A 45809-nucleotide genomic window follows, 5' to 3' on the forward strand; every position below is an offset into this window, starting at 1 on the left:
CCTCGGCGCCGGCCTCGGCACCCGCCGCGGCCGAGCCGAAGTCGCCCCCGGTGGCCTTCACCGCCGATGAGTTGTTGCCCGACAAGGTGCCCTACGCCAGCCCCGCGGTGCGCCTGTTCGCGCGCGAACTGGGAGTCGACCTGTCGAAGGTGACCGGCAGCGAGCGCGGCGGCCGGATCAGCCGCGAGGACGTGCAGAAGTTCGTCAAGGGCGTGATGTCCGGCACGACGCCCGCCGCGCGCACCGGCGGTGGCGGCGGGCTCGACCTGCTGCCCTGGCCCAAGGTGGATTTCGCCAAGTTCGGCGAGACCGAGACCCAGCCGCTGTCCCGGATCAAGAGGCTGTCCGGTGCCAACCTCGCCCGCAACTGGGCGATGATCCCGCACGTCACCCAGCACGAAGACGCCGACATCACCGACCTGGAAGCGTTGCGGGTCACCCTCAACAAGGAGAACGAGAAGGCCAGGAACGGCATCAAGCTGACGATGCTCGCCTTCTTGATGAAGGCCTCGGTCGCCGCCCTGCAGAAGTTCCCCGAGTTCAACGCCTCGCTCGACGCGACCGGCGAGAACCTGGTGCTGAAGAAGTACTACCACGTCGGCTTTGCCGCCGACACGCCCAACGGCCTGGTGGTCCCGGTCATCCGCGACTGCGACAAGAAGGGCGTCAACCAGATCGCGCGCGAGATGGGCGAGCTGGCCGGCAAGGCGCGCGACGGCAAGCTGGGCCCGTCCGACATGAGCGGCGGCTGCTTCTCGATCAGCTCGCTGGGCGGCATCGGCGGCACCGCGTTCACGCCGATCGTCAACGCGCCGGAGGTGGCGATCCTCGGCGTGTCGCGCTCGGCGATGAAGCCGGTCTGGGACGGCAAGGCCTTCCAGCCGCGCCTGGTCCTGCCGATGTCGCTCAGCTACGACCACCGCGTCATCGATGGCGCCTCCGCGGCCCGCTTCGCCGCCTATCTCTCGACGCTGCTGGGCGACATGCGCCGGGGGCTGCTGTGATGCGCCGCCGGCTGGTCGACCTCGCACTCGTCGCCGGCCTGGTCTTTGCGCCGGCGGCCGTGGCGGCCGATGCCTGCGGCGCGAGCTTTGGCCATGGCTGGCCGCCGGCGACCGAGAACTACGGCTCGGCGGTCGAGGGCCTCCTGGCGGGCGGGGAAACCCCTCAGCTCATGATCACCCGCCTGCCGTCGCGTGGCACCGAGAGCGCGCTGATGCTCGTCCAGGACGCGGGCGGCTGGCGCCTGCGCTTCGCCGAGGCCGACGAACGCGTCATGGCCTGGAGCGGCACCGGCGGTGGCGTCAAGCGCGAGTTGCGCGTCGACCAGGTGCCCGATGTCGAGGAAGTGCCCATCCCGGCGGCGGTGGCCGAGCGGATCGTCGCCAGCTGGCATCGGCTGATGACGTCCCTGCCCGAGGATCGCAACGCGCCCTTTACCGACCAGGAGCAGTGGCTGGTCGTGCTCGACGGCGTGCGCGTCGGCGGCGAGGTGCCCGACTGCGACGCCGGCGAGCTGCTGGCCGAGCAGGTGGAACTGCTGGTCGAGGCGGTGGACGAAAGCGAGTCCAAGCGTGAGCGCCGCTGGGCCCAATTGCAGGAGCTGCTGGCCGAGATGGACGTACAGTCGCTGGCCGGCCTGGGCACCGACTGAGTCGATGGCCGCGGAAGCCGCCAGCGACAGCCTCCAGCGGGCGGGCGACAGCGTCATCGACGCGGCCGACGAAGCCGCGCGCAAGGGCGTGGACGGCCTGCAGCCCTTCCTCGACCACACGCTGCTGCAGTTCTCCGGCGTCAGCATCACGGTGGGCGGCATCCTCGCCGCGCTCGTCGCGGTCCTGGTGGCGGTCCTCGTGTCGGCGCTGCTGCGGCGCGCGCTGAACCGCTACGGCGAACGCCAGCCCAACGCCAGCCGCGCGTCGATCTACACGCTGTCGCGGGTCGTCCACTACGCCTTCATCGCCGTCGGCCTGCTGCTGGCGCTGGAGTTCATCGGCATCCCGGTGGCCAAGTTCACCGTCTTCGCCGGCGCGATCGGCGTGGGCCTGGGCTTCGGCCTGCAGGCGATCTTCAACAACTTCATCTCCGGCCTGATCCTGCTGTTCGACCGCTCGCTCAAGGTCGGCGACTTCGTCGAGCTGGAGTCCGGCGTGCACGGCGAGGTGCAGGCCATCCAGATCCGCGCCACCCGCATCGTCACCAACGACAACATCGACATCCTCGTGCCGAATTCCGAGTTCGTCAGCGGACGGGTCGTGAACTGGACCTATCGCGACGTCTCCCGGCGCATCCGCGTGCCCTTCGGGGTGGCGTACGGCACCGACAAGGAGCTGGTCAAGAAGGCCGCCCTGGAGGCCGCCGCCGAGGTGCCCTTCACCCTGGCCCTCGACGGCCCCCGCAAGCCGCAGGTGTGGCTGGTGGAGTTCGGCGACAGCAGCCTCAATTTCGAGCTGGTGACCTGGCTGACCGCGGAGGCGACCAAGCGCCCGGCGACGGTCAAGGCCGCCTACCTGTGGGCGCTGGAGACCGCGCTCGCGCAGCATGGCATCGAGATCCCCTTCCCGCAGCGCGACCTCCACCTGCGCAGCATCTTCGGGCAGCAGGGCGACGCGGCGCTGGCCGCGTTCCGGCGCAACGCGCAGGCGGTCGACGAAGACGCCGAGGCGCCCCGCGCGCCGGCGCTCGCCCAGGACGAGCGCGAAGCGCTGTCGTCCAACGATGCCACCCTCGACGTGCAGCAGGGCGGCGCGGAACTGGCCGAAGCCGCCGAACGCGAAGACAACACGGACAACGACGCGCGCGAGCCTTGAGCGCGCGCCTGACTGGAGAGCTCCACAATGGCAACACAAATCGAAGTGAAGGTCCCCGACATCGGCGACTACGACGGCGTGCCGGTGATCGAACTGCTGGTCGCGGTCGGTGACAGCGTCAGCGCCGACCAGGGCCTGGTCACGCTGGAGTCCGACAAGGCGACGATGGAAGTGCCCTCGCCGGCGGCCGGCGTGGTCAAGGAACTTAAGGTCAAGCTCGGCGACACGGTGTCGGAAGGCGCGGTCATCGCGATCCTCGAAGCCGAGGAGGGCGCGACCGGCGCAGCCGAAGCAGCCCCGCCGAAGTCCGGCGCAGCGGATACCGGTGCATCGGCGGCCAGCAAGAAGCCCGAGGCAACTGCCGAAGAGCCGGTCGACGCGCCGAAGGCGGCATCCGCGAGCGGCCGCCAGGCCGACATCGAGTGCCGCATGGTCGTCATCGGCTCCGGCCCCGGCGGCTACACGGCCGCGTTCCGCGCGGCGGACCTCGGACTGGATACGGTGCTGGTCGAGCGCTATCCGTCGCTGGGCGGGGTATGCCTCAACGTCGGCTGCATCCCGTCCAAGGCTTTGCTGCATGCCGCCGCCCTGATCGAGGAGACCGCGCATTCGGCGGAGATCGGCATCAGCTTCGGCAAGCCGAAGATCGACATCGACACCCTGCGCACCTTCAAGCAGGAAAAGGTCGTCGATCGCCTGACGGGCGGCCTGGCCGGCATGGCCAAGCAGCGCAAGGTACGGGTGGTGCAGGGCGTGGCCCGGTTCCTGTCGCCGAACGAGCTGGAGATCGCGGGAGAGGATGGCAAGACGCAGGTCCTGCGCTTCGAGCACTGCATCATCGCCGCGGGTTCGCAGGCGGTGAAGCTGCCCAACTTCCCATGGGACGACCCGCGCGTGATGGATTCCACCGACGCGCTGGAGCTGGCCGAGGTGCCGAAGTCGCTGCTGGTCGTGGGCGGCGGCATCATCGGCCTGGAGATGGCGACGGTCTACCGCGCGCTGGGCGCCGAGGTGACCGTGGTCGAGTTCATGGACCAGTTGATGCCGGGCGCCGACAAGGACCTGGTCAAGCCGCTCGCGGACCGCCTGAAGAAGCAGGGCGTCACCGTCCACCTGAAGACGAAGGCGGCGAAGGTCGAGGCCGGCAAGAAGGGCATCACCGTGCACTTCGAGAGCGCCGACGAGGGGCAGCAGCCGGCGCTCGCATCCGGGACGTGGGATCGGGTGCTCGTGGCGGTGGGCCGTGCGCCGAACGGCGGCAAGCTCGACGCCGGCAACGCCGGCGTGCAGGTCACCGAGCGCGGCTTCATCCCGGTCGACCGGCAGATGCGCACCAACGTGCCGCACATCTTTGCCATCGGCGACCTGGTGGGCCAGCCCATGCTCGCGCACAAGGCCACGCACGAAGGCAAGCTCGCGGCCGAAGTCGCCGCCGGCGAGAAGAAGGAGTGGGTGGCGCGGGTGATCCCCTCGGTGGCCTACACCGATCCGGAGATCGCCTGGGTGGGCGTCACCGAGACCGAAGCCAGGGCGAAGGGGCTCAAGGTGGGCGTGGGCAAGTTCCCATGGGCGGCGAGCGGCCGCGCGATCGGCATCGGCCGCACCGAGGGCTCCACCAAGCTGATCTTCGACGAAGCCAGCCACCGCATCATCGGTGCCGGCATCGTCGGCGTGCATGCCGGCGACCTGATCGCCGAGCTGGCGCTGGCGATCGAGATGGGCTGCGAGGCCGCCGACATCGGCCACACCATCCATCCGCACCCGACCCTGAGCGAGAGCGTCGCGATGGCGGCCGAAGTGTACGAAGGCACCATCACCGACCTCTACCTGCCCAAGCGCGGCAAATAGGCCGGCCTGGCGGGTCCGCGGACAAAACGAAGCCCCGGCATGCCGGGGCTTCGTTGTTTGAGCCAGCCGCGCCAGTGGGCCCTTGACGAGGAAATGGAAGGCGGGGTGCTCGTGGCGTTCGACACGCCACGCGAATGAAAGTTCACCGCGAGCGCTCAGCCGGCCAGCAGGGGCGCTCCGGCCAAGGCGCGACGCGCTTCGATGCGCCGCCAGACTTTCTCGTGCAGGTGGTAGGCGACGCTGTTGATGGCCGGTTCGACAAGCGCCAGCGACCCGCCCACCAGCAGGCTGCCGGTCATCAGGTAGCCGACCGCGAAGGCCACTGCGAAGTGCACCGCGGCGAAGCTGAATGTCTTGGACATTTTGCCCACTTGTTAATGAGAATGATTCTTGATTGTGGCACTCGAGGCGGCTAAAATCCAATCAAATCAATGAATCCCCGGGATAGGGCGGGTTGATCGGCGGCACTCCGCCGAAGCGGGGCGGGCGACTTCCGGCGGTTGCCGTAAAAGCCGTCGCGCTCTATACTTTTGCGGCTCACCCGGGCGGTTTTGTCCAACGTGATCGAGTCCCGCGTGTACGATCCCCTGAAAGCAGGCCAACGCCTGGCGCGCAAAACGCTTGCCTGGCAAGCCGCAGCGACAGTGCTGCTGGCACTGGCCTTCCTTGTGCAGGGGGTTTCGCACGCGCTGTCGGCGCTGGTCGGCGGCCTCGCGATCGGGTTGGGGGGGCTCGTCGCGGCGCGGCTGATGGTCGGCGGCGGCATCCAGCCTGCGGGCGCGGTGCTGCTGCGATGGTTCATCGGCGCGACGGTCAAGTGGGTGGTGGTGTGTGCGGTGCTGTTGTTGGGTCTGGTGGTCTGGCGCTTGCCGCCGCTTCCACTGCTGCTGGGGATGGTCACGGGCCTCGCCACGCAGATGTACGCCATGACCCGGCGTTGATCAATCACTTCTAGATATCAGGATCCAGGACACATGGCGGGCGAGGCGGAACTGACTCCCACCGGGTACATCCAACACCATCTCCAGAACCTGACGGCGTCGGTGGGAGAGGGCAGCTTCTGGACCCTCAACGTGGATACCCTGGTGTCGGCGGTGCTGATGGGCCTGCTGATCGTGGTGGCCTTCTGGACCGCGACGCGCAAGGCGACCCCGGGCGTGCCGGGCAAGTGGCAGGCCTTCGTCGAGATCTGCCTGGAGTTCGTCGACAAGCAGGCGCGCGACACCTACCACGGTCCGAGCAAGCTGGTCACGCCGATCGCGATCACCCTGTTCTTCTGGATCCTCATGATGAACCTGCTGAAGATGATCCCGGCAGACTTCATCGCCAAGCCCCTCGAACTGATGGGCGTGCACTACTGGAAGCCGGTGCCCACCGCGGACGTCAACGCGACCCTGGGCATGTCCATCAGCGTGTTCTTCCTGATGCTGTTCTTCGCGATCCGCGCCAAGGGCTTCGGCGGCTTCACCAAGGAATTCCTGACGGCGCCGTTCGGCAAGTGGATGATGCCGTTCAACCTGATCCTGAACATCGTCGAGTGGCTGAGCAAGCCGATCTCGCTGGCGATGCGACTGTTCGGCAACATGTTCGGCGGCGAGATCGTGTTCCTGCTGATCTGGGTGCTCGGCGGCGCCGGCATCCTCGGCGCGCTCGCGGGCGGCGCGTTCGGCTTCGGCTGGATGCTGTTCCACCTGCTGGTGATCCCGCTGCAGGCCTTCATCTTCATGATGCTGTCCATCGTGTACCTGAGCCTGTCGGAAGACGCTCACTGATCGCAGTACCCCATTCGAAAAACCGCTTTTCCCTTCCACCCTTTGCAATACCCAACCTAGTTCGGAGATAACCATGGAAATTCTTGCCCACCTCGCCCAGGTCCAGTCGTCCACCGCGCTGGCCGTCGGCATCATGATCGGCTTGGCCGCCCTGGGTGCGGGTCTTGGCCTGGCGATCATGGCCGGCAAGTTCCTCGAGTCGGCCGCGCGCCAGCCGGAGCTGATCCCGGTCCTGCAGGTCCGCATGTTCATCACCGCCGGCCTGATCGACGCCGCGTTCATCATCAGCGTCGCCGTCGGCCTGCTGCTGGCCTTCGCCAACCCGATGGCTTCCGCGCTGCTGGCCGAAGCCGCAAAGGTCGCCGGCTAATCACCGGTTGCGCGTCGCGGCGGGTGGCCCAGGCCACCTGCCGTGGGGATGAAGGGTCGGCACCCCGCGTGTCGATGGCCCGTCACCATCTGGCAGAGCCTTACGTATGAGCATCAACCTGACCCTATTTGCCCAGGCCCTGGCGTTCGCCGCCTTGATCTGGATCATCGCGACCAAGATCTGGCCGCCGCTGCTCAGTGCCATCGAGGAGCGCCAGAAGAAGATCGCCGAGGGCCTCGCTGCCGCGGACCTGAGCCAGCAGCACCTGGCCCAGGCCCAGGAAAAGGTCGACGCAGAGCTGCGTACGGCCCGGACCAAGGCCAACGAGATCATCGAGCAGGCGCACCAGCGCGCCAACCAGATCATCGACCAGGCCAAGAACGACGCCATCGCCGAGGCCGCGCGCCAGAAGGCGCTGGCCGAGGACGAGATCGCCGCTGCCACCAACCGTGCCCGCGAGGACCTGCGCAGGCAGGTGTCGGTGCTGGCCGTCAGCGGTGCCGAGAAACTGATCCGCCGCGAGATCGACGCCAGTGCCCACAAGGCGCTGCTCGACGAACTCGCCGCAGAAATCTGATCGGGAAGGCTGAGCGATGACCCAGGCCCTGACCCTCGCCCGACCCTACGCCCGCGCGGCTTTCGCGCTGGCGCGGGATGCCGGGCGTACCGCCGACTGGTCGCAGGCGCTGGCATTCGCCGCGCAGGTGGCCGCCAACCCGCAGGCACACGCCCTGCTGGGCCACCCGCAGCTCGGTGAAGCCGAAGCGGTCGGCCTGCTCGCGCCCGCGCAGGCGGACGAAGCGTTCACCCGCTTCCTGGGCCTGCTGGTCGAGAACCGCCGCGTCGTGCTGCTGCCGGAGATCGCCGGCCTGTACGAGGACCTGCGTGCCGAGGCTGACCGCGTGGTCAAGGCCAAGGTGACTGCCGCCAGCGAACTGCCGGCGGCGGAGCTGGAGGCGATCAAGGCGGCGCTGAAGAAGCGCTTCGGCCGCGAGGTCGAGGTCAGCACGGCGGTCGACGCCTCGCTGCTCGGCGGCGCGGTGATCGATGCCGGCGACGTGGTGATCGACGGCTCGCTCAAAGGCAAGCTCGCGCGCCTGCAGACTTCGCTCGCGCAGTAAACGAATTCAAATGCATACCCGGCTGCGGCCGGATCAAGGGAACCACCCATGGCAACCACCCAGCTCAACCCGTCCGAAATCAGCGAACTGATCAAGACCCGCATCGACCAGGTCAAGCTGACCGCCGAGGCGCGCAACGAAGGCACCGTCACCTCGGTGTCCGACGGCATCGTGCGCATCTACGGTCTGGCCGACGTCATGCAGGGCGAAATGATCGAACTGCCGCAGAACACGTTCGCCCTGGCGCTGAACCTCGAGCGCGACTCGGTCGGCGCCGTGGTGCTGGGTGACTACGAGCACCTGCGCGAAGGCGATGTCGCCAAGACCACCGGCCGCATCCTCGAAGTGCCGGTCGGCCGCGAGTTGCTCGGCCGCGTGGTCAACGCGCTCGGCGAGCCGATCGACGGCAAGGGCCCGATCGCCGCCGCGCAGACCGCGCCGGTGGAGCGCGTCGCCCCGGGCGTGATCTGGCGCAAGTCGGTCGACCAGCCGGTGCAGACCGGCTACAAGTCGGTCGACTCGATGATCCCGATCGGCCGTGGCCAGCGCGAGCTGGTGATCGGCGACCGCCAGACCGGCAAGACCGCCCTGGCGATCGACGCGATCATCAACCAGAAGGGTACCGGCATCAAGTGCATCTACGTCGCGATCGGCCAGAAGGCCAGCTCGGTCGCCAACGTCGTGCGCAAGCTGGAAGAGAACGGCGCGCTGGCGCACACCATCGTGGTCGCCGCGACCGCCTCCGAGTCGGCTGCCATGCAGTACATCTCGGCCTACGCCGGCTGCACGATGGGTGAGTTCTTCATGGATCGCGGCGAAGACGCCCTGATCGTGTACGACGACCTGTCCAAGCAGGCCGTTGCCTACCGCCAGATCTCGCTGCTGCTCAAGCGCCCGCCGGGCCGCGAAGCCTACCCGGGCGACGTGTTCTACCTGCACAGCCGTCTGCTGGAGCGCGCCGCGCGCGTGTCCGAGGACTACGTCGAGCAGTTCACCCAGGGCGAGGTCAAGGGCCAGACCGGTTCGCTGACCGCGCTGCCGATCATCGAGACCCAGGCCGGCGACGTCTCGGCGTTCGTGCCGACCAACGTGATCTCGATCACCGACGGCCAGATCTTCCTCGAGACCGACCTGTTCAACGCCGGCATCCGCCCGGCCGTGAACGCCGGCATCTCGGTCTCGCGCGTCGGTGGCGCGGCCCAGACCAAGATCATCAAGAAGCTCTCGGGCGGCATCCGCATCTCGCTCGCCCAGTACCGTGAGCTGGCTGCGTTCGCGCAGTTCGCCTCGGACCTGGACGAAGCCACCCGCAAGCAGCTCGAGCGCGGCCAGCGCGTCACCGAGCTGATGAAGCAGAAGCAGTACGCGCCGATGTCGATCGCCATGCAGGCGCTGTCGATCTACGCCGTCAACGAGGGTTACCTCGACGACGTCCCGGTCAACCGCATCGGTGCCTTCGAAGACGGCCTGCACGCCCATTTCACCAACACCCAGGGCGAGCTGGTCGACAAGGTCAACACCAGCGGCGCCTGGAACGACGACATCGAAGCGGCCTTCAAGAAGGGCATCGAAGAGTTCAAGACCACCGGCTCTTACTGAGCCGGCGTAACTGCGGGTTCGTGATGCGTGATTCGCAACGGCAACCGCCAGGCGAATCACGACGCGAATCACGAATGACCCACCACGAATCACGGCGAGCGTAGCGAGCGAATACATGGCAGGCGGACGCGAAATCAAATCCAAGATCAAGAGCGTGCAGAACACCCGCAAGGTGACGCGCGCGCTCGAAATGGTCTCGGCCTCCAAGATCCGCAAGGCGCAGGACCGGATGCGGGCCTCGCGTCCGTATGCCCGTGTCATGAAGCAGGTGATCGGCCATCTCGCGCAGGCGAACACCGACTACCAGCATCCGTTCCTCGAGGAGCGCGCCGAGGTCAAGCGGGTCGGTTACCTGGTCGTGTCCTCGGACCGCGGCCTGGCCGGCGGCCTGAACAACAACATGTTCCGCAAGCTGCTGGCCGAGTTCCGCGGCTGGCAGGACAAGGGCGTCGAGGTCGACGTGGTGACCATTGGCCAGAAGGCCTCGGTCTATTTCCGCCGCCTGAAGGTGAACATGATCGGCTCGGTCACCCACCTGGGCGACCAGCCGAAGCTCGAGCAGCTCGTCGGCGTGGTCAAGGTGATGCTCGACGGCTACAGCGAAGGCAAGCTCGACCGCGTCTTCGTCTGCTACAACGACTTCATCAACACCATGACCCAGCGCGCCACCTTCGACCAGCTGCTGCCGCTGCCGAAGCCGGAGGCGCAGGTCGCCCGCCACGACTGGGACTACATCTACGAGCCGGACGCGGCCGACGTGCTCGATCGCGTGCTGACCCGCTACGTGGAGTCGCTGGTCTACCAGGCGGTGCTGGAGAACGTCGCGTCCGAGCATGCCGCGCGCATGGTCGCGATGAAGGCGGCCTCCGACAACGCCAGCAAGATGATCGACACCCTGCAGCTGGTCTACAACAAGGCGCGCCAGGCGGCGATCACCCAGGAAATCTCGGAAATCGTCAGCGGCGCCGCCGCGGTCTGACCCACAACCCATTCCCGCGGGCGCAGGTCGCGACCGCACGCAAGCTTAAAGTTACGAGGAAACAACCATGAGCCAGGGCAAGATCGTTCAGATCATCGGTGCCGTCGTCGACGTCGAGTTCCCGCGCGCCGAAGTGCCGAAGGTGTACGACGCACTGAAGGTCGACAACACCGAAATCACGCTGGAAGTCCAGCAGCAGCTGGGCGACGGCGTCGTGCGCACGATCGCCCTCGGTTCGACCGACGGCCTGAAGCGCAACCTGGTCGCCACCAACACCGGCAAGGCCATCTCGGTCCCGGTGGGCGCCGGTACCCTGGGTCGCATCATGGACGTGCTCGGCCGCCCGATCGACGAGGCCGGCCCGGTCGAGGCCAGCGCCGAATGGGAAATCCACCGCTCGGCCCCGACCTACGAGGAGCAGTCCTCGGCCAATGACCTGCTCGAGACCGGCATCAAGGTCATCGACCTGATGTGCCCCTTCGCGAAGGGCGGCAAGGTCGGCCTGTTCGGCGGCGCCGGCGTCGGCAAGACCGTCAACATGATGGAACTGATCAACAACATCGCCAAGGCGCACTCCGGCCTGTCGGTGTTCGCCGGCGTGGGCGAGCGCACCCGCGAGGGCAACGACTTCTACCACGAGATGAAGGACTCCAACGTCCTCGACAAGGTGGCGATGGTCTACGGCCAGATGAACGAGCCGCCGGGCAACCGCCTGCGCGTCGCCCTGACCGGCCTGACCATGGCCGAGTACTTCCGCGACGAGAAGGACGCTTCGGGCAAGGGCAAGGACGTGCTGCTGTTCGTGGACAACATCTACCGCTACACCCTGGCCGGCACCGAGGTCTCGGCGCTGCTGGGCCGCATGCCGTCGGCGGTGGGCTACCAGCCGACCCTCGCCGAGGAAATGGGCGTGCTGCAGGAGCGCATCACCTCGACCAAGACCGGTTCGATCACCTCGATCCAGGCCGTGTACGTGCCTGCGGACGACCTGACCGACCCCTCGCCGGCGACCACCTTCGCCCACCTCGACGCCACCGTCGTGCTGTCGCGCAACATCGCCTCGCTGGGCATCTACCCCGCGGTCGATCCGCTGGATTCGACCAGCCGCCAGCTGGACCCGAACGTCATCGGCAACGAGCACTACGATGTTGCCCGCAAGGTCCAGGCGACGCTGCAGAAGTACAAGGAGCTCAAGGACATCATCGCGATCCTGGGCATGGACGAGCTGTCGGAAGAAGACAAGCAGGCCGTGTCGCGCGCGCGCAAGATCGAGCGCTTCTTCTCCCAGCCCTTCCACGTGGCCGAGGTCTTCACCGGTTCGCCGGGCAAGTACGTGTCGCTGAAGGACACCATCCGCGGCTTCAAGGGCATCGTCGAGGGCGAGTACGACCACCTGCCCGAGCAGGCGTTCTACATGGTCGGCACGATCGACGAGGCCGTCGAGAAGGGCCAGAAGATCACCGGCTGAGCGGTCGGGAATCGGGACTAATCACCAGGTAATCGCAAGGGCGGGCACTTCGGTATCGGGACATTGCGGGATGAAGTCGGCGGCCTCCGGTTGCTTGCCCATTCCCCACTCCCCGCTCACGAATCCCGCCTCGCGACAAGCGAGGCAATATGAGCACCATCCGCTGCGACATCGTCAGTGCCGAGAACGAGATCTTCCACGGCGAGGCCGAACTGGTCGTCGCCACCGGCGAGATGGGCGAACTCGGCATCGCGCCGAAGCACGCCCCGCTGATCACCCGGCTCAAGCCAGGCAAGGTCGTGGTGACCCTGCCCGGCGGGGAGCAGCTTGATTTCGCGATCTCCGGCGGCATCCTCGAGGTGCAGCCGCAGGTGGTCACGGTGCTGGCCGATACCGCGGTGCGTGCCGAGGACATCGACGAGGCCGCCGTGCGTGCCGCCAAGGACGAGGCCGAGCGCATGCTGGCCAATCGCGGCGAGCAGATGGACATTGCCGAGGCGCAGGCCAAGCTGGCCGAGGCCATGGCCCAGCTGCAGGCCCTGGAGCGGCTGCGCCGCAACATGAAGCACTGATCACCGGGCAGCCGGCAAGACCAGATGAAAAACGCCGGCTTTCGCCGGCGTTTTTCGTTTCCCGAGCGCATGCATGCGAGTCCCCGGGGGCGGGGGCCGCCCCGCTACGCGCTTCAGCCGTGCCGGGGTCCTGGCAGCATCGGGTGGATCGGCTGGCGCGGTTCGGCCGCGACGTCGAAGTTCAGCCAGGACAGCAGCAACTGCGCCCCGAGGATGAGCGGGAGTGCGGCCAGCATGACCGTGCCGGCACTGGCCAGCTCCCCGTCGTGGATGGATGCCAGCCACTGCCAGGCCCCGAAAGCCAGTCCGAAGCCGAGCAGCGGCACGGCGAGCAGCAGTTCGACCGACGCGATCGAGAAGCCGCGAAGGAAATAGCTGTGTCCGATCCGGCGCAGGAAGTTTCGCAGGTTGCCGCCGAGGAACGGCCACACCATGCGCATGGGACGCAGGCTCGATACCTCCTCGCCGTAGCGCGCGGGCATCGGCATTTCGACCACGACCGCGCGCAACGCGTTGAGATGGTGCAGCAGGTCGGATTCGAAGAAGTAGCGGCGGGCCAGCCGGTCGGTATCGAGCTGCGCGAGTACCAAGGCATGGATCGCGGTGAAGCCATTGGTGGGATCGAACAGTTGCCAGTAGCCGCTGGACGCCTTGGTCATGAAGGACAGGCAGGCGTTGCCCAGCAGGCGCACCGGCGGCATGCCGCGCAGGTCGCCGAGCCGGTGGAAGCGATTGCCCTTGCAGTAGTCCGCGCGCCCGTCGCGGATCGGTCGGGTCAGCGCCGGCACGAGCGCGGGGTCCATCTGCCCATCGCCGTCGAGCTTGACGACGATGTCGGCCCCCGCATCGAGTGCGGCACGGTAGCCGGTCAGCACCGCTGCGCCGACCCCCAGGTTGCGGTCGTGCGCGTATACCCGCACGCGGGGATCGCGCGTAGCGGCGCGCACCTTTGCGCCGCTTCCGTGGGGACACGCGTCGTCGACGACATGGATGCTGCCGACCTCGGGCCCGATCCTCTCCAGCAGCGGAAGAAGGGCATCGCCGACGCGATAGCACGGGACGACCACGGCGATGTGTGGAGCGTTCATGGCCACGGCCTCAACGGTAGATCCAATGGCGGGCGAACAGGAAGCTGGTGAGCGCCAGCGCGGCCTCGACAAGCGGCTTGGCCAGCCAGGCCCAGCCCAGCCCCTGGCCGTCCGCGATCCAGGCCATGGCGGCCGTGCTCAATGCCGTCAGCACCAACCAGACCATGAGGAAACGGACGAGGCGAGCCCCCCCGAGCCGCGCCTTGCCTGCAGCGGCGAACGTGATCCTGCCGTTGAGCCAGAAGCCCAGGCAGGCCCCGCAGACGCGACCACCCAGGTTGGCCGGCACGGCCGGCACGCCGAGGCTCGTGAGGCCGACGAACACCGCCCAGTCGACGAGGACCTGCAACAGGCCCACGAGGATGAAGTACATCCCTTGCCGGGCGAGGCTCATCGCGAGGCGTCCTTCGCGTCGTCGGGCAGGCGCCAGAGCTCCGCGTCGCCGATGGCGCCGACGCGCCTTGCGCTGACGTCCGCGAGTGCCCGTTGCAGTGCCGGGCTCGCCTGCGCCGGCACGACCAGCACCCAGCGCGCCCCGCTGAGATCGAACAGGGTGCGCCAGCCGGCGCCTGATGCATCGGCCTCGGCCGCGGCGCGGGCGGCGTGCAGCGTCGGGTCGTGCTCGAGCACGCCGCGCCCGCGACCGCCGAGCTCGGCGGTGTAGTTGCGGTCGGGCACGGTGGTCAACACGATGCCGTCGTCGTCGGCGGGGATCGCCCGCAGGAGCATCCGTTCCGGGACGTAATGGGGAAACACCTGCGATTCGTCGCCCAGGGCGCGGATCGTGCGCTTCAGCGCGGCGGAGTGATGCAGCCAGCCTGAGTTGGCCTGGAAGGCGAGGTTCAGCATGCACAGGCCGGCGAACACCCACGTCGCCCCGCGACGGCCCAGCGCGAGGCGCCCGCACGGCACCAGGACCACGGCGAGCAGGAGCATGCCGGGGTAGGTGTAGCGGACGTACTGCAAGGGGACCATCGGGAGCACCACCACCGCGGTGGTCGCGATCGCGACGCCGCGATGGGCCGGGCGCAGCAGCGCCAGCAGCCAGACCCCCGACAGGGCCAGCGTCGAGAAGCCGATGCCACCACGGAAGGCCTCCACGTAGCGCGGCGTGTCGAAGGTCATCGCCCAGGGCAGGTGGGCGCCGAACCCGCTGAACCAGCGCACGTCGCTATAGGCCCTGGGCGGATAGTAGGGCGACTGGAAGACGTCGTTGAACAGCGGCAGGACCGGGTTCCCGGTGTGCCACCAGGCAAGCACGAAGCTGGAACCGCCCAGCAACAGGCACGCCCCCAGGGCCACGGGGAGCTGTCGCCAGGCCAGGCCGTCGCGGTGACGCCACGCGCCATAGGCCAGCAGCGGGAGGGCCGACAGCGCGTGCATGGTCTTGAGCCCGAGGAGTCCCGCGAACAGCACGGCCGCGGGCAGCACCCAGTGCCGCGATCCCGACAGTACGGTCGCCAACAGGGCGAACAGCAACGCGGTCGCCGCCAGCTCGGTCTGCATGCCGGCCGCCATCCACACCAGCGGCGGGAAGCTGGCGACCAGCGCCACCGCGATCCAGCGCCCGGTATCACCGCCACCGAGGCGGCGTGCGAGGGCGCCGGCGAGGGCGAACGAGAGCAGCAGCCACAGCGCGTTCATCGCACCGCGTGCGTCCTGTCGCGCCAGCACCGCCGCAATGCCCTGCAGGTTGTCGCCCAGCCAGGGCGCGAACGCCCAGATCTGGTGGGACGGGTCGGGCACGTAGCGCCCGTGCAGCAGCAGCTGGCTGGGCAGGCCCATGTGGTAAGCGAGGTCGTCCACCTGCATGGTCGGCAACCAGCAGGCGGTGGACGCCAGGCCGGCCAGGGTGACCGCGAATGCGGCCCAGCGCGGCGCGCCCGCGATCGCAGCGCCGATGTTGCCCCGGAGCCCGGCCAGCGAAGCGAGCAGTGACTTCCGCCGCAGCGCGACCACGCCCAGCAACACCACGTACCAGAGCGGCGCGACATGGATCGGCCAGGACAGCAGCCAACCGTTCAGGCCGCCGATCACGACCAGTCCGATGGCGGTCGCCACGGCCGTGCGCGCGGGCACGTCGTCGGGCAGCCGCCAGCTACCGATGGCAAGCGACGCGATGCCCAGGAGCGCCGCTGCGAGCAACGGCACGACACCCACGAACACCACCAGCGCCACCGACCAGGCCACGGCGAGCGCCGTGGCCCAGGACCATCGCAGCAGGCGCCGGACCGGCCAGGCAAGGATGGCTGCCATGGCGGCCAGGCAGAGCGACAGCGCCAGCCGTTCCCAGGGCAGTTCGTTCCACATGCGATTGAGCGCGAAGCCCACTGCGCACAGCAGCACGCCTGCCGTCGCGACCGCGAAATCCATCCGTGTGCTGGGCGTCCGTTCGACAGTCATGGGCGTCGGGTATCGGGGGTGCGCCATCTTATCAGTGGTCCCCGGCTTGCCTGCCGACTTCCGGGGCGGGGCGACCCGCTCAGGCGCGGCGGGCTAGAATCCGGCCACACGCATTCGACGAAGTCCGCCATGTCCACACCCCTGCACGTCGTCATCCTCGCCGCCGGCGAGGGCAAGCGCATGAAGTCCGCGGTACCGAAGGTGCTGCAGAAGATCGCCGGCAAACCCATGCTGGGCCATGTCATCGACACCGCGCGCGCGCTGTCGCCCGCCGGCATCCATGTCGTCCACGGTCATGGCGGCGAACAGGTCCGCGATGCCTTCGCCGGCCAGTTGGACCTGCATTGGGCGGAGCAGGCCGAGCGCCTGGGTACCGGTCATGCCGTGCAACAGGCCATGCCGGGCGTGCCGACCGACGCGCGCGTACTGGTGCTCTATGGCGACGTGCCGCTGATCGAGGCCGCGACCCTGCAGCGCCTGCTCGAGGCGCCGGGGCGGATCGCGGTCCTGGTGGCCGACCTGGACGACCCCACCGGCTACGGGCGCATCGTTCGTGATGCCGAGGGCAACGTCGGCCGCATCGTCGAGCACAAGGACGCGAACGAAGAGGAACGCGAGATCCGCACGGTCAACACCGGCATCCTCGTGGCCGATGGCGAGCCGCTGCGACGCTGGCTCGAGCACCTGGGCAACGACAATGCCCAGGGCGAGTACTACCTGACCGACGTCTTCACCGCTGCGGCCAGCGAGTTCAACGCCGCGGAGATGGTGCACGTGGAGGCGCCGGTGGAGGTCGAGGGCGCGAACGATCCCTGGCAGCTGTCGCAGCTCGAACGCGCGTTCCAGCTGCGCGCCGCGCGGGCGCTGTGCGTGCAGGGCGCCCGCCTGGCCGATCCTTCGCGTTGCGACATCCGCGGCAGCGTCGAGGTCGGCCGCGACGTGGAGATCGACGTCGACGTGGTCTTCGAGGGCCGCGTCGAACTGGGCGATGGCGTGGTGGTCGGCCCGTTCTGCCGGCTCAAGGACGTGCGCCTGGGCGCGGGCACCGTGGTCCACGCGCATTGCGACCTCGACGGCGCCGTCGTCGAGGGCGCCGCGGCGATCGGTCCGTACGCGCGCCTGCGGCCGGGTACCGTTCTCGCCGACGGCGCGCGCGTGGGCAACTTCGTCGAGACCAAGAACACCACCCTGGGGGTAGGCAGCAAGGCCAACCACCTCACCTACCTGGGCGACGCGACGGTGGGTGCCGGGGTCAACATCGGCGCCGGCACCATCACGTGCAACTACGATGGCGTGAACAAGTCGAAGACGCGCATCGGCGACGGCGCCTTCATCGGCTCCAACAGTTCGCTGGTGGCGCCGGTCGAGATCGGCGAACAGGCCACCGTCGCCGCGGGTTCGGTGGTGACGCGCACCGCCCCGCCCGGCCAGCTCACCGTGGCGCGTTCGCGCCAGACCACGATCGAAGGCTGGCGCCGCCCGGAGAAGAAACCCAGGGACTGACCCGGTGCGCCGCGCGCTTCAGCCCGGCAGCACCATGCTCACGCACAGGCCGCCGGCCTCGCGGTTGAGCAGGGCGATCCGGCCGCCGTGGGCCTCGGCGATCTCGCGCGCGAGCGCCAGCCCCAGGCCGGTGCCGTTGCGCTTGGTCGAATAGAAGGGCAGCAATGCGTTCGCCAGCACCGCCTCGTTCATTCCGGTGCCGCGATCGAGGATGTCGATGCGCCAGTCGTTGGGCAGGCGGCGAAGCGAGAGCTTGACCTCTTCCGGCGGCGATCCGGATTCGTGCGCGTTCTTGAGCAGGTTGATCAGGCATTGCTCGACCTGGGCGGCATCGAACCGGACGATCGATCCTTCCGGCACGCCTTCGGCGACGAATTCGACCTGGTCGCGGAGCTGGGCGACGAAACGCGACCATTCGACCGCCTGCATGCGTGGCGCCGGCAGCTTGGCGAAGCGCGCGTAGTCGCGGATGAAGCCTTCCAGGTGGCGGGCCCGGTCCTCGATGGTCGCCAGCGCGTTGGGAAGGCGCTCGTGCTGGCCGCGCCGCAGCAGTTCGGCACTGGAATGGGCGAGCGACGCGATCGGCGCCAGCGAATTGTTCAACTCGTGGCTGATGACCCGGATCACCTTCTTCCAGGTCTGCACTTCCTGTCGGCGCAGTTCCGCCGTCAGCAGGCGCAGCATCACCAGCTCGTGGCGGCGTCCGTTGAGGCGGAACTGCCGGCGCGAGAGGTGGTAGATGTCCTCGTTGTCCTCGTCGCCGACGGTGAACATGCCATCGGCGCCGCGGTCGAAGGCCTCGCGCATGGCCTCGGGTGCCGCGGCCACGACCTCGTCGAAGCCCATGCCCTCCAGGCGCCGGCCCTCGCCGAGCATCTTGCGCGCGGCCAGGTTGCCGTGGACGATGCGCCGCGCCGGGTCCACCAGCACCATCGCGACCGGGGTGTTCTGCACCATGGTGTCGAGCAGCAGTTCGCGCTGGATGAGGGCGTTTCGCTGCTCGCGCAGGGTGTCGCCCAGGCGGTTGTGGCTCTCCACCAGGCGCGCGAGCTCGCCCTTTCCCTGCCAGTTGAGGCTGAAGCTGTAGTCGCCGTCGCGATAACTGGCGACCGTGCCGCTGAGCGCGCGGAACAGCGAGTGCATGGGTGCGAACGCCCGGCGCACGTGGTAGGCGAGCAGGGGTGCGAGCAGCGCGCAGGCGAGCAGCACCGCCATCCAGCGATGCGGCAGGAACGTGGACAGCCACGCGGCCAGCGCGGCCGCGAGCAGCATGTACGCCAGCGCGATCACGCTGTAGGTGAGGCTCAGCGGCAGTCGGCGCCAGTCGAGCATGCTCAGTCCCGCTTGATCCCCAGGCGATCCAGCCTGCGGTACAGGGCCTGCCGGGACAGCCCCAGCTCGTTGGCGGCCTGGGCCATCACGCCGCCATGGCGTTCGAGCACGGCCTCGATCGTCGCGCGGTCGGGTTCGTCGCCGCTTGCGGCAGTGGCGGCCGCCGGGCGCTCCTGCGCAGGCAGGCCAAGGTCGTCCACGCCGATGGTGTCGCTTCGCGCGAGCAGCGCGCCGCGCTGGAGGGTGTTGCGCAGTTCGCGCACGTTGCCCGGCCAGGCGTGCGCGAGCAGGGCGCGTTCGGCGTCGGCCGTGAGCGCCTTGCCAGCGGGCAGGAAGTGCCGCGCCAGGGGCAGGATGTCGTCGCCGCGCTCGGCCAGCGGCGGCACCTTCACCTCGATCGCATTGAGGCGATAGTAGAGGTCTTCGCGGAACCGGCCTTCGCGGATCATCCCCGGCAGGTCGGCATTGGTCGCGCTGACCACGCGCACCTTCACGCTGCGCTCGCGGTTGCTGCCCAGTCGCTCGAAGCGGCCGGTCTCCAGCACCCGCAACAGCTTCACCTGGCCGGCGGGTGGCAGCGTGCCGATCTCGTCGAGGAACAGGGTGCCGCGGTCGGCGGCCTCGAACTTGCCCTCGCGCGCCCGGCTGGCGCCGGTGTAGGCGCCGGCGTCGGCCCCGAACAGTTCGGCTTCGATCAGTTCGCCCGGGATCGCGCCGCAGTTGAGCGCGACGAATGGGCCGTCGGCGACCGTCGAGTTGGCATGCACGATCTCGGCGTACTTTTCCTTGCCGGCGCCATTGGGCCCGGTGATCAGGACCGGCAGCTCCGACGGCGCCACCTGGCAGGCCAGGGCGACGGCGCGTTCGCTGGCGGCGTCGGCGTAGACCAGGCCGCGCAGGTCATAACCCGCCAGTGCGTCGCGCCGGCGGCGTTCGCTGCGCTGGTGGCGTGCGAGCTCGCGCCGGGTCTCCGACAGTTCCAGCAGGTTGTTCACCGCCGCGAGAAGCTTGTGGTCGTCCCAGGGCTTGCCCAGGTAGTCGGCGGCGCCGGCGCGCACGAGCTCGACCGCGGATTCCAGGTGCGTCCAGGCCGTCAGCAGGATCACCGGCAGGTCGGGGTGGCGGGCGCGGATGTCGTGGAACAGGGCGACGCCTTCGTCGCCCGACGTGGTGTCGGCGTGGAAGTTCATGTCCTGCACGACCAGGTCGACCTCGTGTTCCGCCAGCATCGCCAGGCCGGCCTCCGGAGATTCGGCGACCAGCGTGTCGATGTCGTGCAGCGAGAACAACGTGTCCAGCGCGGTGGCCACGGCGGGGTTGTCGTCGATGACGAGGATGGTGGGCATGGACAACCAGTGGGCGATGGGGAGGGGACCGCGGGTCCCGGCGGACAGCTTAGCGTGCCCGCGGGACCGGACGGGATGGGGCGGCACGAAAGGGGGGAGCCCCCCTTCCGCGCCGAGGGCCGGCTATACGCTGCGGGTGGCGACCGCCGGAGGCACCGCCGCCGCGCGCCGGGCCGGGCCGAACACCGCCACCTGGCCCAGCAGCCACAGGGCGACCGCGCCGACCGGGAGGTACAGCGCCGGCAGGCGCGCCATCTCGTAATGGCTCATCAGCCACTGGTTGATCCCGTAGGCGCCGATCATCCCGATCACGATGCCGAGCGTGGCCAGCAGCAGGTTCTCGGTCTGGAAGTAGCGCAGCACCTGGCCACGCGTCGCGCCCAGCGCGCGGCGCACGCCGATCTGCTTGGTGCGTTGCTGTACCCAGAAACTGGCCAGGCCGACGATGCCCAGTGCCGTCACCACCAGCAGCGCGATGCAGACCGACACCAGCAGCCAGACCATCGAGCGATCGGCCTGGTAGTGGTCGGCGACCATTTCCTCGAACGTCTTGTTGAAGGTCAGCACCCGGCGCGGATTGACGCGCTCCATCTCCGCGATCGCCGCTTTCATGACCTCGTCGCGTTGCCCGGGCGAGGTGCGGATCACCGTCTGCGCGAAGGGAAAGCGCACCGGGAAGATCATCGACCGGTAGGCCGCCGCGGCGCCGCCCTCGTCGTTGGGCCGGATCAGCGTGTCCACCACGCCGACCACCCGCATCGGCGAGTCGCCCCAGGAATAGAAGGACTTGCCGACCGCGTCCTGGCCCGGGAACAGCTTGCCGGCCAGGTCCTTGCTGATCACCACGGCGGGGATCTCGACCTCCGAACCGGGCTCCTGAAGCTCGAGGAAGTCGACGTACTCGTCGGCGTTGAAGTATCGACCTTCCACCAGCTTGACGCCCATGGTGTCGAGGAAGCCCTCTTCGGCCAGGTAGACCGTGGCTTCCGCGGTCGGGTCGCGCTGGTCCTGGGTCAGGTTGATGCTGCTGTTCCACGAGCCGTTGCCGAAGGGCACCTGGTTGACGCGCGTGGCGGCCTTGACGCCGGGCAACTGCCGCAGCGCGGCCAGGTCCTCGCGGGCCTGGGCCTGGGCGTTGTCGTCCTTGCCAATGCCGGCGTAACGCAGGACCACCAGCTCGTCCTCGGCCAGGCCGCTTGGCCGGTCCATGCGCTCGACGCGCTGGGTGATCAGGAACACCGCGTTGCAGATGATCGCGCACGACAGGGCGATCTCGAGCACGATCAGCGCGGCCGCCGTCTTGTGGCGTCGCAGGGTGGATAGGATCGGCATGATGTCCATGGCAGGCCTCACTGGCTCTTGAGCTGGATGGCGGGTGCGACCTGGCAGGCGCGCCAGGCGGGAAGCAGGCCGGCGACCACGCTGGACGCGACGGCAAGCACGAAGGTGACCAGCAGCATCGACAGGTCGAGCTGGGCCAGCGGCGCATAGTCGACCGGCTGTTGGCGGACGGCCCACAGGCCCAGCAGCGCCAGGCCCAGACCGAGCACGCCGCCGGCCAGGCCAACCATGCCCGCCTCGACCAGACACTGGGCGAAGATCGCCCCGCGCGAGGCCCCCAGCGCACGGCGCACACCGATCTCACTGGAGCGGCGCAGGAACTTGGCCAGCAGCAGGCCGACCGTGTTGAGCAGGCAGACCATCAGGAAGCCAAAGGCCAGCCACACCTGCAGCCGCACGTCGCCAGGCACCACCTGGTTGTACTCCAGCCACTCCATCACGTTGCGCAGGCGTACGTTGGTCGGGCGCTCGAAGCGTCCCGCCTCGCGCTGCTGGTCCGAGTAGTTCGACAGGTACTGGAGGTAGTCGTCGGCCTTGGAGGGGTCCATCTCCACCCAGTACTGCAGCCATGCGCAGGACGCGTTGACGCCACGATTGCCTTCCGGATCGGGCTCGCCGTCCTCGAGGGCGGCCGGCGGCGCCCAGCAGTTCATGTTGCCGCTCGACTCAAGCTTCAGGTCCATCGCCGTCCAGAACGGAACGTAGAGCTCCTCCTGGTCGGCGAAACGCCCCTGGGTGATGTCGTAGAACATCGGCTGTACCGACCACGGCTCGAGCACGCCGGTGACGGTGAACTCATGCTGGTCGAGCCGCACGGTGCGCCCCACGCTGTCGGCGCCACCGAAGAGCTTCTCGTTGAGCTCGTCGGTGAGCACGATGACCCGCGCGCGGCCCTCGTCCTCGGTGCGCGTCCAACCGTTGCCGTACTTGAACGGCGCATCGAACATGGCGAAGAAATCGGCGGTGGTCATGCGCCCGCTCTGCTGCATGGGCCCGAGGTTGGGATCGGCGGGCTCGACCACCGCGTTCATGCCACTCATCATCGCCTGGCGTTCGCCACGCGCGTCTCGCAGCAGGTGCTCGGCGTCGAAGCGCGTCATCTGGTCCTGTGGCTCCTCGCCGGGCTGGTAGCCTGAGATCGACTCGGAGGCCATCTGCACGTAGAACAGGTGGTCGCTCTTCTGCGGGATGGGGTCGCCCGACAGCACGTGGAACACCGTCAGCGTGGTCATGCTCGCGCCGATGCCCAGCGCGATGGCGACCACCATCAGGGCGGTCAGCACGGAATTGCGCCGGAAGCTGCGCAATGCGAGGTCGAGGTAGTAGGCGAACATGGTCGTCCCCTCAGGCGTTGGGCGAGGTGGCTTCGTCGCGGCTGCTGCGGGCGACCCGGGCCAGGCTGGGTTCGACCGAGACGTCGGTCGCCATGCCGTCTACGATGTGCACGTTGCGCTGCGCGCGCGCGGCCAGCTCAGGGTCGTGGGTCACCATCACGATGGTGGTGCCGGCGGCGTTGATCTCCTCCAGCAGTTCCATAACGCCGCGTGCCATCTGCGAGTCCAGGTTGCCGGTCGGCTCGTCGGCGAGCAGCAGGCGCGGGGAGCCGGCCAGGGCGCGCGCGATCGCGGCGCGCTGCTGCTGGCCGCCCGACAGCTCGGCCGGGTAGTGCTTCATGCGCGAGCCCAGGCCCACCTGGCCCAGGGCCTTCTCGATGCGCTCCCGGCGCTCGGAGGCGGGCATGCCGCGATAGCGCAGCGGCACGTCGGCGTTGTCGAACAGGTTCAGGTCGGGGATCAGGTTGAAGCTCTGGAAGATGAAGCCGATCTTGCGGTTGCGCAGGCGGCTGCGGGCATCGTCGGACATCCCGCTGACGTCCTCGCCGTCGAGCCGGTAGACGCCGTCGGTATACGTTTCCAGCAGGCCGGCGATGTTGAGGAAGGTCGTCTTGCCCGAGCCTGAGGGGCCGGTCACCGCGACGAACTCGCCTTCCCGCACATGCAGGTCGAGCGAACGCAGGGCGTGGGTTTCGACGAGCTCGGTGCGATAGACCTTGGTGACGGCTTGCATGTGCAACATGGCGGGCTCCAGTGCGTTGGGCGTGGCGGGACGGGAATGGCTCGGGGAAGGGATGTCCGCGGCGACGGAAACGTCGCCGCCGGACGGGCGGCTCAGCGGACCCGGAACAACGGTGCTGCCGGCTCCGGTGGCAGGTAGCTCGTCGCATGCCTGCGGCGACGGGGTGCCGCGCTGTTGGCGGGGGCGCGCATCAGCTCGTGCAGGTGCTCGATGCCGGCGAAAGCCTGCAGGCGGGCCGGCACCGCGGCCGCCAGCTGGTCGGCGTCCCAGTGCAGGTGGAAGGGGAAGGCCGGGTTCGCGTCGAACGGCCCATCGCGGCGGGGGTCGGGTCGGGTGTTCATGGCGTTACTCTCCTGAGATGCGGATGCGTTCGGCATCGCCGAACTGGTCGGCGCCGGAGACCACGACGCGGTCGCCGGGTTGAAGGCCCTCGAGGATCTCGACGGCGTTGAGGCTGCTCACGCCCGTGCGGACCGGGCGGCGGACGGCGGTGCTGCCCTCCATGACATAGGCGGTATGGCCACCGCCCTGGTCGACGAAGGGGCCGCGCGCGACCTGCAGCACGTCCTGGCGCGTGTCCAGGGTGATGCGGGCGGTCAGGCGCTGGTTCTGGCGCAGGCCGGGCGGCTGCTTGTCGCTGAAGCGCAGGCGGGCGGTGACCTCGCCGTTGACGACTTCCGGCGACACCGCCGACACCTCGCCGGGGAAGGGCTGGCCGCTGCCGCTGGCCAGTTGCGCGGGCATGCCGATGGCGAGGTCGCGGGCGAAGCTCTCCGGCACGCGGATCTCGACCTCGAAGCGGGTCAGGTCGACCACGGTCAGGATCGGCGCGTCATCGGCGACGTTCGAGCGCTGGGCAACCTGGACCTGGCCGACCTGGCCATCGAAGGGCGCGCGCAGGGTGAGTGCGTCCACCTGGCGCTGCACTTCGGTGACCACCGCGCGCTGGCGGTCGGCCAGCAGGCGCTTGTTGCGCGTGTCCAGGCCGGCGCCCTGGCCCTGCAGGGCGTACTCGCGCCGGGCCTGGGCCAGCCCCAGTTCGGCCTTCTTCAGCTGGTCCTGGGCGCGGGCCACGTCGACCTGCGCCACCGCCCCACCGGCGAAGGCGCGCTCGTTGCGTTCCAGGTCGCGCCGGGCGGCCGTCTGGTCGATCTCGGCCTGCTCGAGCGCCTTGCGCGCCTGCGACCGCGAGATCTGCGCATCCAGGCCCGCGCGACTCGCCTCGGCTTCGAAGCTGGCCAGCGAGGCCTGCTCCTGCGCCAGCAGGCTGCGCAGCTCCGGGCTGTCGATCTCGGCCAGCGGCTGTCCCTGCTTGACCACGTCGCCGGCAACCACCTTGAGGGACACCGTGCCCGCGGCGACGGCGTACAGGGTCGGGCTGTTGGCGGCGATCACGCGACCATCGGCACGGATGTCGCGGACCAGGTCGCCACGGGTGACCTCGGCGATCCGCAACCGCGAAGCATCCACCGAGCGGCCGCCGCCGACCCAGCCCGCCACCAGCCACCCGGCCAGCAGCACCAGCGCCGCGCCGACGCCGATGGCGATCAGCCGGGGGCGGCGTTGCCGGGCCGGGGAGGAAGAGACCTGGCGGTCCTGGCCGGAGGTGTCGCGGATGCTCATGCGGTTGCGGTCCATTGGGGCGCCTGTTGCGCGTTACCCCTTGCCACGCATGAACCGTGCCAACAATAAGTGGCTGATTTTCCCGCCTTTTCGCGTACAGGAAATGTGTCCGGTCACTGTCCCGGGTGTCCGCCGGACGGTACATGCCCGTGTCCGGCGCGCTAGACTTGCCCCTCGCCGATGGAGTGAATCTGAATGTGTGGAATCGTTGGTGCGATCGCCGATCGCGATGTCGTCCCCGTCCTTGTCGAAGGACTCAAGCGCCTTGAATACCGCGGTTACGACTCGGCGGGTATCGCGGTCTTCGATGGCAAGGACGTCCGCCGCGTCCGCAGGACCGGGCGCGTCTCCGAGATGGAGGCCGCCGCCGCGAGCGAGGGCCTGAGCGCGGGCCTGGGCATCGGCCATACCCGCTGGGCGACGCATGGCGGCGTGACCGAGGCCAACGCGCACCCGCATGTCAGCTTCAACGAGCTGGCGGTGGTCCACAACGGCATCATCGAGAACCACGATGCGCAGCGCGAGCGCCTGGTGGCGGCGGGCTACACCTTCGAGTCGCAGACCGACACGGAGGTCATCGCCCACCTCGTCCACTTCCACCAGAAGAAGGGCGCGAGCCTCCTGCAGGCCGTGCAGCGGGCGGCCAGCGAACTCGAGGGCGCCTACGCCATCGCCGTGGTCAGCAAGCACGAACCCGAGCGCCTGATCGCCGCGCGCATGGGATGCCCGCTGCTGGTCGGGCTCGGCCAGGGCGAGAACTTCGTCGCCAGCGACGTTTCGGCGATCATCCAGGCGACGCGCGAGGTGATCTTCCTGGAGGAAGGCGACACCGCCGAGGTCACCCGTGAAGCCGTGCGCGTGTTCGACGGCGAAGGCCACGAGGTGCAGCGCGAGGTCCATGTCTCGGACGTGTCGCTGGCCTCGCTGGAGCTGGGTCCCTACCGCCATTTCATGCAGAAGGAGATCCACGAGCAGCCGCGCGCGATCGCCGACACCATCGAAGCGGTGATCGACGAGGGCGGCTTCACCCCGGCGCTGTTCGGACCGGACGCGCAGGACGTGCTGGCCGATGTCGAAGGCGTGCAGATCCTGGCTTGCGGGACCAGCTACTACGCGGGCCTGACCGCGCGTTACTGGATCGAGGCGATCGCCGGCCTGCCGTGCTCGGTGGAGATCGCCAGCGAGTACCGGTACCGCGCTGCGGTGGCGAACCCGAAGCACCTCGTCGTGACCATCTCGCAGTCGGGCGAAACCCTCGACACGATGGAGGCGCTCAAGTACGCGAAGTCACTGGGCCACGACAAGACGCTCTCGATCTGCAACGTGCCCGAAAGCGCGATCCCGCGCGCAAGCCGGCTGGTCTATTACACACGTGCCGGCGCCGAGATCGGCGTGGCCTCGACGAAGGCCTTCACCACCCAGCTGGTGGCCTTGTTCACCCTGACCGCGACCCTCGCCAGGCTGCGCGGACGCCTGTCCGCCGAGGCCGAGGGCGACTACCTCGATGCCCTGCGCCAGTTGCCGGGCAGCGTCCAGCACGCACTCAACCTGGAGCCGCAGATCGTGGGCTGGTCGGAACGCTTCGCGCCCAAGCAGCATGCGCTCTTCCTCGGCCGGGGCGTGCATTACCCGATCGCGATGGAGGGGGCGCTCAAGCTCAAGGAGATCTCCTACATCCATGCCGAGGCGTACCCGGCCGGCGAACTCAAGCACGGCCCGCTGGCCCTGGTCGACGCCGAGATGCCGGTGGTCGTCATCGCGCCGAAGGACAGCCTGCTGGAGAAGGTGAAATCCAATATCCAGGAGGTGCGCGCGCGTGGCGGCGAAATGTTCGTCTTCGCCGACCTCGACAGCCAGTTCGGCGAATCCGAGCAGGTGCATGTCATACGCACCCCGCGGCACGTCGGCGTGCTGTCGCCCATCGTCCACGCGATCCCGGTGCAGTTGCTGGCCTACCATGCGGCGCTCGCGCGCGGCACCGACGTCGACAAGCCGCGTAACCTCGCCAAGTCGGTGACGGTGGAATAGTCGGCCGCACGCGAGCGCTATCGATGCACCGCCCAGGAAGCCCGGCCCCGCGCCGGGCTTTCGCTTTCCTGGCCGATGCCCCTGACAGGTCTGTCGCGCAGCCGGGAGAGGTGTCGTAAGGCTGTCTTGATTCCTGCACGAACCCTTAACAATCGGAGCGCTACGGTTCCTGAGAGGGCGGCAGCTGCGCCTTCTCTTTTCCTGCAATCTGACACCGGCCTGTCACAGGGGGGCGAGTCGTACTCGATGGCTGGGTTGTCTTCAGGCATACCGTTACCGACCGATGTATTTGGAGTGGAGTGGACCATGGCCAAGACGAAAGACACCAAGGGCAAGACCGAGAAGGGCAGCAAGAGCGGCAAGAAGAAGCCGAACGTACTCGTCATGTGGGGCGACGACATCGGCCAGGCGAACCTGAGTTGTTACACGAAGGGCCTGATGGGCTACAGGACGCCCAACATCGATCGCGTGGCGAAGGAAGGGATGATCTTCACGGACGCCTATGCCGAGCAGAGCTGCACGGCAGGGCGCGCGTCCTTCATCACCGGGCAGTGCGGCTTGCGCACCGGACTGACCAAGGTGGGCCTGCCGGGCGCCGATCTCGGTCTGAAGGCCGAGGACATCACCATTGCCGAGGCACTCAAGCCCCTGGGTTATCGCACCGGCCAGTTCGGCAAGAACCACCTCGGCGACCGCGACGAACACCTGCCGACCATGCATGGGTTCGACGAGTTCTTCGGCAACCTCTACCACCTCAACGCGGAGGAAGAGCCGGAGGAAGAGGACTATCCGAACGCCAAGGACTTCCCCGACTTCAAGAAGAAGTATGGGCCCCGTGGCGTACTGCACTGCTGGGCGGACGGCAAGGGCGGACAGAAGATCGAGAATACCGGCCCGTTGACCAAGGAGCGGATGCAGTCCTGCGACGAAGAGTTCCTCGCGGCCGCCAAGAAATTCATCAAGGCCGCGCACGACGCCGGCGAGCCGTTCTTCGTGTGGTTCAACACCACGCACATGCACGCCTGGACCCACGTGCACCCCGACTGGAAAGGCAAGTCCGGCCGCTGGCAGTCCGAATACCACGACACGATGATGTACCACGACTGGTGCATCGGGCAGCTGCTCGACTACCTTGACGAGCTGGGCATCACCGACGACACCTTCGTCCAGTACAGCACCGACAACGGCCCGCACATGAACACCTGGCCGGACGCCGGCATGACGCCCTTCCGCTCCGAGAAGAACACCAGCTGGGAAGGCGCGTATCGCGTGCCCTGCATGGTGCGCTACCCGGGGGTGATCGAGGCGGGGTCGGAGTCCAATGGCATCATCAGCCACCAGGACTGGTTCCCCACCATCCTCGCCCTGGCTGGCGAGCCTGACATCAAGTCCAAGTTGAAGAAGGGCCTCAAGATCGGCAAGAAGACGTTCAAGGTGCACCTGGACGGCCACAACCTGTTGCCCTATCTGTCCGGTGAAGTGGACGAGAGCCCGCGCAAGGCGTTCCTCTATTTCACCGACGACGGCGACGTCGCCGCGCTGCGCTACGACAACTGGAAGATGCTGTTCATGGAGCAGCGCCAGGAAACCACGCTGAAGATCTGGCAGGAACCGTTCGTGGTCCTGCGCACGCCCTACATCTTCAACCTGCGGATGGATCCCTACGAGCGCGGCCAGCAGACATCCAACACTTATTACGACTGGATGTTCCGGCGCATCTTCCTGCTCGTGCCGGCCCAGGCTGCGGTCGCGGAGTTCCTCGAGACTTTCAAGGAGTTCCCGCCGCGGCAGAAGGCGGCCAGCTTCAGCCTTGACCAGGTCATGGCGAAGATGGAGGAAGCCTCGAGCGGAGGTTGACCCCCTCTGTTCGCGAACGATTTCCAGCATCGCGGTGCGACCGCGATGCTGGAGTTTCCCGATGATATGCCAACGAGAGGGGATGCCTTGAACGCCGACCTCGATACCCCGGAAGTTGAGGACCGCAGCACGCAACTGTCGGAGAAGCGCACGACGCTATCGCTCGAGCGCAGCTTCCTGTCGTTCGAACGCACGCTGATGTCGTGGCTGCGGACATCCTTGTCCCTGATCAGTTTCGGCTTCACCCTCGCCAAGTTCTTCCAGTACCTGGCCGAGCATAGGGGCGAGCCGGTCACGGGGGCATTCCACCAGACCTGGGCCTCCGACACGGTGGGGCTGGTCATGATCACCATCGGCACGGTCGCGCTGACCATGGCGGTTTTCCAGCACTGGCGCCGGGTGAATGTGCTTCGCGAAATGGGCCTGGTCGCGCAGTGGAACCTGGCGTTCTGGGTGTGCGGCATGGTCGCTATCCTGGGCGTGTTCGCGTTCGTCAGCTTGATATTGAGCTAGCCGGCGCGCGCCTGCCTTCGCAGGGTGCAACAAGCAAAGCGCATCGCACCGAAAGACGCCGGGAGCGAAGCGGGCGCTCGCCATGACTGCGATCCAACACGACTTTCCTGCAATGGGTTCTGCTTCGCGCAACCGATTCTACGGTGCTGCGCCACCACCCTTCGTCATCCCAGCGCGCTGCGCTGGGCCGGGGGAGAACTGCCGAGCCTTGCCAAAGGCTGGACCCCAGCGTTCGCTGGGATGACGGCTCATGGGGGCTGCCCGCCGGGGGGCTGCGGTGTCTCCGTGGCAACTGTGTTCGTCAGATGGCGATTGTGGTGTCTTTGAAGGCATCGCGCAGGCGGGCATTGAGGATGGCCAGCAGTTCTTACATGACGGCCACGATAGCGGCTTTGGCCGGCTTTCCGCGGGCCCGCAGACCCTGCCAGGCCTCGTACGGTGGGTAGAGCCGAAGGCGAAACCCACCGTCGCGAAGCTGCACGCACGCCGCGCGATGGGTCTTCCTTCGCGCTACCCATCCTACGAGATGCATGGCGACTCTCGCGGGCGTCCGTGTCGCACGAGCGAGGTGAGCACGTCCCGGGGGCGTGCCTTCCCACCATTCACCCCTCACGAATCCCCTATCACGAATCACGAATCACGCCCGCCACGACAGCGAAGGCGTCCACGCGCTTCAGTCCTCGTAGGGTGGGTAGAGCCGAAGGCGAAACCCACCGTCGCGAAGCGGCACGAACGCCGCGCGATGGGTTTTGCTTCGCGCTACCCATCCTACGAGATGCATGGCGACTCTCGCGGGCGTCCGTGTCGCGCGAGCGAAATGAGCACGTCCCGGGGGCGTGCCCTCCCACCATTCACCTCTCACGAATCCCCTGTCACGAATCACGAATCACGAATCACGCCCGACACGACCGCGAAGAGGTCACCGGCTCTTCAGTCCGCGACGCAGCGGAACCCCAGGTGACAAGTCGAGGTGTCGACCGGCTGGGCCATGCGCGCGGCCGGCCGGTAGCGGCGGCAGTAGTTCGGCGCGCACAGGTGCGAGCCGCCCTTCATGACCCGGCGCGGGATCCTGATCGCGGGGTTGCGCGGGTCGGCGCTGGCCTCGGCGGTGCCGCCACGCGGGTTGCTCAGGGTGCAGCACGCGTGCTGAGGGATCGCGCCATGCTCCTGGTACCAGTCGCTGGTCCATTCCCAGACGTTGCCGGCCATGTCGAACAGGCCGTGGCCGTTGGCCGGGTAGGAGCCCACCGGCGCGGTCCACAGGTGGCCGTCTTCCTCCAGGTTCTGCCACGGGAACTCGCCCTGCCAGGTGTTGGCCATGTGCTTTCCGTCGGGCACCAGGTCGCCGTCCCAGCAGTACTCCGCGCCGTCGCGGCCGCCGCGTGCGGCGAACTCCCACTCCGCCTCGGTCGGCAGTCGCTTGCCGCGCCACGTGGCGTAGGCCAGGGCGTCCTCGTAGGCGACGTGCACCACCGGATGGTCGCCCATGCCCTCGATCGAGCTGTCGGGTCCGCGCGGATGGCGCCAGTCCGCGCCGGCGATGTAGTGCCACCAGTTGAAATGGTTGCGCAGGTCGACCGGGCCGGTCGTGGGCACGAACACCACCGATGCGGGCGCGAGCATCGCCGGGTCGGCGCCCGGGTAGTCGGCGGGGTCGGCCGGCTTCTCGGCCTGGGTCACGTGGCCGGTGGCCTCGACGAACCGGGCGAATTCGTCGTTGGTCACGCAATGGCGGTCGATCCAGAAGCCGTCGACGGCGACCTTGTGGGCCGGTGCCTCTTCGGGATAGTGATGGTCCGAGCCCATCAGGAAGCTGCCCCCCTCGATCCGGGCCATGCCTTCGCGGAGATCGTCGCCAGCGTTCGAATCCAGTCCCATTCGCAATGCGTCCCTGTGGTGTCCCCTACACGGTAAAGCGTGACGGCGTGGGCCGCCACCAGTTCAATTCGACACGGCCGGGCCTCAGGTCGCGGCGAGGATCTTCCACAGTGCCCCGACGATGACCTGCGCCGCCAACGCGACCTGCAGGATCCCCAGCACCGCGCTGAGTATCTTCAGCGGTATCATGCCGATCCACTTCATGATGAAGCGCATCGTCAACAGCGCGAGCAGGTTGAGCACCATCACGAGCACGGTGAGGCCGAGGATGCGCAGCGAGCGGTCCGCTCCGTGGCTCAGCGCCATGAGGGTGATGACGGCGGCAATGCCGTAGGGCGTGATCGTCACCGGGAACACCAGGTGCATCGTCGCCGCTCCCGGCGGCGCATCCGCGGCCGGTGGCGGGGGCGCGGCGGTGCCGTACTGTGCGAGCACCATGCGGATCGCGACCATGAAGAAAACGATGCCCGCCACCAGTTGCATGACGGGCGCGGTGATCTGCCACTTCTGCAACAGCGCGCTGCCGACCACGCCGGCGAGCAGGATGGTCAGCGTGCTCAGCGCGAATACCTTCAGCGCCAGCGTCCTGACTTGCGGCCCTGGCAGTTCGCGGGTGGCAAGGAAATAGTCGCCCATCGCCTTGATCGGCCCGAGCATGATGAACAACACCAGGAAGATATTGTCGTAGCCGAGCTCATACCCCCCTGCGGCTGACGGCGCCGTCGGCAGTGCCGGCACGACCGCGGCGATGGAGGACACGGCGTCGAGGAAAAGCATAGGGCTCATCCGCGCGTCCTCATGTCAGGTCACGTTCGGGCATCTCGGCTTCGCTGCTCATCTTCTCGGCCGCGTCCAGGTCGCGCTCGAGGAAGAAGTTCAGGAAGGTGCGGATGACGGCGATGGCCGCCAGCTGCCCGATGTCGTTCCAGTCCGGCGAGATCGCGGTACGCACGATGTCGGCGGCGAGCATGAATTCCAGTCCGAGCAGCAGCCAGCGGGCGAGGCTCAGCCAGGCCGCGCGCCGCGCGCCGTGGCTGCCGCGCCGCACCCGGAGCGCGGGGCCCATGCGGATCAGCGCGTCGATGGCGCCGATCAGGATGGTAAGGACCGACAGGGCTTCGAGCCCCAGTGCGATGTACTCGCTGACTTCGAGGAACAGCTCTTCCACGGCGGCCTCGGCGAATGTTGCGCGCCCATGCGCGCGGAGCATTCAGTCTGCGGACGGCTATGCAAAGCGCGCGTGAAGGCCGCTACCGGCGGTCAGTGCGCCGGCGCGTAACGCAGCGTCAGGTACCACTCGCGGCCCGGCGTGTTGTAGAACGCGACCGTCTCGTAGTCGCGGTCGAACACGTTGGCCACGCGGGCCTGAAGGCTCCAATCGCGCGCCAGCGCGTACTCACCGCGCAGGTCGAAGGTGGCATACCCACCCAGGCGGGTGAGATTGGCGGCATCGTCGTGGCGTGCGCCCTCGGCCACGCCCGTGAGGCCCAGGCGGAACGCACCGAAGGCACGGTCGAGGTCGATGCGCGCGCTGCGCGCGGCACGGCGCGGCAGTGCGTTGCCGGCGTTGGCGCCGGTCTCGTTGCGGGTGTCGGCGAAGCTCGCGCTCGCATCCACGGTCCAGCCCCAGGCGCGGGTATCGATACCCAGTTCCAGTCCCTGCAGCCGCGCGCGTTCGATGTTGTTGGGCAGGAACAGGCCGGCGTCGTAGGCGATCAGGTCGTCGACGCGGGTGCGGTACGCATCGACGCGGGCGTTGAAGCCGTCGCCACGATAGGCGACGCCCAGCTCCCAGCTGCGCGAGGATTCCGGGTCCAGCCCCGGATTGCCGAAGAACGGGTAGTAGAGCTCGTTGAAGGTGGGGGCCTTGAACGCGCTGCCGTAGCCAGCCGTCAGCCGCCAGGCGTCGCCCACGTCGATGCCCCAGGCGATGCCGCCGGTGGTGTGGCCGCCGAACTGCTCGTTGTCGTCGTGACGCAGGCTGGCCTCGAGGGATTGAGCGCCGAGCTGGCCCTGGTACTGCACGAACGCGGCGCGGTTGTCGCGCTCCCGGCGCTCGTAGAACGTGTCGCTGTCGACGCGGTCGCGCAGCCAGTCCAGGCCGGCGGTGAGCCGGTGGCCGCGGGCCAACTGGACATCGCCCTGCAGCGTGGCGCTGTCACGGTCGGTGTCGAAATAGCCCGCGTCGACGCCGTCGATGAAGTTGTCGGAGGCGTCGGTGTTACGGCCGGCCACCAGCGTGAACGAAGCGGTGTCGCTGGCGCGCCAGCGCAACTGGGCGCCCAGCACCTGCTGGACCACCTTGGACAGGTTCTGGAAGCTGCCGTCGTAGGCATTGCGGCCTTCCGCGCGCAGGGCCTGGGCATTGAACGAGAACGCGTCGCCGCCGTCGACGCCGCCGCGCAGCGACGCCGAACGGTTGCGGTAGCCGTCGGTGTCGGGCTCGTCGGTGAAGCAGCCTGCGCCGAAGTCGAAGGGGATCGAGGGATCGGGTCCGCGTCCGCGGCAGGCATCGATGCCGCGGGTCGTCGTGTAGGCGGTATCCACGCCGAACCACGCGCCGCCGCGACGCCCGCCGACGCCGGCGGTGCCTTCGGCGAAGTCATGGCTGCCAAGGGTGGCGCTGGCGCGCGCGGCCACGCCCGCCGTTTCGCGGCGGGTGAAGACCTGGATGACGCCGCCGATCGTGTCGGCGCCGTACAGGCTCGAGCGGGGGCCGCGGACGATCTCCACCCGGTCGATCATCGCCAGGGGGAGGTCCTGGAACGAGACCAGTCCCGAGGTCGGGGAGCCGATGCGGATGCCGTCCACGAGGACCAGCACGTGGTCCGACTCGCTGCCGCGCAGGAACAGCGTCGTCAGCTTGCCCGTGCCGCCCTGCGTGGCCAGGGAGATGCCGGCGCGGCCACGCAGCAGGTCGGGCAGGTCGCGCGCCTGGCTGCGCTCGATCGCCGCGCGATCGATCACCTCCACCGGCACCAGTGCTTCGTCGACACTGATCGCGACGCGATTGCTGGTGACCGTCAGCGTGTCCAGTTCGGTGGCGTCCTGGGCGGCGGCCGGCAACGCGATGGCGGCCGCGACGGCGGCGCCCACGGCGAGGCACACGGGGCGCGGGAAGAGTGGGCGCTGGTACATCGGGTCTTTCTCCATCGTGGCGACCTGCAAGGGACGCCTGTCTGATCGGGGTCGGTGGGCTGTGTTGGAGGCTGCGCACGGCCAACCGCGGCGCGCGCGTCCGGACGGCCGTCCGGGGCGGGCGATCGCGCGGGGAATCGGGCGGGGTGAAGCTCCGTCCGGAGACGCAGGGCGGGCCTGCGCTCGAAGCGGGCGCAGTGTACGCCAGGCCGCGCGGACGCGGGCGGGCGTGGAGGCAGGGGGCAGCGCGCCGGCGGCCGGCGCCTTAATCTTCCGGGCGGTCGCCAGCGTCCGGGGGCAGTGCGACGGTATCGGCGGTCAGCACCGTCGTGCGTACCGGCGCGGCCGTGGGCTTGTAGCGCGGGGGCGGGAGCTGCTCGATCGCGGCTTCCGCCTCGGCGACGAGCTGCTGGCGCCGCGCATCGGGCACGTCCTGCCAGTGGCAGTCGCACAACGCGCCCTCGATGGCATAGAGCAGGTTCATCGTCGGCTTGAAGCCCGCGCGCTTGATGCGCATGTAGGCCTCCACCGGCCCCGCCGCCTGCAGGTCCTCCAGGCTGTGGAGGCCGACCTGCTTGAGCCAGGCCGCGCTCTTGGGACCGATGTTGCGCAGTTTCGGCAGAGTCATCCCAGCGACTCCTGGAAGATCCGGGCCAGATCCTCGAGCCCGGCCTGGTCCTCGGCATCGAAGCGGCCGACGCTGGGGCTGTCCAGGTCGAGCACGCCGACCAGCCGCCCCTGCGCATCCTCCAGCGGCACCACCAGCTCGGCGCGGGAGGCCGCGTCGCAGGCGATGTGGCCGGGGAAGGCATCGACGTCGATGACGCGCTGGGTCAGCCGCGTCGCCGCGGCAGCGCCGCACACGCCCTTGCCCAGCGGGATGCGCACGCAGGCGGGAAGCCCCTGGAAGGGACCGACCACCAGTTCGATGCCGTCGTAGAAGTAGAAGCCCACCCAGTTGAGGTCGGGCAGCGAGTGGTAGATGAGCGCCGACAGGTTGGCGGCATTGGCGACGCGGTCGCGCTCGCCATGCAGCAGGCCGCGCGCCTGCTCGGCCAACTGGGCGTATTGATCCGGCTTGTTGCCGGTAAGGGGGGTTGCGGCGAACATGTCCCGAGTCTACCAGCGTCCACGTCCCCTGCAGGCCCCATGCACCCTTCCGGCATCTTCGTCACCGGCACCGACACCGGTATCGGCAAGTCCCTCGTCAGCGCCAGCCTGCTGCACGCCCTGCGCGCCCGGGGTTTCTCGGCAGTGGGCATGAAGCCGGTGGCCAGCGGCTGCGACGCCACGCCCGAGGGCCTGCGAAACGAAGACGCGCTGCTGCTGCAGGCCGCCAGCGCACCGGTGCCGGCATACGACGAAGTCAATCCCTACGCGCTGGCCGAGCCGCTGGCACCCGAGCTCGCCGCGCGCGACGCGGGCATCGACATCCGCCTGGACGTGCTGGTCGAGGGCTACCGGCGCCTGGCCGCCATGGCCGACCGGGTCGTGGTCGAGGGCGTGGGGGGCTGGGCCGCGCCCGTGTCGGCGCGCCTGGACCAGGCCGATCTCGCGCGGGCGATGGACCTGCCGGTGCTGATGGTCGTCGGCCTGCGCCTGGGCTGCATCAACCACGCCCGTCTCACTGCCGCAGCCATCGCCGCCGCGGGCCTGGAGCTGGTCGGCTGGGTCGCCAACGAGATCGATCCGGCGATGCTTCGGATCGAGGACAACGTCGCGATGCTGCGCGAGCGGCTGCCGGTGCCCTGCTGGGGGCGCCTGCCCTTCGCCGCCGATCCATCGCCGGCGCGGCTGGCGTCGTGCCTTCGCCCGGGCGGCAACTGACGGGCCGTTGCTCCAGCGCGTGAACGGCGGGTTCACGGCGCTTCCGCATCGCACTCTTTAGAGTGCGCGCCACGTGCTTTGCGTAATCGGGCCGACCATGACCAATGGACGATGGGCGCGTGGTGTCCAATGTTATACTCGTCAGTACAGAATTGGCGCCGGCGTCGAGCGGCCCTCCCCCGATTCGTCGTACCCACGTCCAACCGCACATCCCCGTTCGCCGCGAACGGAACTGGAGCCCCTGCATGGTCAAGAATTCCCGCGCCGTGGCGCTTGCCGCCGCCCTTGCCCTGGTGTTGTCCGCCTGTGGCGGTGGAGAGGAGCAGGCCCAGGGGCAGATGCCGCCTCCGGAAGTCGGGGTGGTGACGGTCCAGCCGGGTAACGTGCCGCTGGAAAAGGACCTGGTCGGCCGGCTGGCGCCCTACCGCAGTGCCGATGTGCGCGCCCGCGTGCCGGGCGTACTGCAACGCCGGGTCTACGAGGAAGGCAGCGACGTGAAGGCCGGGCAGGTGCTGTTCCGCATCGATCCCGACCAGTTGCAGGCTTCGCTGGGCCAGGCGCAGGCCAGCCTGGCCGCGGCCAAGGCCGAATACGCCAACGCCAAGGCCAACGCCGACCGCGCGCGGCGCCTGGCGCCGGAGCGCTTCGTCTCCCAGTCCGACCTCGACAACGCCCTGGCCGCCGAACGCAGTGCCGGCGCCGCGGTGCAGCAGGCCGAGGCCGCGCTCGACAACGCACGCATCAGCCTGGGCTACGCGACGGTGACCTCGCCGATCGACGGCCGGGCGAACCAGCAGCAGGTCACCGAAGGCGCGCTGGTGGGGCAGGGCTCGCCGACGCTGTTGACCACGGTCGACCAGATCGACCCGCTGTACGTGAATTTCTCCATGAGCGTGTCCGACCTGGACCAGGCGCGGCGCGCACTGGGCGGTCGCGAGACCGGCGATGCCGATGTCCAGGTGATGCTGCCCGACGGCAGCCAGTACGAGCACCCGGGCAAGCTGGACTTCTCGGGCAACGTGGTCGATCCGGCCACCGGCGCGGTGGCCCTGCGGGCGATCGTGCCCAATCCCGAACGTCGCCTGCTGCCGGGCACCTACGTCACCCTCAAGGCGGTCCTGGGCCAGCAGGCCGGCGCCTTCCTGGTGCCGCAGGCCGCACTCCAGCGCGACGACCGCGGCCCCTTCCTGATGGTGATCGGCGCCGACGGCAACGTGGTGCGCAAGGACGTCGTCGCCAACCGCACCCAGGGTTCGGACTGGGTGATCGGTTCGGGCCTGGAGGCCGGCGACCAGGTGGTGGTCTCGGGCCTGCAGCGCGTACAGCCGGGCCAGCCGGCCAAGGGCACGCCCTGGCAGCCCGAGGGCAGCGCCCCCGAAGGCCAGGCACCGGCGGCGGGCGAGGGCGAGTCCCCGGCCGAGGCGCCCGCGGCACCGGCGGATGACGCCGACGCCGCCGACCCGGCCGAGCAGGGCTGAGCGACGCCATGTCAAGATTCTTCATCAACCATCCCATCTTCGCGTGGGTCGTCGCGATCCTGATTTCGCTCGCTGGCGTCCTGGCGATCCTCAACCTCGGCGTGGAGTCCTATCCCGACATCGCGCCCCCGCAGGTCACCGTGTCGGCAAGCTATCCGGGCGCGAGCGCGGAAACGGCCGAGGGCGCGGTCACCCAGATCATCGAGCAGCAGCTCACCGGCATCGACAACCTGGACTACTTCAGTTCCTCGTCCAGCGCGTCCGGCGGCAGTTCGATCACCGTGACCTTCAAGCCCGGCACCGACCCGGACATCGCCCAGGTGCAGGTGCAGAACAAGGTGTCGCTGGCCACGCCACGCCTGCCTTCCGAAGTGGTCCAGCAGGGCGTGGTGGTGGCCAAGGCTAACGCCGGCTTCCTGATGGTCGTGGCGGTGCGCTCGGACAACCCGAACTTCGATCGCAACGCACTCAACGACCTGATCGGCTCCCGCGTGATCGACCAGATCTCGCGCGTGCCGGGTGTGGGTTCGACCCAGCAGTTCGGCAGCGAATACGCGATGAACATCTGGCTCGACGCCGACAAGCTGCGCGGCTACGGCATGTCCGCCAGCCAGGCGCTGGCGGCGGTGCGCGGCCAGAACGTGCAGTTCGCGGCCGGCTCGATCGGCGCCGCGCCGGCGCCGGAGGGCCAGGGCTTCACGGCCACGGTGTCGGCCGAGGGCCGCTTCAGCTCGCCCGAGGAGTTCGGCAACATCATCCTGCGCGCCAACGAGGACGGCACCGTCGTGCGCCTGTCCGACGTCGCCCGCGTCCAGCTCGGCACCCAGGCCTGGGGCTTCGACACGCAGTGGAACGGCACCCCGACGGGTGCCTTCGCCGTGCAGCTGTCGCCGGGTGCCAACGCGCTGGGTGTCGCCGAGGCGGTCAAGGCACGCATGGACGAGCTGGAGGCGACCTTCCCGCCGGGCGTGACCTGGTTCTCGCCGTACGACAGCTCGACCTTCGTGCAGGTCTCGATCGAGGAAGTCGTGCACACCCTGGTCGAGGCGATCATCCTCGTGTTCCTGGTGATGCTGATCTTCCTGCAGAACTTCCGCGCGACCCTGATCCCGACCCTGGTCATCCCGATCGCGCTGCTGGGCACCTTCCTGGGCATGTACGTGATCGGCTTCACGATCAACCAGCTGAGCCTGTTCGGCATGGTGCTGGCGATCGGCATCGTGGTCGACGACGCCATCGTGGTGATCGAGAACGTCGAACGCATCATGAGCGAGGAGGGCCTGTCGCCGAAGGACGCGACGGTCAAGGCGATGGGCCAGATCAGCGGCGCGGTGGTGGCGATCACCGTCGTGCTCGCGGCGGTGTTCATTCCCTCGGCCTTCCAGGGCGGCTCGGCGGGTGAGATCTACAAGCAGTTCGCGCTCACGATCGCCATGGCGATGGGTTTCTCCGCGTTCCTCGCGCTGGGCTTCACGCCCGCATTGTGCGCGACCATGATCAAGCCCACCGACCACCACAACAAGAACGTGGTGTTCCGCGTGTTCGAGCGCGGCTACGAGAAGGTCAGCGGCACCTACGTCGGCCATATCACCGGCGCCATCAAGCATGCGCCGCGATGGATGATGCTGTTCGTGCTGCTGGTCGCGCTGTGCGGCTTCCTGTTCACCCGCCTGCCGGGCAGCTTCCTGCCCGAAGAGGACCAGGGCTATGCGATCGCACTGGTCCAGCTGCCGTCCGGCGCCACGGTGGACCGTACCCGCAAGGTGTTCACCCAGGTCCGCGAGACGCTGGAGAAGCAGGACGGCTTCGAGGGCATGATGCAGGTCGCCGGCTTCAGCTTCATCGGCCAGGGCGAGAACGTGGGCCTGGCCTTCATCCGGCTCAAGCCCTGGGACGAGCGCGACGTCACCGCGATGGAGTTCATCCAGAACGCCAACCAGGCGCTCTACGGCATCCGCGACGCGCAGATCTTCGTCATCAACATGCCGACGGTCAGCGGCCTGGGCGCCTTCGGTGGCTTCGACATGTACCTGCAGGACCGCGGCGGCAAGGGGCGGGCGGAGCTGACCCAGGCGCGCAACATGCTGTTGGGCAAGGCTGCGCAGGACCCCGCACTCACCGCGGTGCGTCCCAATACCCTGGAGGAGGCGCCGCAGCTCAAGCTCGACGTCGATCGCGTACAGGCGCAGGCCATGGGCCTGTCGGTGAACGACATCTACACCGCCATCCAGCTGATGCTGGCGCCGGTGTACGTGAACGACTTCGTCGACCAGGGTCGCGTCAAGCGGGTGACGATGCAGGCCGATGCCCCGTTCCGCACGGGCCCCGAATCGCTGTCGCGCTTCTACACGCCGAGCCCGCGTTTCGATGCCACCATGGGCAGCGACGCGACCACCGGCGCGATGGTGCCGCTGTCGAACGTCGTCAAGGCGAGCTGGCAGATGGCCTCGCCTTCGCTCAACCGCTACAACGGTTACGCGGCGGTCGAGATCGTCGGTTCGCAGGCGCCGGGCTACAGCTCGGGCGAAGCGATGGACGCCATGGAGGGCATCGTCGAGAACGAACTGCCCGAAGGCTTCGGCTACGACTGGACCGGCCAGTCCTACCAGGAAATCATCTCCGGCAACCAGGGACCGCTGCTGATGGCGCTGTCCATCCTGGTGGTGTTCCTGTGCCTGGCGGCGCTTTACGAGAGCTGGTCGGTGCCGGTCGCGGTGCTGCTGGTGGTCCCGCTGGGCGTGCTGGGCGCGGTGATCTTCACGATGCTGCGCGGCCTGCCGAACGACATCTACTTCAAGATCGGCCTGATCACGGTGATCGGCCTGGCGGCCAAGAACGCGATCCTGATCGTGGAGTTCGCGATCGAACAGCGCCAGGCCGGCATGACCCTGCGGCAGGCGACGATCGAGGCCTGCAAGCTGCGCTTCCGGCCGATCCTGATGACCTCGTTCGCGTTCATCCTCGGCGTGGTGCCGCTGGCGATCTCCTCCGGCGCGGGCGCCAATGCCCGCCACGCCATCGGCACCGGCGTGATCGGCGGCATGATCTTCGCGACCTTCCTGGGCGTGCTGTTCATCCCGATCTTCTACGTCGTGGTCCGTCGCCTGCTCGGCGACAAGATGGACGAGAAGCCGGTCCTTGAGGCCAGGGGCGACGCCTGACGACTGCCGTCACTGGCGATGCCGCAAAAGCCCGCCGCAAGGCGGGCTTTTTGCGTGCGCTCGATTCCCGCTGTTGACCGGCGCGCGACTCTCCGTGGCCCGGCCCATGATCCCGCCACGAATCACCCATCCCCAATCACGGCGAGAGCCAAGGGCTGGATTCCAGCGTTCGCTGGGATGACGGCCTGGGGGGGCGCCGGTGGGTCGAGCCGAAGGCGATACCCACCGGCGCCGCTGCCGGCCACGACGCACGATGGGTTCTGCTTCGCGCAACCCATCCTGCGAAGGCGCGGGCTGCATGCCGGCGTTCGCCGGGGTTCGGGCGCGGAGTGAAGTGAGCGACGTCCAGGGTCCCGATACCCCGTCACGAATCACCCATCACCCATCACCAATCCCACCAGACATAAAAAAGCCCGACCGCATGGAGCGGTCGGGCGACATCGGCGGGGACCAGTGGGAGGGTAAATGGCCCCGACGGTACTGCTACTTGCCTGGTGCGAGGGCCTTACTTGGCAGCCTTGGCGGCGGCCTTGGTGGCCTTCTCGACGTTGGCCTGGGCGCTCTTGGCGGCCGACTCGAACTGGCCCTTGGCCAGCTCCGCGATCGCCTCGTTGGTCTTCAGCGTGCGGCCAAAGGCCTCCTGGCCGGTGGTGACGGCGCGCTCGACGTTCTCGCGGGCGATCTGCACGCCCTTGGGCCACAGGGCCTTGGCGGCGTCGAAATCGCGGGCCTCGGCGGCTTCGCCGAAGAAAGCGAAGGTGGCGTTGGCGCGGTCTTCCACGGCGGCCATCTGCAGGCCGAACAGGGCCTCGGTGTTCTCCAGCATCAGGCGGCTGGCCTGGGATGCGGTGTCCGCGAACTGGCGCGTCGCGGCAGCGAATTGCTCGTTGAATTGCGTGTACATGACGATTCTCCTGCACGATTCGCCGGCGGAATGCCGGTTTGTGCGATGCAGCATAACGCGTCCAATGTTGCAATGCAACATCGATTCCTTGACCGTTCGGTGACGTTCAGCAAAGGCCGGCGGGCCTGCCTGTTCAGCCCCGGTAGCGGCAACCCGAGGTGCAGGTCTCGTGGACCACGACTTCGCTGAGCAGCGGCAGGGCCGGCTTCAGGCGCTCCCAGATCCATACCGCCAGGCGCTCGCTGGTCGGGTTCTCCAAGCCTTCGATGTCGTTGAGATAGTGGTGGTCGAGCTGCTCGTACAGCGGCTTGAAGGCCTGCTTGAGGTCGGCGAAGTCCATGACCCAGCCGGCATGGGGATCGATGTCGCCCGAGACGTGCAGCTCGATCCGGAACGAGTGGCCGTGCAGGCGGGCGCACTTGTGGCCCTCGGGCACGTGGGGCAGCCGGTGCGCGGCCTCGAGGGTGAATGCCTTGAAGATGTCCATGCCGGCATTGTCCCACGCCACGCGGGCGGATGCGGGCGCCGGGGCGTCCAGGGGGCCGCCCCGTACGGCGGACGCGGCCGCGGCTAGACCGTGCCGGCGGGCACGCGGACCTGGCCGTCCATCAGCACGCGCGCGCTGCGGCTCATGATCGCCCGGGTCACGGTCCAGCGGCCGTCGCGTTCGACGGCTTCCGCGCCGACGCGGAGCGTGCCCGAGGGATGCCCGAACACGACCGCGTTGCGCGCGCCGCCGCCGGCGGCGCGGTTGACCACGGTCCCGGGCACCGACGCCGCGGTGGCGATCGCCACGCTCGCGGTGCCCATCATCGCGTGGTGCAGCTTGCCCATCGACAGGGCGCGCACCAGCAGGTCGACGTCGCCGGTGCCGATGGTCTTCCCGCTCGAGGTGACGTGCTCGCGCGGCGGGGCGACGAAGGCGACCTTGGGCGTGTGCTGGCGGGTGGCGGCCTGGGCGATGTCGTCGATCAGGCCCATCCGCACCGCGCCATGCGCGCGGATCGCCTCGAAGCGGGCGAGCGCGGCCTTGTCCTCGTTGATCGCGTCCTGCAGCTCGGTGCCCGAATAGCCCAGGGCCGCGGCGTCGATGAAGATCGTCGGGATACCGGCATTGATCATCGTCGCCTCGAAACGACCCACGCCGGGGACCTCCAGCGTGTCGACGACCGCCCCCGTCGGGAACATGCCGCGCGCGGCGCCGTCGCCGGCGTCGTCGTCGGAGGGGTCGAGGAACTCCAGCTGGATCTCGGCGGCCGGGAAGGCCACGCCGTCGAGCTCGAAGTCGCCGGTTTCCTGCACTTCGCCATTCGCCATCGGTACGTGGGCGACGATGGTCTTGCCGATGTTCGCCTGCCAGATCCGCACCGTGCACGTGCCGTCGGCGGGGACGCGGCTCGCGTCCACCAGGCCCTGGGCGATCGCGAACGGCCCCACCGCCGAGGACAGGTTGCCGCAGTTGCCGCTCCAGTCGACGAAGGCGCTGTCGATGGCCACCTGGCCGTAGAGGTAGTCGACGTCGTGGCCCGGCACGGACGACCTGGAGATGATCACGCACTTGCTCGTGCTTGAGGTGGCCCCGCCCATGCCGTCGGTGTGCTTGCCGTAGGGGTCGGGCGAGCCGATGACGCGCATCAGCAGCGCATCGCGCGCCGCGCCCGGGCCGCGGGCCGCGGCGGGCAGGTCGTCGAGCTTGAAGAACACGCCCTTGGACGTGCCGCCCCGCATGTAGGTGGCGGGGATGCGGAGCTGGGGAAGGTGCGGCATGCGGGTCTCGTCTGTGGGGGCGTCGCCACGGCCGGGCGGCGACGCGAGGGTAGGGTCAGGCGTCGTCGGGGATCTCGGGTTCGACCAGGCGCGCCAGTTGTTCGAGCGATTCCTGCCAGCCCAGGTAACAGAACTCGGTCGGGATCGCGGCGGGAATACCGGCCTGGGTGATGTCCAGCTCGGTGCCGCAGGCCACGGCCTTGAGCGCGACGGTCACCTGCATCTCACCGGGCAGGCCCGGGTCGTCGAAACGGTCGGTGTGGCGGATGCGCTCGCCGGGCACCAGCTCGGTATAGACCACCGTGAACGAATGGCTCGAGCCGGTGCCGAAGTTGGTGAACGACATGCGGTAGCCACCGCCGACGCTCGGGTCGATCTCGTGGATCTTGCCGGTGAAGCCGAACGGTGGCAGCCAGCGTTCCAGGGCGCTGGCGTCGAGGAAGGCCCGGTAGACGCGTTCGGCCGGGGCGCGCAGGACGCGGTGCAGGCGCACGGTGCCGGGCTGGGGCGTGTCGGACATGGTCGTCTCCTTCCGTTTCGTTGGGGTTCCAATCTCCGACGAACGGGTCAGGCCGCTTTCGACGCGTCCAGGAAATCCTGCGCGAATCGTTGCAGGACGCCGCCGGCCTCGTAGATCGACACTTCCTCGGCGGTGTCCAGGCGGCAGGTCACCGGGACCTCGACGGTCTCGCCGTCGCGGCGGCGGATGACCAGGGTCAGGGTCGCGCGCGGGGTGCGCTCGCCGACCACGTCGTAGGTCTCGCTGCCGTCGATGCCCAGCGTCTCGCGGGTGGTGCCGGGCTGGAATTCCAGCGGCAACACGCCCATGCCGATGAGGTTGGTGCGGTGGATGCGCTCGAAGCCTTCCGCCGCGATCGCCTCCACCCCGGCCAGGCGCACGCCCTTGGCGGCCCAGTCGCGCGAGGAGCCCTGTCCGTAGTCGGCGCCGGCGATGATGATCAGGGGCTGCCGCCGCGCCATGTAGGTCTCGATCGCCTCCCACATGCGGGTCACCTCGCCCTCGGGCTCGATGCGCGCCAACGAGCCTTGGCGCACGTTGCCGTCGGCATCTCGGACCATCTCGTTGAGCAGCTTCGGGTTGGCGAAGGTTGCGCGTTGCGCGGTGAGGTGGTCGCCGCGGTGGGTCGCGTAGGAATTGAAGTCCTCCTCCGGCAGGCCCATCTTCGCCAGGTATTCGCCGGCCGCGCTGCTGGCGAGGATGGCGTTGGATGGCGACAGGTGGTCGGTGGTGATGTTGTCGCCCAGCACCGCCAGCGGCCGCATCCCGCGCAGCGAGCGCTCGCCGGCGAGCGCGCCCTCCCAGTACGGCGGACGGCGGATGTAGGTGCTCTTCTCGCGCCAGTCGTAGAGCGGGCTGATGTCGCCGATGCGCTGCAGCCGGGCCGCGAACATCGGGTCGTAGACCTGGCGGAAGTGCTCGGGGCGGACGCTGTCGCGGACGATGGCGTCGATCTCCTCGTCGCTCGGCCAGAGGTCCTTGAGCGTGACCGGCGTGCCGTCGGCGTCGTGGCCGAGGACGTCCTTCTCGATGTCGAAGCGCACCGTGCCGGCGATCGCGTAGGCCACCACCAGCGGCGGCGAGGCGAGGAAGGCCTGCTTGGCGTAGGGGTGGATGCGGCCGTCGAAGTTGCGGTTGCCCGACAGCACCGCGGTGGCGTAGAGGTCGCGCTCGATCACCTCCTGCTGGATCGCCGGGTCGAGCGCACCGCTCATGCCGTTGCAGGTGGTGCAGGCGAAGCCGACGATGCCGAAGCCCAGCGCCTCCAGCTCCGGCAGCAGGCCGGCTTCCTCCAGGTACAGCTGCACGGCCTTGGAGCCCGGCGCGAGCGAGGTCTTCACCCAGGGCTTGCGGACCAGGCCGCGCGCGTTGGCATTGCGCGCCAGCAGGCCGGCGGCGATCACGTTGCGGGGGTTGGAGGTATTGGTGCAACTGGTGATCGCGGCGATGATCACCGCGCCGTCGGGCATGCGGCCCGCGGCTTCGTC

The 45809-nt window shown here is 68.6% G+C and carries 42 protein-coding genes; 20 read left to right on the forward strand and 22 right to left on the reverse strand.

Annotated features, from left to right (window positions below; all coding sequences use genetic code 11):
- The 4 genes from FKV25_RS09845 to lpdA all read left to right on the forward strand — a co-directional run.
- A partial coding sequence (locus tag FKV25_RS09845) for a dihydrolipoyllysine-residue acetyltransferase (RefSeq protein ID WP_141518630.1) occupies positions 1–1004 on the forward strand: 1004 nt, incomplete at its 5' end.
- A complete protein-coding gene (locus tag FKV25_RS09850; protein ID WP_141518631.1) occupies positions 1004–1654 on the forward strand; it encodes a hypothetical protein in 651 nt (216 codons plus the stop codon). The genes FKV25_RS09845 and FKV25_RS09850, both read left to right, overlap by 1 nt.
- Positions 1655–1658: 4 nt before the next feature.
- Positions 1659–2810 (forward strand): mechanosensitive ion channel family protein, encoded by a 1152-nt coding sequence (locus FKV25_RS09855; RefSeq protein WP_141518632.1) that lies wholly within the window; start codon positions 1659–1661, stop codon positions 2808–2810.
- A 27-nt stretch (positions 2811–2837) separates the two neighbouring features.
- A complete protein-coding gene (gene lpdA, locus FKV25_RS09860) occupies positions 2838–4658 on the forward strand; it encodes a dihydrolipoyl dehydrogenase (RefSeq protein WP_141518633.1) in 1821 nt (606 codons plus the stop codon).
- Between the two features lie 155 nt (positions 4659–4813).
- Here the strand turns inward: lpdA and FKV25_RS09865 are convergent, their stop codons facing one another.
- A complete protein-coding gene (locus FKV25_RS09865; protein ID WP_141518634.1) occupies positions 4814–5020 on the reverse strand; it encodes a DUF2061 domain-containing protein in 207 nt (68 codons plus the stop codon).
- 213 nt (positions 5021–5233) lie between these two features.
- Between FKV25_RS09865 and FKV25_RS09870 the strand changes: the two genes are divergently transcribed.
- The 9 genes from FKV25_RS09870 (at position 5234) to FKV25_RS09910 (ending at position 12539) form a co-directional block, all read left to right on the forward strand.
- Positions 5234–5599, forward strand: a complete 366-nt coding sequence (locus tag FKV25_RS09870; protein ID WP_246072043.1) for a hypothetical protein — start codon at positions 5234–5236, stop codon at positions 5597–5599.
- Between the two features lie 33 nt (positions 5600–5632).
- The gene (gene atpB / locus FKV25_RS09875) at positions 5633–6430 is read left to right on the forward strand and encodes a F0F1 ATP synthase subunit A (RefSeq protein WP_141518635.1); all 798 of its coding nucleotides are present in this window, start codon (positions 5633–5635) and stop codon (positions 6428–6430) included.
- A 73-nt stretch (positions 6431–6503) separates the two neighbouring features.
- Positions 6504–6800, forward strand: coding sequence for a F0F1 ATP synthase subunit C (gene atpE / locus FKV25_RS09880; protein WP_220479217.1), 297 nt, complete (start codon positions 6504–6506; stop codon positions 6798–6800).
- Between the two features lie 106 nt (positions 6801–6906).
- Positions 6907–7377 (forward strand): F0F1 ATP synthase subunit B, encoded by a 471-nt coding sequence (locus tag FKV25_RS09885; protein WP_141518637.1) that lies wholly within the window; start codon positions 6907–6909, stop codon positions 7375–7377.
- 16 nt (positions 7378–7393) lie between these two features.
- Positions 7394–7921, forward strand: coding sequence for a F0F1 ATP synthase subunit delta (locus FKV25_RS09890; protein WP_141518638.1), 528 nt, complete (start codon positions 7394–7396; stop codon positions 7919–7921).
- A gap of 48 nt (positions 7922–7969) precedes the next feature.
- A complete protein-coding gene (atpA, locus tag FKV25_RS09895; protein WP_141518639.1) occupies positions 7970–9520 on the forward strand; it encodes a F0F1 ATP synthase subunit alpha in 1551 nt (516 codons plus the stop codon).
- Positions 9521–9635: 115 nt separating this feature from the next.
- Positions 9636–10499 carry a F0F1 ATP synthase subunit gamma gene (atpG, locus tag FKV25_RS09900; RefSeq protein ID WP_141518640.1) on the forward strand — a complete coding sequence of 288 codons (864 nt, stop codon included), beginning with the start codon at positions 9636–9638 and terminating at the stop codon, positions 10497–10499.
- Between the two features lie 67 nt (positions 10500–10566).
- Positions 10567–11967 carry a F0F1 ATP synthase subunit beta gene (gene atpD, locus FKV25_RS09905; protein ID WP_141518641.1) on the forward strand — a complete coding sequence of 467 codons (1401 nt, stop codon included), beginning with the start codon at positions 10567–10569 and terminating at the stop codon, positions 11965–11967.
- A gap of 149 nt (positions 11968–12116) precedes the next feature.
- Positions 12117–12539, forward strand: a complete 423-nt coding sequence (locus FKV25_RS09910) for a F0F1 ATP synthase subunit epsilon (protein ID WP_141518642.1) — start codon at positions 12117–12119, stop codon at positions 12537–12539.
- Positions 12540–12652: 113 nt separating this feature from the next.
- On the opposite strand, the gene FKV25_RS09915 is transcribed toward FKV25_RS09910, so the two are convergent.
- The 3 genes from FKV25_RS09915 to FKV25_RS09925 are packed head-to-tail and all read right to left on the reverse strand — an operon-like array spanning position 12653 to position 16030.
- Positions 12653–13627: a glycosyltransferase family 2 protein gene (locus FKV25_RS09915; protein ID WP_141518643.1), complete on the reverse strand. Its 975-nt coding sequence runs from the start codon at positions 13625–13627 to the stop codon at positions 12653–12655.
- Between the two features lie 10 nt (positions 13628–13637).
- A complete protein-coding gene (locus FKV25_RS09920) occupies positions 13638–14021 on the reverse strand; it encodes a GtrA family protein (protein ID WP_141518644.1) in 384 nt (127 codons plus the stop codon).
- A complete protein-coding gene (locus tag FKV25_RS09925) occupies positions 14018–16030 on the reverse strand; it encodes a hypothetical protein (protein ID WP_141518645.1) in 2013 nt (670 codons plus the stop codon). Before FKV25_RS09925 ends, FKV25_RS09920 begins: the two co-directional genes overlap by 4 nt.
- A 129-nt stretch (positions 16031–16159) precedes the next feature.
- Here FKV25_RS09925 and glmU point away from each other — a divergent pair, with 129 nt between their 5' ends.
- A complete protein-coding gene (glmU, locus tag FKV25_RS09930) occupies positions 16160–17533 on the forward strand; it encodes a bifunctional UDP-N-acetylglucosamine diphosphorylase/glucosamine-1-phosphate N-acetyltransferase GlmU (protein WP_141518646.1) in 1374 nt (457 codons plus the stop codon).
- 18 nt (positions 17534–17551) lie between these two features.
- Here the strand turns inward: glmU and FKV25_RS09935 are convergent, their stop codons facing one another.
- The 7 genes from FKV25_RS09935 to FKV25_RS09965 all read right to left on the reverse strand — a co-directional run bounded on the left by FKV25_RS09935 (position 17552) and on the right by FKV25_RS09965 (position 25251).
- On the reverse strand, positions 17552–18865 hold the full coding sequence (locus FKV25_RS09935; protein ID WP_141518647.1) for a sensor histidine kinase: 1314 nt from the start codon (positions 18863–18865) through the stop codon (positions 17552–17554).
- Positions 18866–18867: 2 nt separating this feature from the next.
- Positions 18868–20211 carry a sigma-54-dependent transcriptional regulator gene (locus FKV25_RS09940; protein WP_141518648.1) on the reverse strand — a complete coding sequence of 448 codons (1344 nt, stop codon included), beginning with the start codon at positions 20209–20211 and terminating at the stop codon, positions 18868–18870.
- A 123-nt stretch (positions 20212–20334) separates the two neighbouring features.
- Positions 20335–21552 (reverse strand): ABC transporter permease, encoded by a 1218-nt coding sequence (locus tag FKV25_RS09945; RefSeq protein ID WP_141518649.1) that lies wholly within the window; start codon positions 21550–21552, stop codon positions 20335–20337.
- Between the two features lie 8 nt (positions 21553–21560).
- A complete protein-coding gene (locus tag FKV25_RS09950) occupies positions 21561–22886 on the reverse strand; it encodes an ABC transporter permease (protein ID WP_141518650.1) in 1326 nt (441 codons plus the stop codon).
- Between the two features lie 10 nt (positions 22887–22896).
- Complete coding sequence (locus tag FKV25_RS09955) at positions 22897–23628, reverse strand: ABC transporter ATP-binding protein (RefSeq protein ID WP_141518651.1); 732 nt, start codon at positions 23626–23628, stop codon at positions 22897–22899.
- A 92-nt stretch (positions 23629–23720) separates the two neighbouring features.
- The gene (locus FKV25_RS09960) at positions 23721–23969 is read right to left on the reverse strand and encodes a hypothetical protein (RefSeq protein WP_141518652.1); all 249 of its coding nucleotides are present in this window, start codon (positions 23967–23969) and stop codon (positions 23721–23723) included.
- Positions 23970–23973: 4 nt separating this feature from the next.
- Positions 23974–25251: an efflux RND transporter periplasmic adaptor subunit gene (locus tag FKV25_RS09965; RefSeq protein WP_141518653.1), complete on the reverse strand. Its 1278-nt coding sequence runs from the start codon at positions 25249–25251 to the stop codon at positions 23974–23976.
- Between the two features lie 195 nt (positions 25252–25446).
- Between FKV25_RS09965 and glmS the strand changes: the two genes are divergently transcribed.
- From glmS to FKV25_RS09980, 3 genes are all read left to right on the forward strand, one after another.
- Positions 25447–27279 carry a glutamine--fructose-6-phosphate transaminase (isomerizing) gene (gene glmS, locus FKV25_RS09970; protein WP_141518654.1) on the forward strand — a complete coding sequence of 611 codons (1833 nt, stop codon included), beginning with the start codon at positions 25447–25449 and terminating at the stop codon, positions 27277–27279.
- A 306-nt stretch (positions 27280–27585) separates the two neighbouring features.
- A complete protein-coding gene (locus FKV25_RS09975; RefSeq protein ID WP_141518655.1) occupies positions 27586–29136 on the forward strand; it encodes an arylsulfatase in 1551 nt (516 codons plus the stop codon).
- A gap of 87 nt (positions 29137–29223) precedes the next feature.
- Positions 29224–29649: a YidH family protein gene (locus FKV25_RS09980; RefSeq protein WP_170218607.1), complete on the forward strand. Its 426-nt coding sequence runs from the start codon at positions 29224–29226 to the stop codon at positions 29647–29649.
- Positions 29650–30579: 930 nt separating this feature from the next.
- Here FKV25_RS09980 and FKV25_RS09985 read toward each other — a convergent pair.
- The 6 genes from FKV25_RS09985 to FKV25_RS10010 form a co-directional block, all read right to left on the reverse strand.
- Positions 30580–31527: a formylglycine-generating enzyme family protein gene (locus FKV25_RS09985; RefSeq protein WP_246072044.1), complete on the reverse strand. Its 948-nt coding sequence runs from the start codon at positions 31525–31527 to the stop codon at positions 30580–30582.
- A gap of 84 nt (positions 31528–31611) precedes the next feature.
- Positions 31612–32313, reverse strand: a complete 702-nt coding sequence (locus FKV25_RS09990) for a MarC family protein (RefSeq protein WP_141518657.1) — start codon at positions 32311–32313, stop codon at positions 31612–31614.
- A gap of 10 nt (positions 32314–32323) precedes the next feature.
- Positions 32324–32737 carry a DUF1622 domain-containing protein gene (locus FKV25_RS09995; RefSeq protein ID WP_141518658.1) on the reverse strand — a complete coding sequence of 138 codons (414 nt, stop codon included), beginning with the start codon at positions 32735–32737 and terminating at the stop codon, positions 32324–32326.
- Between the two features lie 50 nt (positions 32738–32787).
- Complete coding sequence (gene btuB / locus FKV25_RS10000; RefSeq protein WP_141518659.1) at positions 32788–34665, reverse strand: TonB-dependent vitamin B12 receptor; 1878 nt, start codon at positions 34663–34665, stop codon at positions 32788–32790.
- A gap of 265 nt (positions 34666–34930) precedes the next feature.
- Positions 34931–35293, reverse strand: a complete 363-nt coding sequence (locus tag FKV25_RS10005) for a TfoX/Sxy family protein (RefSeq protein ID WP_141518660.1) — start codon at positions 35291–35293, stop codon at positions 34931–34933.
- A complete protein-coding gene (locus FKV25_RS10010) occupies positions 35290–35775 on the reverse strand; it encodes a GAF domain-containing protein (RefSeq protein ID WP_141518661.1) in 486 nt (161 codons plus the stop codon). The genes FKV25_RS10005 and FKV25_RS10010 overlap by 4 nt, the downstream gene beginning before the upstream one ends.
- 39 nt (positions 35776–35814) lie before the next feature.
- Between FKV25_RS10010 and bioD the strand changes: the two genes are divergently transcribed.
- From bioD to FKV25_RS10025, 3 genes are all read left to right on the forward strand, one after another.
- Complete coding sequence (gene bioD / locus FKV25_RS10015; protein WP_141518662.1) at positions 35815–36492, forward strand: dethiobiotin synthase; 678 nt, start codon at positions 35815–35817, stop codon at positions 36490–36492.
- A 245-nt stretch (positions 36493–36737) separates the two neighbouring features.
- Positions 36738–37970: an efflux RND transporter periplasmic adaptor subunit gene (locus FKV25_RS10020; protein WP_141518663.1), complete on the forward strand. Its 1233-nt coding sequence runs from the start codon at positions 36738–36740 to the stop codon at positions 37968–37970.
- A gap of 8 nt (positions 37971–37978) precedes the next feature.
- Positions 37979–41131: a multidrug efflux RND transporter permease subunit gene (locus FKV25_RS10025; RefSeq protein ID WP_141518664.1), complete on the forward strand. Its 3153-nt coding sequence runs from the start codon at positions 37979–37981 to the stop codon at positions 41129–41131.
- Between the two features lie 505 nt (positions 41132–41636).
- On the opposite strand, the gene FKV25_RS10030 is transcribed toward FKV25_RS10025, so the two are convergent.
- The 5 genes from FKV25_RS10030 to acnA all read right to left on the reverse strand — a co-directional run.
- Positions 41637–42035, reverse strand: coding sequence for a phasin family protein (locus FKV25_RS10030; protein WP_141518665.1), 399 nt, complete (start codon positions 42033–42035; stop codon positions 41637–41639).
- Positions 42036–42168: 133 nt separating this feature from the next.
- The gene (gene queD, locus FKV25_RS10035; protein WP_141518666.1) at positions 42169–42522 is read right to left on the reverse strand and encodes a 6-carboxytetrahydropterin synthase QueD; all 354 of its coding nucleotides are present in this window, start codon (positions 42520–42522) and stop codon (positions 42169–42171) included.
- An 83-nt stretch (positions 42523–42605) separates the two neighbouring features.
- Positions 42606–43802: a 2-methylaconitate cis-trans isomerase PrpF gene (gene prpF / locus FKV25_RS10040; RefSeq protein ID WP_141518667.1), complete on the reverse strand. Its 1197-nt coding sequence runs from the start codon at positions 43800–43802 to the stop codon at positions 42606–42608.
- Positions 43803–43857: 55 nt separating this feature from the next.
- On the reverse strand, positions 43858–44322 hold the full coding sequence (locus FKV25_RS10045) for an SRPBCC family protein (protein ID WP_141518668.1): 465 nt from the start codon (positions 44320–44322) through the stop codon (positions 43858–43860).
- 47 nt (positions 44323–44369) lie between these two features.
- A partial coding sequence (acnA, locus tag FKV25_RS10050) for an aconitate hydratase AcnA (RefSeq protein WP_141518669.1) occupies positions 44370–45809 on the reverse strand: 1440 nt, incomplete at its 5' end.

Origin of the sequence: Marilutibacter aestuarii, assembly GCF_006546775.1 — a bacterium.
Taxonomy (GTDB): domain Bacteria; phylum Pseudomonadota; class Gammaproteobacteria; order Xanthomonadales; family Xanthomonadaceae; genus Marilutibacter; species Marilutibacter aestuarii.

Excerpts from the sequence above, each read along its gene's own strand:
- FKV25_RS09910 (WP_141518642.1), top strand. The coding sequence starts at position 12,117 with ATGAGCACCATCCGCTGCGACATCGTCAGTGCCGAGAACGAGATCTTC.
- FKV25_RS09855 (WP_141518632.1), top strand. The coding sequence starts at position 1,659 with ATGGCCGCGGAAGCCGCCAGCGACAGCCTCCAGCGGGCGGGCGACAGC.
- btuB (WP_141518659.1), bottom strand. The coding sequence starts at position 34,665 with ATGTACCAGCGCCCACTCTTCCCGCGCCCCGTGTGCCTCGCCGTGGGC.
- FKV25_RS10005 (WP_141518660.1), bottom strand. The coding sequence starts at position 35,293 with ATGACTCTGCCGAAACTGCGCAACATCGGTCCCAAGAGCGCGGCCTGG.
- FKV25_RS09965 (WP_141518653.1), bottom strand. The coding sequence starts at position 25,251 with ATGAGCATCCGCGACACCTCCGGCCAGGACCGCCAGGTCTCTTCCTCC.
- FKV25_RS09925 (WP_141518645.1), bottom strand. The coding sequence starts at position 16,030 with ATGACTGTCGAACGGACGCCCAGCACACGGATGGATTTCGCGGTCGCG.
- FKV25_RS09940 (WP_141518648.1), bottom strand. The coding sequence starts at position 20,211 with ATGCCCACCATCCTCGTCATCGACGACAACCCCGCCGTGGCCACCGCG.
- glmU (WP_141518646.1), top strand. The coding sequence starts at position 16,160 with ATGTCCACACCCCTGCACGTCGTCATCCTCGCCGCCGGCGAGGGCAAG.
- FKV25_RS09885 (WP_141518637.1), top strand. The coding sequence starts at position 6,907 with ATGAGCATCAACCTGACCCTATTTGCCCAGGCCCTGGCGTTCGCCGCC.
- FKV25_RS09975 (WP_141518655.1), top strand. The coding sequence starts at position 27,586 with ATGGCCAAGACGAAAGACACCAAGGGCAAGACCGAGAAGGGCAGCAAG.
- FKV25_RS09995 (WP_141518658.1), bottom strand. The coding sequence starts at position 32,737 with ATGCTCCGCGCGCATGGGCGCGCAACATTCGCCGAGGCCGCCGTGGAA.
- FKV25_RS09960 (WP_141518652.1), bottom strand. The coding sequence starts at position 23,969 with ATGAACACCCGACCCGACCCCCGCCGCGATGGGCCGTTCGACGCGAAC.
- FKV25_RS09945 (WP_141518649.1), bottom strand. The coding sequence starts at position 21,552 with ATGGACATCATGCCGATCCTATCCACCCTGCGACGCCACAAGACGGCG.
- FKV25_RS09915 (WP_141518643.1), bottom strand. The coding sequence starts at position 13,627 with ATGAACGCTCCACACATCGCCGTGGTCGTCCCGTGCTATCGCGTCGGC.
- atpE (WP_220479217.1), top strand. The coding sequence starts at position 6,504 with ATGGAAATTCTTGCCCACCTCGCCCAGGTCCAGTCGTCCACCGCGCTG.
- FKV25_RS09865 (WP_141518634.1), bottom strand. The coding sequence starts at position 5,020 with ATGTCCAAGACATTCAGCTTCGCCGCGGTGCACTTCGCAGTGGCCTTC.
- FKV25_RS09850 (WP_141518631.1), top strand. The coding sequence starts at position 1,004 with ATGCGCCGCCGGCTGGTCGACCTCGCACTCGTCGCCGGCCTGGTCTTT.
- bioD (WP_141518662.1), top strand. The coding sequence starts at position 35,815 with ATGCACCCTTCCGGCATCTTCGTCACCGGCACCGACACCGGTATCGGC.
- atpG (WP_141518640.1), top strand. The coding sequence starts at position 9,636 with ATGGCAGGCGGACGCGAAATCAAATCCAAGATCAAGAGCGTGCAGAAC.
- prpF (WP_141518667.1), bottom strand. The coding sequence starts at position 43,802 with ATGCCGCACCTTCCCCAGCTCCGCATCCCCGCCACCTACATGCGGGGC.
- FKV25_RS10030 (WP_141518665.1), bottom strand. The coding sequence starts at position 42,035 with ATGTACACGCAATTCAACGAGCAATTCGCTGCCGCGACGCGCCAGTTC.
- FKV25_RS10025 (WP_141518664.1), top strand. The coding sequence starts at position 37,979 with ATGTCAAGATTCTTCATCAACCATCCCATCTTCGCGTGGGTCGTCGCG.
- FKV25_RS09985 (WP_246072044.1), bottom strand. The coding sequence starts at position 31,527 with ATGGGACTGGATTCGAACGCTGGCGACGATCTCCGCGAAGGCATGGCC.
- glmS (WP_141518654.1), top strand. The coding sequence starts at position 25,447 with ATGTGTGGAATCGTTGGTGCGATCGCCGATCGCGATGTCGTCCCCGTC.
- lpdA (WP_141518633.1), top strand. The coding sequence starts at position 2,838 with ATGGCAACACAAATCGAAGTGAAGGTCCCCGACATCGGCGACTACGAC.
- FKV25_RS10010 (WP_141518661.1), bottom strand. The coding sequence starts at position 35,775 with ATGTTCGCCGCAACCCCCCTTACCGGCAACAAGCCGGATCAATACGCC.
- FKV25_RS09890 (WP_141518638.1), top strand. The coding sequence starts at position 7,394 with ATGACCCAGGCCCTGACCCTCGCCCGACCCTACGCCCGCGCGGCTTTC.
- FKV25_RS09950 (WP_141518650.1), bottom strand. The coding sequence starts at position 22,886 with ATGTTCGCCTACTACCTCGACCTCGCATTGCGCAGCTTCCGGCGCAAT.
- atpB (WP_141518635.1), top strand. The coding sequence starts at position 5,633 with ATGGCGGGCGAGGCGGAACTGACTCCCACCGGGTACATCCAACACCAT.
- atpD (WP_141518641.1), top strand. The coding sequence starts at position 10,567 with ATGAGCCAGGGCAAGATCGTTCAGATCATCGGTGCCGTCGTCGACGTC.
- FKV25_RS09935 (WP_141518647.1), bottom strand. The coding sequence starts at position 18,865 with ATGCTCGACTGGCGCCGACTGCCGCTGAGCCTCACCTACAGCGTGATC.
- FKV25_RS09955 (WP_141518651.1), bottom strand. The coding sequence starts at position 23,628 with ATGTTGCACATGCAAGCCGTCACCAAGGTCTATCGCACCGAGCTCGTC.
- FKV25_RS10020 (WP_141518663.1), top strand. The coding sequence starts at position 36,738 with ATGGTCAAGAATTCCCGCGCCGTGGCGCTTGCCGCCGCCCTTGCCCTG.
- FKV25_RS10045 (WP_141518668.1), bottom strand. The coding sequence starts at position 44,322 with ATGTCCGACACGCCCCAGCCCGGCACCGTGCGCCTGCACCGCGTCCTG.
- FKV25_RS09920 (WP_141518644.1), bottom strand. The coding sequence starts at position 14,021 with ATGAGCCTCGCCCGGCAAGGGATGTACTTCATCCTCGTGGGCCTGTTG.
- queD (WP_141518666.1), bottom strand. The coding sequence starts at position 42,522 with ATGGACATCTTCAAGGCATTCACCCTCGAGGCCGCGCACCGGCTGCCC.
- atpA (WP_141518639.1), top strand. The coding sequence starts at position 7,970 with ATGGCAACCACCCAGCTCAACCCGTCCGAAATCAGCGAACTGATCAAG.
- FKV25_RS09990 (WP_141518657.1), bottom strand. The coding sequence starts at position 32,313 with ATGAGCCCTATGCTTTTCCTCGACGCCGTGTCCTCCATCGCCGCGGTC.